Source organism: Micromonospora sp. NPDC049275, assembly GCF_043197115.1.
Taxonomy (GTDB): domain Bacteria; phylum Actinomycetota; class Actinomycetes; order Mycobacteriales; family Micromonosporaceae; genus Micromonospora.
Map to the genome: position 1 here is coordinate 114,760 of NZ_JBICSN010000014.1, position 54,748 is coordinate 169,507.

59 protein-coding genes, 2 tRNA genes and 1 pseudogene (1 of these 62 cut by a window edge) are annotated in these 54,748 nt (G+C 72.3%); 29 read left to right on the forward strand and 33 right to left on the reverse strand.

The window, feature by feature from the left end; all coding sequences use genetic code 11:
- The 3 genes from ACGFIE_RS28680 to ACGFIE_RS28690 form a co-directional block, all read left to right on the forward strand.
- Positions 1-426, forward strand: partial view of an alpha/beta hydrolase family protein gene (locus ACGFIE_RS28680; protein ID WP_393300404.1) — the 3' portion only. Its footprint begins 468 nt before the window's first position; 426 of the gene's 894 nt are visible here — the last part of the coding sequence; its start codon lies beyond the left edge, outside the window; it ends in the stop codon at positions 424-426.
- A 51-nt stretch (positions 427-477) separates the two neighbouring features.
- Positions 478-1,008 carry a nucleotidyltransferase domain-containing protein gene (locus ACGFIE_RS28685; RefSeq protein ID WP_393300407.1) on the forward strand — a complete coding sequence of 177 codons (531 nt, stop codon included), beginning with the start codon at positions 478-480 and terminating at the stop codon, positions 1,006-1,008.
- A 154-nt stretch (positions 1,009-1,162) separates the two neighbouring features.
- Entirely contained in the window at positions 1,163-2,119 is a 957-nt protein-coding gene (locus ACGFIE_RS28690; RefSeq protein WP_393300410.1) for an alpha/beta hydrolase family protein, read from the forward strand.
- Positions 2,120-2,221: 102 nt separating this feature from the next.
- Here the strand turns inward: ACGFIE_RS28690 and ACGFIE_RS28695 are convergent, their stop codons facing one another.
- The 3 genes from ACGFIE_RS28695 to ACGFIE_RS28705 form a co-directional block, all read right to left on the reverse strand.
- Positions 2,222-3,184 carry a zinc-binding dehydrogenase gene (locus ACGFIE_RS28695; RefSeq protein WP_393300412.1) on the reverse strand — a complete coding sequence of 321 codons (963 nt, stop codon included), beginning with the start codon at positions 3,182-3,184 and terminating at the stop codon, positions 2,222-2,224.
- A 105-nt stretch (positions 3,185-3,289) separates the two neighbouring features.
- Positions 3,290-4,468 (reverse strand): NADP-dependent malic enzyme, encoded by a 1,179-nt coding sequence (locus tag ACGFIE_RS28700; RefSeq protein WP_358142231.1) that lies wholly within the window; start codon positions 4,466-4,468, stop codon positions 3,290-3,292.
- A gap of 145 nt (positions 4,469-4,613) precedes the next feature.
- Entirely contained in the window at positions 4,614-4,979 is a 366-nt protein-coding gene (locus ACGFIE_RS28705) for a S24/S26 family peptidase (protein WP_393300415.1), read from the reverse strand.
- A 69-nt stretch (positions 4,980-5,048) separates the two neighbouring features.
- Here ACGFIE_RS28705 and sodN point away from each other — a divergent pair, with 69 nt between their 5' ends.
- The 3 genes from sodN to ACGFIE_RS28720 are packed head-to-tail and all read left to right on the forward strand — an operon-like array spanning position 5,049 to position 6,411.
- On the forward strand, positions 5,049-5,453 hold the full coding sequence (sodN, locus tag ACGFIE_RS28710) for a superoxide dismutase, Ni (RefSeq protein ID WP_266245848.1): 405 nt from the start codon (positions 5,049-5,051) through the stop codon (positions 5,451-5,453).
- On the forward strand, positions 5,450-5,971 hold the full coding sequence (locus tag ACGFIE_RS28715) for a GNAT family N-acetyltransferase (RefSeq protein ID WP_393300419.1): 522 nt from the start codon (positions 5,450-5,452) through the stop codon (positions 5,969-5,971). The genes sodN and ACGFIE_RS28715 overlap by 4 nt, the downstream gene beginning before the upstream one ends.
- A 32-nt stretch (positions 5,972-6,003) precedes the next feature.
- Positions 6,004-6,411: an ATP-binding protein gene (locus ACGFIE_RS28720; RefSeq protein WP_363680024.1), complete on the forward strand. Its 408-nt coding sequence runs from the start codon at positions 6,004-6,006 to the stop codon at positions 6,409-6,411.
- Between the two features lie 10 nt (positions 6,412-6,421).
- On the opposite strand, the gene ACGFIE_RS28725 is transcribed toward ACGFIE_RS28720, so the two are convergent.
- The gene (locus ACGFIE_RS28725; protein ID WP_344358009.1) at positions 6,422-6,811 is read right to left on the reverse strand and encodes a hypothetical protein; all 390 of its coding nucleotides are present in this window, start codon (positions 6,809-6,811) and stop codon (positions 6,422-6,424) included.
- A gap of 43 nt (positions 6,812-6,854) precedes the next feature.
- Here ACGFIE_RS28725 and ACGFIE_RS28730 point away from each other — a divergent pair, with 43 nt between their 5' ends.
- Positions 6,855-7,805: a diacylglycerol/lipid kinase family protein gene (locus tag ACGFIE_RS28730; RefSeq protein WP_393300423.1), complete on the forward strand. Its 951-nt coding sequence runs from the start codon at positions 6,855-6,857 to the stop codon at positions 7,803-7,805.
- A 446-nt stretch (positions 7,806-8,251) separates the two neighbouring features.
- The gene (locus tag ACGFIE_RS28735; protein WP_007072794.1) at positions 8,252-8,509 is read left to right on the forward strand and encodes a WhiB family transcriptional regulator; all 258 of its coding nucleotides are present in this window, start codon (positions 8,252-8,254) and stop codon (positions 8,507-8,509) included.
- A gap of 67 nt (positions 8,510-8,576) precedes the next feature.
- Here ACGFIE_RS28735 and ACGFIE_RS28740 read toward each other — a convergent pair whose 3' ends face one another.
- The 4 genes from ACGFIE_RS28740 to ACGFIE_RS28755 are packed head-to-tail and all read right to left on the reverse strand — an operon-like array spanning position 8,577 to position 11,990.
- Positions 8,577-9,380 carry a sirohydrochlorin chelatase gene (locus ACGFIE_RS28740; RefSeq protein WP_393300426.1) on the reverse strand — a complete coding sequence of 268 codons (804 nt, stop codon included), beginning with the start codon at positions 9,378-9,380 and terminating at the stop codon, positions 8,577-8,579.
- Complete coding sequence (locus ACGFIE_RS28745) at positions 9,362-10,123, reverse strand: phosphoadenylyl-sulfate reductase (protein ID WP_363680028.1); 762 nt, start codon at positions 10,121-10,123, stop codon at positions 9,362-9,364. The genes ACGFIE_RS28740 and ACGFIE_RS28745 overlap by 19 nt, the downstream gene beginning before the upstream one ends.
- Positions 10,120-10,281 carry a hypothetical protein gene (locus ACGFIE_RS28750; protein ID WP_167517323.1) on the reverse strand — a complete coding sequence of 54 codons (162 nt, stop codon included), beginning with the start codon at positions 10,279-10,281 and terminating at the stop codon, positions 10,120-10,122. The genes ACGFIE_RS28745 and ACGFIE_RS28750 overlap by 4 nt, the downstream gene beginning before the upstream one ends.
- Positions 10,278-11,990, reverse strand: a complete 1,713-nt coding sequence (locus ACGFIE_RS28755) for a nitrite/sulfite reductase (protein WP_393300430.1) — start codon at positions 11,988-11,990, stop codon at positions 10,278-10,280. Before ACGFIE_RS28755 ends, ACGFIE_RS28750 begins: the two co-directional genes overlap by 4 nt.
- A 333-nt stretch (positions 11,991-12,323) precedes the next feature.
- Between ACGFIE_RS28755 and ACGFIE_RS28760 the strand changes: the two genes are divergently transcribed.
- Positions 12,324-13,865 carry a glycosyltransferase family 39 protein gene (locus ACGFIE_RS28760; RefSeq protein WP_393300433.1) on the forward strand — a complete coding sequence of 514 codons (1,542 nt, stop codon included), beginning with the start codon at positions 12,324-12,326 and terminating at the stop codon, positions 13,863-13,865.
- 34 nt (positions 13,866-13,899) lie between these two features.
- Here the strand turns inward: ACGFIE_RS28760 and ACGFIE_RS28765 are convergent, their stop codons facing one another.
- A complete protein-coding gene (locus ACGFIE_RS28765; RefSeq protein WP_393300436.1) occupies positions 13,900-15,492 on the reverse strand; it encodes a histidine kinase N-terminal domain-containing protein in 1,593 nt (530 codons plus the stop codon).
- 30 nt (positions 15,493-15,522) lie between these two features.
- The gene (locus tag ACGFIE_RS28770; RefSeq protein ID WP_393300528.1) at positions 15,523-16,554 is read right to left on the reverse strand and encodes an SIS domain-containing protein; all 1,032 of its coding nucleotides are present in this window, start codon (positions 16,552-16,554) and stop codon (positions 15,523-15,525) included.
- A 184-nt stretch (positions 16,555-16,738) separates the two neighbouring features.
- Between ACGFIE_RS28770 and ACGFIE_RS28775 the strand changes: the two genes are divergently transcribed.
- Positions 16,739-18,568, forward strand: coding sequence for a tetratricopeptide repeat protein (locus tag ACGFIE_RS28775; RefSeq protein WP_393300439.1), 1,830 nt, complete (start codon positions 16,739-16,741; stop codon positions 18,566-18,568).
- Positions 18,569-18,626: 58 nt separating this feature from the next.
- On the opposite strand, the gene ACGFIE_RS28780 is transcribed toward ACGFIE_RS28775, so the two are convergent.
- Positions 18,627-20,213: an MDR family MFS transporter gene (locus ACGFIE_RS28780; protein WP_393300442.1), complete on the reverse strand. Its 1,587-nt coding sequence runs from the start codon at positions 20,211-20,213 to the stop codon at positions 18,627-18,629.
- A 112-nt stretch (positions 20,214-20,325) separates the two neighbouring features.
- On the opposite strand from ACGFIE_RS28780, the gene ACGFIE_RS28785 reads away from it, so the two are divergent.
- Entirely contained in the window at positions 20,326-20,937 is a 612-nt protein-coding gene (locus ACGFIE_RS28785) for a helix-turn-helix domain-containing protein (protein WP_363680040.1), read from the forward strand.
- Positions 20,938-21,020: 83 nt separating this feature from the next.
- Here ACGFIE_RS28785 and ACGFIE_RS28790 read toward each other — a convergent pair whose 3' ends face one another.
- Both ACGFIE_RS28790 and ACGFIE_RS28795 read right to left on the reverse strand, forming a co-directional pair.
- Complete coding sequence (locus ACGFIE_RS28790) at positions 21,021-21,530, reverse strand: GNAT family N-acetyltransferase (RefSeq protein WP_393300445.1); 510 nt, start codon at positions 21,528-21,530, stop codon at positions 21,021-21,023.
- Positions 21,527-21,748 (reverse strand): biotin/lipoyl-binding carrier protein, encoded by a 222-nt coding sequence (locus tag ACGFIE_RS28795; protein ID WP_393300448.1) that lies wholly within the window; start codon positions 21,746-21,748, stop codon positions 21,527-21,529. The genes ACGFIE_RS28790 and ACGFIE_RS28795 overlap by 4 nt, the downstream gene beginning before the upstream one ends.
- A 222-nt stretch (positions 21,749-21,970) precedes the next feature.
- Between ACGFIE_RS28795 and ACGFIE_RS28800 the strand changes: the two genes are divergently transcribed.
- Positions 21,971-22,045 carry a 50S ribosomal protein bL37 gene (locus ACGFIE_RS28800; protein WP_369814844.1) on the forward strand — a complete coding sequence of 25 codons (75 nt, stop codon included), beginning with the start codon at positions 21,971-21,973 and terminating at the stop codon, positions 22,043-22,045.
- Positions 22,046-22,168: 123 nt separating this feature from the next.
- Here the strand turns inward: ACGFIE_RS28800 and rsrA are convergent, their stop codons facing one another.
- From rsrA to ACGFIE_RS28825, 5 genes are all read right to left on the reverse strand, one after another.
- Positions 22,169-22,456, reverse strand: a complete 288-nt coding sequence (gene rsrA, locus ACGFIE_RS28805; RefSeq protein ID WP_030490399.1) for a mycothiol system anti-sigma-R factor — start codon at positions 22,454-22,456, stop codon at positions 22,169-22,171.
- Position 22,457: 1 nt separating this feature from the next.
- A complete protein-coding gene (locus ACGFIE_RS28810; RefSeq protein ID WP_363680046.1) occupies positions 22,458-23,285 on the reverse strand; it encodes a sigma-70 family RNA polymerase sigma factor in 828 nt (275 codons plus the stop codon).
- A 207-nt stretch (positions 23,286-23,492) separates the two neighbouring features.
- On the reverse strand, positions 23,493-24,110 hold the full coding sequence (locus ACGFIE_RS28815; RefSeq protein WP_393300451.1) for an alpha/beta family hydrolase: 618 nt from the start codon (positions 24,108-24,110) through the stop codon (positions 23,493-23,495).
- A gap of 53 nt (positions 24,111-24,163) precedes the next feature.
- Entirely contained in the window at positions 24,164-24,556 is a 393-nt protein-coding gene (locus ACGFIE_RS28820; protein ID WP_358104262.1) for a WhiB family transcriptional regulator, read from the reverse strand.
- 197 nt (positions 24,557-24,753) lie between these two features.
- Positions 24,754-25,464 (reverse strand): SOS response-associated peptidase, encoded by a 711-nt coding sequence (locus ACGFIE_RS28825; RefSeq protein WP_363680050.1) that lies wholly within the window; start codon positions 25,462-25,464, stop codon positions 24,754-24,756.
- 102 nt (positions 25,465-25,566) lie between these two features.
- Between ACGFIE_RS28825 and aroA the strand changes: the two genes are divergently transcribed.
- From aroA to ACGFIE_RS28845, 4 genes and pseudogenes are all read left to right on the forward strand, one after another.
- Positions 25,567-26,868: a 3-phosphoshikimate 1-carboxyvinyltransferase gene (gene aroA / locus ACGFIE_RS28830; RefSeq protein WP_393300454.1), complete on the forward strand. Its 1,302-nt coding sequence runs from the start codon at positions 25,567-25,569 to the stop codon at positions 26,866-26,868.
- 121 nt (positions 26,869-26,989) lie between these two features.
- On the forward strand, positions 26,990-28,000 hold the full coding sequence (gene rsgA / locus ACGFIE_RS28835) for a ribosome small subunit-dependent GTPase A (RefSeq protein WP_393300457.1): 1,011 nt from the start codon (positions 26,990-26,992) through the stop codon (positions 27,998-28,000).
- Between the two features lie 28 nt (positions 28,001-28,028).
- The gene (gene hisN / locus ACGFIE_RS28840) at positions 28,029-28,847 is read left to right on the forward strand and encodes a histidinol-phosphatase (RefSeq protein ID WP_393300460.1); all 819 of its coding nucleotides are present in this window, start codon (positions 28,029-28,031) and stop codon (positions 28,845-28,847) included.
- A 59-nt stretch (positions 28,848-28,906) separates the two neighbouring features.
- Positions 28,907-29,885: pseudogene (locus tag ACGFIE_RS28845) on the forward strand (hypothetical protein).
- On the opposite strand, the gene ACGFIE_RS28850 reads toward ACGFIE_RS28845, so the two are convergent.
- The gene (locus tag ACGFIE_RS28850; protein ID WP_393300463.1) at positions 29,843-31,042 is read right to left on the reverse strand and encodes a glycosyltransferase; all 1,200 of its coding nucleotides are present in this window, start codon (positions 31,040-31,042) and stop codon (positions 29,843-29,845) included. The pseudogene ACGFIE_RS28845 and the gene ACGFIE_RS28850 sit on opposite strands and share 43 nt — an antisense overlap.
- A gap of 229 nt (positions 31,043-31,271) precedes the next feature.
- On the opposite strand from ACGFIE_RS28850, the gene ACGFIE_RS28855 reads away from it, so the two are divergent.
- The 3 genes from ACGFIE_RS28855 (at position 31,272) to ACGFIE_RS28865 (ending at position 33,734) form a co-directional block, all read left to right on the forward strand.
- Entirely contained in the window at positions 31,272-32,267 is a 996-nt protein-coding gene (locus ACGFIE_RS28855; protein ID WP_393300465.1) for an SDR family oxidoreductase, read from the forward strand.
- Positions 32,267-33,073, forward strand: coding sequence for an ATP-binding protein (locus ACGFIE_RS28860; RefSeq protein ID WP_393300468.1), 807 nt, complete (start codon positions 32,267-32,269; stop codon positions 33,071-33,073). The genes ACGFIE_RS28855 and ACGFIE_RS28860 overlap by 1 nt, the downstream gene beginning before the upstream one ends.
- Positions 33,074-33,161: 88 nt before the next feature.
- Complete coding sequence (locus ACGFIE_RS28865; RefSeq protein WP_007464755.1) at positions 33,162-33,734, forward strand: DUF5709 domain-containing protein; 573 nt, start codon at positions 33,162-33,164, stop codon at positions 33,732-33,734.
- 5 nt (positions 33,735-33,739) lie between these two features.
- On the opposite strand, the gene ACGFIE_RS28870 is transcribed toward ACGFIE_RS28865, so the two are convergent.
- Entirely contained in the window at positions 33,740-34,387 is a 648-nt protein-coding gene (locus tag ACGFIE_RS28870) for a response regulator (protein ID WP_393300531.1), read from the reverse strand.
- Between the two features lie 14 nt (positions 34,388-34,401).
- Positions 34,402-35,526 (reverse strand): MacS family sensor histidine kinase, encoded by a 1,125-nt coding sequence (gene macS / locus ACGFIE_RS28875; protein ID WP_393300472.1) that lies wholly within the window; start codon positions 35,524-35,526, stop codon positions 34,402-34,404.
- A gap of 118 nt (positions 35,527-35,644) precedes the next feature.
- On the opposite strand from macS, the gene ACGFIE_RS28880 reads away from it, so the two are divergent.
- Positions 35,645-36,100, forward strand: coding sequence for an ATP-binding protein (locus ACGFIE_RS28880; protein WP_393300475.1), 456 nt, complete (start codon positions 35,645-35,647; stop codon positions 36,098-36,100).
- A 13-nt stretch (positions 36,101-36,113) separates the two neighbouring features.
- On the opposite strand, the gene ACGFIE_RS28885 is transcribed toward ACGFIE_RS28880, so the two are convergent.
- Positions 36,114-37,052, reverse strand: coding sequence for a ribose-phosphate pyrophosphokinase (locus ACGFIE_RS28885; RefSeq protein WP_344358057.1), 939 nt, complete (start codon positions 37,050-37,052; stop codon positions 36,114-36,116).
- Positions 37,053-37,129: 77 nt separating this feature from the next.
- Between ACGFIE_RS28885 and glpK the strand changes: the two genes are divergently transcribed.
- The 3 genes from glpK (at position 37,130) to ACGFIE_RS28900 (ending at position 39,605) form a co-directional block, all read left to right on the forward strand.
- On the forward strand, positions 37,130-38,614 hold the full coding sequence (gene glpK, locus ACGFIE_RS28890; protein WP_393300478.1) for a glycerol kinase GlpK: 1,485 nt from the start codon (positions 37,130-37,132) through the stop codon (positions 38,612-38,614).
- 47 nt (positions 38,615-38,661) lie between these two features.
- Positions 38,662-39,084, forward strand: a complete 423-nt coding sequence (locus tag ACGFIE_RS28895) for a DUF3592 domain-containing protein (protein WP_393300481.1) — start codon at positions 38,662-38,664, stop codon at positions 39,082-39,084.
- Between the two features lie 71 nt (positions 39,085-39,155).
- Positions 39,156-39,605, forward strand: a complete 450-nt coding sequence (locus ACGFIE_RS28900; protein ID WP_393300484.1) for a YbaB/EbfC family nucleoid-associated protein — start codon at positions 39,156-39,158, stop codon at positions 39,603-39,605.
- A 24-nt stretch (positions 39,606-39,629) separates the two neighbouring features.
- On the opposite strand, the gene ACGFIE_RS28905 is transcribed toward ACGFIE_RS28900, so the two are convergent.
- Positions 39,630-40,073, reverse strand: coding sequence for a hypothetical protein (locus ACGFIE_RS28905; RefSeq protein ID WP_363680073.1), 444 nt, complete (start codon positions 40,071-40,073; stop codon positions 39,630-39,632).
- Between the two features lie 104 nt (positions 40,074-40,177).
- On the opposite strand from ACGFIE_RS28905, the gene ACGFIE_RS28910 reads away from it, so the two are divergent.
- Positions 40,178-40,471 (forward strand): hypothetical protein, encoded by a 294-nt coding sequence (locus ACGFIE_RS28910; RefSeq protein ID WP_363680075.1) that lies wholly within the window; start codon positions 40,178-40,180, stop codon positions 40,469-40,471.
- Positions 40,472-40,488: 17 nt separating this feature from the next.
- Complete coding sequence (locus tag ACGFIE_RS28915) at positions 40,489-41,385, forward strand: hypothetical protein (protein ID WP_363680077.1); 897 nt, start codon at positions 40,489-40,491, stop codon at positions 41,383-41,385.
- 22 nt (positions 41,386-41,407) lie between these two features.
- Here the strand turns inward: ACGFIE_RS28915 and ACGFIE_RS28920 are convergent, their stop codons facing one another.
- Positions 41,408-42,241: a phosphoribosylaminoimidazolesuccinocarboxamide synthase gene (locus ACGFIE_RS28920; RefSeq protein ID WP_393300488.1), complete on the reverse strand. Its 834-nt coding sequence runs from the start codon at positions 42,239-42,241 to the stop codon at positions 41,408-41,410.
- A 134-nt stretch (positions 42,242-42,375) separates the two neighbouring features.
- On the opposite strand from ACGFIE_RS28920, the gene ACGFIE_RS28925 reads away from it, so the two are divergent.
- Positions 42,376-43,707, forward strand: a complete 1,332-nt coding sequence (locus ACGFIE_RS28925; protein WP_393300490.1) for an ABC transporter substrate-binding protein — start codon at positions 42,376-42,378, stop codon at positions 43,705-43,707.
- 55 nt (positions 43,708-43,762) lie between these two features.
- Here the strand turns inward: ACGFIE_RS28925 and ACGFIE_RS28930 are convergent, their stop codons facing one another.
- Complete coding sequence (locus ACGFIE_RS28930) at positions 43,763-44,017, reverse strand: hypothetical protein (protein WP_393300493.1); 255 nt, start codon at positions 44,015-44,017, stop codon at positions 43,763-43,765.
- 365 nt (positions 44,018-44,382) lie between these two features.
- On the opposite strand from ACGFIE_RS28930, the gene ACGFIE_RS28935 reads away from it, so the two are divergent.
- Positions 44,383-44,922, forward strand: a complete 540-nt coding sequence (locus ACGFIE_RS28935) for a hypothetical protein (protein WP_393300496.1) — start codon at positions 44,383-44,385, stop codon at positions 44,920-44,922.
- Between the two features lie 31 nt (positions 44,923-44,953).
- Here ACGFIE_RS28935 and ACGFIE_RS28940 read toward each other — a convergent pair.
- The 6 genes from ACGFIE_RS28940 to ACGFIE_RS28965 form a co-directional block, all read right to left on the reverse strand.
- Positions 44,954-45,030, reverse strand: a tRNA-Met gene (locus tag ACGFIE_RS28940).
- 125 nt (positions 45,031-45,155) lie between these two features.
- Positions 45,156-45,229 (reverse strand) — tRNA-Met (locus ACGFIE_RS28945).
- 60 nt (positions 45,230-45,289) lie between these two features.
- Positions 45,290-46,255 carry a hypothetical protein gene (locus ACGFIE_RS28950; RefSeq protein WP_393300499.1) on the reverse strand — a complete coding sequence of 322 codons (966 nt, stop codon included), beginning with the start codon at positions 46,253-46,255 and terminating at the stop codon, positions 45,290-45,292.
- The gene (locus tag ACGFIE_RS28955; protein ID WP_393300502.1) at positions 46,245-46,754 is read right to left on the reverse strand and encodes an RNA polymerase sigma factor; all 510 of its coding nucleotides are present in this window, start codon (positions 46,752-46,754) and stop codon (positions 46,245-46,247) included. The genes ACGFIE_RS28950 and ACGFIE_RS28955 overlap by 11 nt, the downstream gene beginning before the upstream one ends.
- Positions 46,755-46,940: 186 nt before the next feature.
- Complete coding sequence (locus ACGFIE_RS28960) at positions 46,941-49,916, reverse strand: UPF0182 family protein (RefSeq protein WP_393300505.1); 2,976 nt, start codon at positions 49,914-49,916, stop codon at positions 46,941-46,943.
- Positions 49,917-50,012: 96 nt separating this feature from the next.
- On the reverse strand, positions 50,013-51,026 hold the full coding sequence (locus ACGFIE_RS28965) for a PDZ domain-containing protein (RefSeq protein ID WP_363680093.1): 1,014 nt from the start codon (positions 51,024-51,026) through the stop codon (positions 50,013-50,015).
- Between the two features lie 184 nt (positions 51,027-51,210).
- Here ACGFIE_RS28965 and ACGFIE_RS28970 point away from each other — a divergent pair, with 184 nt between their 5' ends.
- Positions 51,211-52,443, forward strand: a complete 1,233-nt coding sequence (locus ACGFIE_RS28970) for a zinc-dependent metalloprotease (protein ID WP_393300534.1) — start codon at positions 51,211-51,213, stop codon at positions 52,441-52,443.
- Between the two features lie 188 nt (positions 52,444-52,631).
- Here ACGFIE_RS28970 and ACGFIE_RS28975 read toward each other — a convergent pair whose 3' ends face one another.
- A complete protein-coding gene (locus ACGFIE_RS28975) occupies positions 52,632-53,240 on the reverse strand; it encodes a hypothetical protein (protein WP_393300510.1) in 609 nt (202 codons plus the stop codon).
- 146 nt (positions 53,241-53,386) lie between these two features.
- Positions 53,387-53,917, reverse strand: coding sequence for a M48 family metallopeptidase (locus ACGFIE_RS28980; protein WP_393300513.1), 531 nt, complete (start codon positions 53,915-53,917; stop codon positions 53,387-53,389).
- Between the two features lie 525 nt (positions 53,918-54,442).
- On the opposite strand from ACGFIE_RS28980, the gene ACGFIE_RS28985 reads away from it, so the two are divergent.
- On the forward strand, positions 54,443-54,610 hold the full coding sequence (locus tag ACGFIE_RS28985; RefSeq protein WP_007464795.1) for a DUF5679 domain-containing protein: 168 nt from the start codon (positions 54,443-54,445) through the stop codon (positions 54,608-54,610).
- Positions 54,611-54,748 lie beyond the last annotated feature (138 nt).

A 54,748-nucleotide genomic window follows, 5' to 3' on the forward strand; every position in this document is an offset into this window, starting at 1 on the left:
GATCTCACGTCGATCGCCGCCGCCGGTCACTCGGCGGGCGGCTTCACCACCTCCGGCATGTTCACCGAGGGCCACCCGGCCCGGCTGCGCGGGGGCATCGTGATCGCCGGCGGCGGGCTGCCCGGCAGCTTCGCCGGACCGACCGCACCGGTGCTCTTCGTGCACGGCACGGCCGACCCGGTGGTGCCGGTGACTGTCGGCCGGGCCGCCTATGCGCGTACGCCGGGGCCGGCCGCGTTCCTCAGCGTGCTCGGCCAGGGCCACGGCGAGTACCTCACGCCGGGCAATGCCGGATTCGCCGCAGTCCTCGCCACCACCACCGACTTCCTGCGCTGGACCCTCTACGGCGACCGGACGGCCGGCGCCCGCCTGCCCACCGACGCCCGCACGCCCGACGCCCACTACGAGTCCCGCCCGCCCGCCTAGGGCGTGTGTCGTCCTCCCCCGCGCTCCCGGACATGCCGCTAGGGTGGTCCGGTGGACGACCTCGCGCGCCGCCAGTTGGCGAGCATCGCCGAAGTCGTCGAGGTGGCCGGATCGGCGGGCGTCCCGGTGTGGTTGCGGGGCGGCTGGGCGATGGACTTCGCGCTCGGCGAGGTGTCCCGACCGCACGTCGACGTCGACTGGTACTGCTGGCGCGAGGACGCGGACCGGCTGGCCGCCCTGCTTTTGGCCCGGGGTTGGCGCCCCGATCCCCGGATGCCGGTGAAGTTGCAGCTCGACCTGTTCGCCGTCGACGTGGAGGTGAGCGTCGCGTACCTGGGTCGGGAAGACGCTCGTCGACCGACAGTGGGCGCCGGGCCCTGGGCCGGCACGCCGCTGCCGGCCGGGATGCTGGACGCGCCACCCGGTCGCATCGGCGCGTTGACCGTGCCGACGATCTCGGTGCCGGCCCAGATCGAGTTCAAGCAGATGTTCCCGGTGTGGATGCCGGAGCGGGCCCGCCGCCCGAAGGACGCGGACGATTGTGCTCGACTGCGCGCTGGTCCTCGTACACCCCGACCTTGAAGCCGATCAGGTCCGGGCACTGTGATCGAGGCCTCGGTCCCGACCGCGCCCGGCCTGGGCGAGCCGGGCACCGGTACGCGGCGTCGGGTGATCGGGGGGCACGGCACGCCGAAGCCCACCGGGCGGGCCCGCCGGGCAGGGCACAATCGGATTCATGCCGCGTCGCGTCAGCCTCACCATGCTGATCTCTGCCCTGTTCCTGGCCGGTCTGGCCGGGTGCTCCACGCACGTCCCGGGGCGGCGGGCGCCTGCCGAGCCGGCGCAGCCCACCGCCCTGGCAACGCCGCAGGTTCCCGCCGGGCACGCGCCGGAAAATCCCTACCCCGTCGGCGTACGCGACCTCAAGCTCAACCGCGACGGCCGGCCACTGCCGGTGCGGATCTGGTACCCGGCGCTCGGCGAGAACGGCCCGGTCACGCCGGGGTTGCTGCCGGCGCACGGCCGGTTTCCGGTGGTGATGTTCAGTCACGGCCTGGGCGGCCGGCCGGCCGACTACGCCACGCTGCTGACCCGGTGGGCGCGGGCGGGTTTCGTGGTGGCCGCGCCGACCTTCCCGCACACCTCGACGGGCGCTGACAACAACGTCCTCGACGTGCTCAACCAGCCGGCCGACGTGTCGTACGCGTTGGACCAGGTGCTCGCGCTGGACACCAGGGCCGACGACCCGTTGCGGGGCCGGTTGGACGCCGACCGGGTGGCCGCAGCCGGGCACTCGGCCGGCGGGGTGACCACCATCGGGCTGTTCACCACCAACCGGGACGAACGGCTGGATGCCGGGGTGGTGTTCGCGGGCACGGCGCTCGGCGTGGGTACCGCGTTCGCCGGGGCGGCCGCCCCGCAACTGTTCGTGCACGGTGAGCTGGACGAGGTGGTCGAGTACGCGGCGGGCAAGGCGGCGTACGACAAGGTGCCCTGGCCCAAGGCGATGCTGAGCCTGCCGAAGGGCGACCACGGGCGGACGATGCTCAAGGACAAGGCCGCGCTGCGGGTGGTGTCGGACACGTCGATCGAGTTCCTGCGCTGGTCGCTGTACGGCGACGCGGAGGCCAAGAAGCGGATCCCCACCGACGCGACGCGCGGCGACATCGCCACCTTCGACAACCACCTCTGACCCGCATCCCCACGATCCGCGCAACATCGGGGATGGTGCTGCCTCAGCGCGCCAGGAGACAGCAGTTTCCCCGAAGTCGCGCGGATCTTCGCGGGGCGCGGGTCAGGCGGTGTGGTCGATGACGATCTTGCCGAAGGCGTCGCCGGAGTGCAGGCGGGCGAAGGCGTCCTCGACCCGGCTGAACGGAACCACGGTGTCGATCACCGGGCGGACCTCGTTCTCGGCGCAGAACGCCAGCAGCTCGTACAGCTCCCCCGGCGTGCCCATCGAGGTGCCCAGGATCTCCAACTGCATGGCGAAGACCCGGCGCAGGTTGACCGACGGCTGGTGGCCGGCGGTGGCGCCGGAGACCACGATCCGGGCCATCGGCGCGGCCGACTTCAACGAGTGGTCGAACGTCGCCGCGCCCACCGTCTCGATCACCACGTCGACCCGCTCCGGCAGCCGGGCACCGGACTCCAGGGCATTCGCCCCGAGCGCTGTGATCCGTTCCCGCTTGGCGGCGTCCCGGCTGGTCGCGTACACCCGCTTGCCCATCGCCAGGGCGAGCGCGACGGCCGCGGTGGCGACGCCGCCGCCCGCGCCCTGCACCAGCACGCTGTCGGCGTCCGCGACGCGGCCCTTGGTGGTCAGCATCCGCCACGCGGTCAGCCAGGCCGTGGGCAGGCACGCCGCGTCGGTCGCCGCCATGCCGTCGGGCAGCGGGATCAGGTTCGACCGGGGTACGGCGACCCGCTCGGCGAGCGTCCCGGCGAAGTGCTCGGACAGGATGGAGACCCCGCGCGGGTCACCAGGCGTCACGACGACCGGGTAGACGACCATCTCGTTGCCGTCGGCGTCCACGCCCACCGCGTCACAGCCGAGGACCATCGGCAACTGCGCCTCGGTGAGGCCCACCCCGCGCAGCGACCAGAGGTCGTGGTGGTTGAGCGAGGTGGCCCGCACCTGCACGGTCACCCAGTCGTCCTCCGGGTGGGTCGGCTCGGGCCGCTCACCGACGGTGAGGGCGGCGAGCGGATCGGCGTCGTCGAAACGGGAGGCGAAGGCGGCACGCATGATCGGCACGGTAACAAGCTGAGCGCCCGTTAAGAAGGGGCCCGTCCTGGTGAGGGGGCTCCGGCGCGTAGGCCGGCGACGCATGCTGCGCCGGAGCGCCCCCGCCCACGTGTCTCAGCGGCGGGCGACTCCGTCGCGGCGGGCCGCTTCGGCGACGGCCTCGGCGACGGCCGGGGCGACGCGCGGGTCGAGCGGTGACGGGACGATCGCGTCGGCGGTCAGCGACTCGGCCACCACGCCGGCGATGGCGTCGGCGGCGGCGACCTTCATCCCCTCGGTGATCCGGGTGGCCCGGGCGTCCAACGCGCCCCGGAACACCCCGGGGAAGGCCAGCACGTTGTTGATCTGGTTGGGATAGTCGCTGCGCCCGGTGGCCACCACGGCGACGTGCCGGGCGGCCACCTCGGGGTGCACCTCCGGGGTCGGGTTGGCCAGCGCGAACACGATCCCGCCCGGGGCCATCTGAGCCACCGCCGCCTCGGGGATCTGCCCGCCGGAGACCCCGATCAGCACGTCCGCGCCGCGCAGCGCCTCGGTGATGTCGCCCTGGCGGCCGTCGGCGTTGGTGCTCGCCGCCAGCTCGGCCTTGGTGCCGGTCAGCTCGCCGCGGTGCCGGCCGATGATCCCCTTGGAGTCGCACACGACCACCTGGTCGGGGTTGACCCCACCGGCGATGAGCATCTTCGTCACGGCCACGCCGGCCGCGCCCGCGCCGCTCACCGCCACCCGCAGGTCACCGAGCTTGCGGTCGAGCAGGGTGGCCGCGTTGCGCAGCGCGGCGAGCACCACGATCGCGGTGCCGTGCTGGTCGTCGTGGAAGACCGGGATGTCCAGCGCCTCGTCGAGTCGCCGCTCCACCTCGAAGCAGCGCGGCGCGCTGATGTCCTCCAGGTTGATCCCGCCGAACGACGGGGCCAGCGCCCGCACCACCGCGACGATCTCGTCCACGTCCTGGGTGTCCAGGCAGACCGGCACCGCGTCCACCCCCGCGAACTGCTTGAACAGCACCGCCTTGCCCTCCATCACCGGCAGCGCCGCGCGCGGGCCGATGTTGCCGAGTCCGAGCACCGCCGACCCGTCGGTGACGACGGCGACGGCGTGCGACGCCCAGGTGTAGTCGTCGGCCAGGGCGGGGTCGGCGGCGATCGCCTCACACACCCGGGCGACACCAGGGGTGTACGCGAGGGAGAGGTCCTCGCGGCTGGTGAGCGGGACCGTCGAGGCGACGGCCATCTTGCCGCCCCGGTGCAGTTGGAAGACGGGATCAGCGGGGTCCACGGTGGACGAAGACATGGCGGTGACTCCAGGATCTGTCGAGCAGATGTGAGGCGGCCGGGCCGGCCGCGAGGTGGGCGGCGAGCGGTGGCACGCGGTGCGGGGGGTCACCCGGGCACTTTCCGAGCATAGTGTCGACACTGCCCCCCGGATGTGAGCAGGGTCATAACGGCCGACGGGGCACCCGTCCGAGGCGGGGCCAGTAGCGGAACACCACCCTTGCGCGCACGTCGGCCACTCCGTACGCCCGGGAGTCGTCGGTGACCAGACCGTTGTCGCCGCGCAGCCACCAGCCGCCGTCCTGCGGTCGTACCGCCCGCTTCACGACCAGCAGCTCGGGACGCGTCCGGAAGACGGCGACCACCACGTCACCGGGCCGGATCGGGCGTCCGCCCGGGCGGACCAGCACCGCGTCGCCGTGGCGCAGCGTCGGCGCCATGGAGGGACCGGTCACGAGGATCGCCGTCAGCAGACCCCGCAGTCGGGGTGCCTCCTCCGGATGATCGGCGGGCACTGGTTTCACCTCCATCCGGTTCGGGGAGCATTCCCAGGAGTAATGTCGCCTTTGATCATCGCAAACTTCCCATGGAGGATCCCGATGCGACTTCCGCGCATCCTTGCGCCCCGCGTCACCGCGAGCGCTCACTGCGACCTGCCGTGCGGCGTCTACGACCCGGCCCAGGCCCGGATCGAGGCCGAGTCGGTCAAAATGATCTGCGAGAAGTACCAGGCCAACACCGACCCGGAATTCCGTACCCGGGCGGTCATCATCAAGGAGCAGCGCGCCGAGCTGGTCAAGCACCACCTGTGGGTGCTCTGGACCGACTACTTCAAGGCGCCGCACTTCGAGAAGTACCCGAACCTGCACACCCTGTTCAACGAGGCCACCAAGCTCGCCGGCGCCACTGGCGTCAAGGGCAGCCTCGACCCGGCCACCGCCGACAAGCTCCTCGCGAAGATCGACGAGATCGCGAAGATCTTCTGGGAGACCAAGAAGGCGTGACCAACCCGGTCACACCGACGATCCGGCCGGTACGTCCCGAGGACGTGCCGGCCGTCGTCGCCATGGTGCACGAGTTGGCGGCGTACGAACGCGCCCCCGACCAGTGCCACCTCACCACCGAGCAACTCACCACGGCGCTGTTCACGACCGCTCCGGCGCTCTTCGGCCACGTCGCTGTCGACGAGCGCGACCAGCCGGTCGGCTTCGCCCTGTGGTTTCTCAACTTCTCCACCTGGGCCGGCGTGCACGGCATCTACCTGGAGGACCTCTACGTCTCGCCGGCCGCCCGGGGCACCGGCGCGGGCCGGCTGCTGCTCGCCACGCTTGCCGACATCTGCGTACGGCGGGGCTACCGGCGGCTGGAGTGGTGGATGATCGACTGGAATCCCGCAGCCGGTTTCTACGCCTCCATCGGTGCCGAGCAGATGAGCGAGTGGGTCCCCTACCGGCTCAGCGGTGACGCGTTGCGCGGCCTGGCCGCTCAGGCGGAGGCCGCCGACACGCGCCCGAACGACTGACCGGGTAGAGTCCCCGACCGGGGGGATGAGGCGTGACTCAACTGACCGGCCAGCCAGCGACCGACGACGACGTGGTGCACCTCACGGTGCCCGCCGACGGCGGTTACCTCGGCGTGCTCCGCACCGCCACCGCCGGTCTCGCGGCCCGGTTGCAGTTCGCGCTCGACGAGATCGAGGATCTGCGGATCGCTGTCGACGAGGCGTGCGCCATGCTGCTCGCCATCGCCACCCGTGACGCCGAGTTGGAGTGCCGGTTCTCGGTCACCAGCGACGCGCTGACCGTCGAGGTGACAGTGCCGACCGTGCGCGGGGCGACGCTGCCCGCCGAGGCGTCCTTCGCCTGGAAGGTGCTCACCGCACTGACCACGTCGGCGTCTGCCACGGCCGTCGAGGGCCGGGCGACGATCTCGTTGCTCACCCGCCGCTCCGGCGGCTACTGACCCGCTCGGGTCACTCGAAGCCGAGGGCCTTTGTCGTCGGCGGGCTGACGAGCAGCCAGCCGACGCCCAGGCCGAGCGCCATGAGCGGTACGCCGAGCCAGCCCAGACCGCCCTGGATCATGAACCAGCCGATCGGCAGCAGCATGAGCTGAAGGACGATCGCGGGGGCCCGCGCGCCTGCCTGTCGGCGCAGCAGCGCACGACCCAGCGCCCAGAGCGCGACGGCCGCCCCGACGGCGAACGCGGTCACCAGCAACGCCGACGCGAGGTCGGTGGTGGTGGCGGTGAGGTCGGCCCAGACCAACCAGACCGCGATCAGCCCGACGGCGACCGCCTCCGCCCACAGCAGGCGTACCGCCCAGCGGAGGGTGACGGGAATCGGGGCCGAGTCGATGGTCACGCGCGCCACGATACCCGGGCTACCGAGAGGTACAGTGCCGCCCATGCGGGCCGTCCTGGTGGTCAATCCGAAGGCCACCACCACCAGCGAACGCAGCCGGGACGTGCTTGTCCGGGCGCTGCGCAGCGAAGTCGACCTCAGTGTGCGCTACACCCGTCGCCGGGGGCACGCCATGGCGCTGGCCCGGGAGGCGGCCGCCGAGGGGGTCGACCTCGTCGTCACCCTGGGTGGTGACGGGACAGTGAACGAGGTGGTGAACGGCCTGATGACGGCCGACCCTCCGGCCGGCGTCGCGGGCGCCTCGATGGCGGAGCGCCTGCCCGCGCTGGCCACCGTTCCGGGTGGTTCGACGAACGTGTTCGCCCGCGCGCTCGGCCTGCCCCGGGAATGGCCGGAGGCGACCAGCATGATCCTCGAAGGGCTGCGCCTGGGCCGGCAGCGCACGGTCGGGCTGGGCCGCGCGGACGACCGCTACTTCACCTTCTGCGCCGGCTTCGGCCTGGACGCCGCGGTGATCCACCGGGTGGAGCAGGCCCGGCGCAAGGGGCGGGTCTCCACTCCCGGGCTCTACCTGCGCTCGATCATGGGCCAGTACTTCTTCGCCTCGGACCGGCGGCACCCGGCGATCAGCCTGGAGCGCCCGGGCGAGGCGGTCGAGGACGAGCTGGCCACGGTCATCATCCAGAACACCGCCCCGTGGACGTACCTGGGCGACCGTGAGATCAACCCGAACCCGTCGGCGTCGTTCGACCTCGGGCTCGACGTGCTGGCGTTGCGTCAGCTCCGGGTGGCTAGCACAACACGGACAGTGACGCAGTTCGCATCACGCAAGCCGGATCCGCGCGGACGTCAGGTGTTACGGCTCCATGACACGGCGGAGTTCACCCTGCTCTCCAGCCGTCCACAGGCGTTCCAGCTGGACGGCGACTATCTCGGCGAGCGGGAGAAAGTCAGATTCACATCCATTCCGGCCGCACTCAGAGTAATCTGCTAGGTCTCGGGTACTGCCCTTGGTCGACGCGGCACCGCAACCGCAACGACGGGTGCCGCCACACCGAGGGGCAGGTGCCGGAAATGTCAGCAATGTCACGCGGACTGTACTATATTGATCCTCGGCTGTGGCACGGCGGGTAACCAGGAACGCACTGGAACCCGGACAAATGGGTTGTGGGCTTGCTCACCGCCTGGAGTTTTTCCGAGCGTCACCCTTGACATCACGAGCGTTCGTGAAAGTATTCACAAGCGAACTTGAGTTACCGGGACATTGCCTGGATATGCTCGTCAGGTTGAGCTGTTCCAGCAGGTCCCGAGGCTAACCGCCTGCTCACGCACTGCCGAATGGTCGGACGCTAACGGTCACCATCGGCACTGCTGATGCATATAGGAAAAGCACGACAAGCAATTGTTTGCCACCCATCCAGAATGAGGAGTGTTGCCGCCATGGACTGGCGTCACCATGCTGTCTGCCGCGACGAGGACCCGGAGCTGTTCTTCCCGATCGGGACGTCTGGACCGGCTCTCCTGCAGGTCGAGCAGGCCAAGGCCGTCTGCAGGCGCTGCTCCGTGACCGACCAGTGCCTGCAGTGGGCGCTCGAGTCGGGTCAGGACGCCGGCGTCTGGGGCGGGATGAGCGAGGAGGAGCGGCGCGCTGTGAAGCGGCGCGGCGGCCTCCGGGTGCTGCGCGCTCACTCCGCCTGATCCCCCAACGACACAGCTGCACGCCCCGGCGGGTCCGCCTGCCGGGGCGTACTGCTGTCCCGAACCGTCAACCCGTCGGTGTCAGCGCGCCCCGGTCGTCGACCCGGCGCAGCACCAGCTCGGCCAGCTCGGGCGCATCGGTCAACGGGGCCGCCACCGCCACCGCACCGGCCGCCCGCGCAGAGTCGGCCACCGCGTCGTGGAACAGGCCCGGCGCGAGGAAGTACGCGGACACCGCCACCCGGCGTGCGCCGGCCGCCCGCAGCCGGGTCACCGCCACACCTGTCGTCGGTGGGGCCGCCGAGGCGTACGACACCCGGCAGGGCACCCCGAACTCCACGCCGAGCGCGTCCGCCACCCGGCCCACCGAACCGCGCGCCCGGGCATCCCGGGTGCCCGCGGCGGCCAGCACCAGCGCGTCGAAGCGCCCCGGGTCGACCTCACCGAGCCGACGGCGCAGCCCCGCCAGCAACGCCGGCGCCACCGTTCCGTCCGCCGGGCCGAGCACGTCGGTCACGCGTACCGCCAGTGGGGGGCCGGCCTCCGTCGCGGCGGCGACGGCCGCCGGAATGTCCACCCGATGGTGGTACGCGGCGGTCAGCAGCAGGGGCACGACCACCGCACGCGCATGCCCGGCCTCGGCCAGCATCCGCAGCACGTCGGTCGGGCCCGGCTCGGTGTGGTCCAGCCAGCTCGCCCACACCGACAGGCCGGGCCGGACGGCCGACACCGCCCGGGCCAGCGCACGGGTGGCCTCGGCCGCTCGTGGATCCCGGCTGCCGTGGGCGACGAGCACCACCGGGGTCGCCCCGCCGGCCGCCCCAGGGCCGGTCGGGGTCGTCGATGACGGGGTCAGACGTGCAGTCCGCACTCGGTCTTCTCGAACATGGCCCACCGGCCGGCCCGCGGGTCCTCGCCGGCAGTCGTCCGTCGGGTGCACGGCCAGCAGCCGATCGAGCCGTAGCCCTGCTTGAACAACTCGTTGACCGGGACGTTGAAGCGGGCGATGTAGGCGTCCACGTCCTTCTGCGACCAGGCCGCGATCGGGTTGACCTTCACCTTGCCGCGCCGCGCGTCGAACGTCACAACGGGCGTGTTGGCACGGGTCGGCGACTCGTCCCGGCGCAGGCCGGCGGCCCAGGCGTCGTACCCGGACAGCGCCCGCTCCAGCGGCTCCACCTTGCGCAGCTGGCAGCAGTCGTCGGGTGACTTGTTGAACAGTCGCGGGCCGTACTGGCCGTCCTGCTGGCCGACGGTGAGCCGGGGCCGGATGGACCGGACGTTCACCGGCAGCGTCCGGGCCACCTCGTCGCGGACCCGCAGCGTCTCCGGGAAGTGCAGGCCGGTGTCGAGGAAGACCACGTCCACACCCGGGGCCACCCGGGACACCAGGTGGGCCAGGACGGCGTCGGCCATCGAGCTGGTCACGCAGAAGCGGTCGCCGAAGGTCTGCGCCGCCCAGCGGGCGATCTCCAGGGCGGGTGCGCCCTCCAGGTCCCGAGCAGCCTGCTCGGCAAGCGTCCGCAGCTCGTCCGGGCTGCGTCCGGCCGGGTCGGTCGACGTCTGCGCGCCCGGGCCGACCAGGCGCAGGCTCGCGGCGGAGACGAGGCTCATCGGGTCACCGCCCGGGAGAGCAGCCCGGTGAACTTCACCGAGAAGACACGCGCGCAGGCGTGGCACTCCCAGGCGCCGTGCCCCGCCTCGTGCGGCCGCAGGTCCTCCTCGCCGCAGTACGGGCAGTACAGGGGTGCCGCTCGGTTCTCGCTGCTCACCGCAGTTCCTCCTCGTCGACTCTGATCACCCAGTTGGCGAACGTCTCGCCCGCGCTCCGCCCGGCCAGGTAGCGACGGGCCAGCCGTTCCACGTACTCCGGAAGCTCCTCGGCGGTGGTCTTCAGGCCGCGCAGCTTGCGGCCGAAACCGGCGGTCTGGCCCTGGGCCATGCCCAGGCCGCCGCCCAGGTGCACCTGGAAGCCCTCCACCTGCCGGCCGTCCGGGCCGACCACCAGCTGACCCTTGAGGCCGATGTCGGCGACCTGGGTGCGGGCGCAGGCGTTCGGGCAGCCGTTGATGTGGATGGAGATGTCCGCGTCGAAGTCGCGCAGCCGCTGCTCCAGCCGGGCCACCAGCTCCTCGCCGCGGGCCTTCGTCTCGACGATGGCGAGCTTGCAGTACTCGATGCCTGTGCACGCCATCGTGCCGCGCCGCCAGGCCGACGGCCGGGCCTCCAGGCCGATGCCGCGCAGCGCGTCGACAAGCGACTCCGTCCGCTCCGACGGCACGTCGAGCACCAGCAGCTTCTGGTACGGGGTGAGCCGCACCCGGTCGCTGCCGTGCGCCTCGACCACGTCGGCCAGTTGGGCGAGCTGCCCACCGGAGACCCGCCCGACCACCGGGGCGGCACCGACGTAGTGCCGCCCGTCGGCCTGCTCGTGCACGCCCACGTGGTCGACAGGCTTCGCCGGCAGGGTCGGCGCGGGGCCGTCGAGCAGCGTACGGCCCAGGTACTCCTTCTCCAGGACCTCCCGGAAGCGCTCCACGCCCCAGTCGGCCACCAGGAACTTCAGCCGGGCCCGGTTACGCAGCCGGCGGTAGCCGTAGTCGCGGAAGATCCCGACCACGCCGGCCCACACGTCGGGGATCTCGGCCAGCGGCACCCAGACGCCGAGCCGCTGAGCGAGCATCGGGTTGGTGGAGAGCCCGCCACCGACCCAGAGGTCGAAGCCGGGGCCGTGCTCGGGGTGGTCGACGCCGAGCAGAGCGATGTCGTTCGACTCGTACGGGGTGTCGACAAGCCAGGAGATGGACGTCTTGAACTTGCGGGGCAGGTTGGAGAACTGCTTGTCGCCGACGTACCGGGCGACGATCTCGTCGATCGCCGGGGTCGGGTCGAGCAGCTCGTCGCGGGCCACCCCGGCGACCGGGCTGCCCAGCACGATTCGCGGGCAGTCGCCGCACGCCTCGGTGGTCTGCAGGCCTACCGACTCCAGCCGACGCCAGATCTCCGGCATGTCCTCGACGCGGATCCAGTGGTACTGGATGTTCTGCCGGTCGGTGATGTCGGCGGTGTCCCGGGCGAACTCCCGGGAGATGTCCGCGATCACCCGTAGCTGGGCCAGGCTGAGCTGGCCGCCGTCGATGCGGACCCGGAGCATGAAGAACTCGTCCTCCAGCTCGTGCGGCTCCAGCACGGCGGTGCGCCCGCCGTCGATGCCCGCCTTGCGCTGGGTGTAGAGGCCCCACCAGCGGAAACGGCCACGCAGATCCTGCGGGTCGATGGAGGCGAAGCCGCGGTGCGCGTAGATGTTCTCGATGCGGGCCCGGACGTTGAGCGGGTCGTCGTCCTTCTTGATCCGCTCGTTGGGATTGAGGGGCTCGCGGTGGCCGAGCGCCCACTGACCCTCACCCCGGGGCCGGCGTGGCGCCCGGGCCGGGCGGGCCGTCGGGTCCTCGGAACGGGCCGGGATGCTGCTGACCGCCATCGCGGCGTCCTCCGTTGTCTGCTGTGCCTCGGGCTACGCGGGGCGCGGCGGCCGGCCCGCGAAGCGGGCGGGACAACGGTGTCTTCAGACAGCCGGCGCGGAGCGCGCCCGAGACGGATTGGTCGGGCGTCGTCAGTAGGCCGGACAGATCGCGCTGCGCACGCGGCCGTAATCGACGTGGCGACGAGCCACGAAGCGGCGGACGACTGCGGCGGTCATACGGGCCATGCTGCCACACCACATGGGGGCCGGCCAATGTACACGTGCTGGATCCCACATCACGGGCCGAGGGGCTGACACCCGCGAGGAACATCTCCGTGGCAGGCTCGGACCGTGGGCGGATTGTCCGAGTCGACCGGGGCGGTGTGGGAGCACCTGCGTCGCCTGCCGGTGTGGCTCGCCCCGGCGCTGCTGACGCTGGCGGTGACGCTGACCGGGCTCGGGTCGGCGCAGCTCTGGCGCGACGAGCTGGCGACCTGGAGCGCGGCCAGCCGGTCGCCCGGTGACCTGGCCCGCCTGGCCGGCACCATCGACGCCGCCACCGGGCCGTACTACCTGCTGATGCACATCTGGACCACGGTCTTCGGCGACTCGACGATCGCAATCCGCGCGCCGGCCGTGCTGGCGATGACGGTGGCCGCCGGACTGCTCGCCGTGCTCGGTGCGCGGCTCGTCGACAGGCGCACCGGCCTCCTGGCCGGGCTGCTGTTCGCGGTGCTGCCGAGCACGTCCCGCTATGGCCAGGAGGCTCGCCCGTACGCCCTGGCCACCGCGCTCGCGGTGCTCGCCACCCTGCTGCTGGTGACGGCGCTGCGGCGGCCGGGGTGGGTCCGTTGGGCCGGGTACGCCGCCGCCGTGGCCGCGCTCGGGCTCACGCACCTGATCGCGCTCACCCTGCTGGCCGCGCACGCGCTGCTCGTGCTGGTCACCTGGTGGCGTGGCCCAGCAGCGGCGGGCGTCGCAGCGGCGGGCACCGACACCACGCCGGGCGACGACACCACGCCGAACCACGGTTCCGCCGGCCGGGACCGGCGAACGTGGCGGTGGGTGGTCGCCGTGATTCCGGTCGCGCTGCTGACCGGTACGCTGCTGCTGAAGGCCCGGACCCAGCAGTCTCGGCAGCTCAACTGGGTCGGTCTCGCCCGGCTGGACGACCTGAGCGCGCTGCCCGGCGGCGTGGCCCAGAGCAGCGTGGTGGGCGGTCTGCTGGTCGGGGTCGCCGCGCTGGGCGCTGCCCGGCTCGGGCGGCGTGCCCTGCTGCCGGCGAGCGCGGTGCTGCTGCCCGTACTGCTGCTCTTCGCCGCCGGCACTGTCGTACCCCTGTGGGTTGCTCGGTACCTGGTCTTCGTCGTGCCGTTCGCGTGCCTGCTGGCGGGCGCGGCGCTGGCCGCGGTCGCGGCACCGGCTACGGTCGTCGTGGTGGTCCTGGCCGCGCTGCTCGGCCTGCCCGACCAGGCCGCGCTGCGGCGGACCCACGAGTGGCCGCGCAACGCGCCTGTGGACTACGCGGGCGCGGCTCACGTGATCGGCGCGGGCCAACGGCCTGGCGACGCGGTGGTCTACTCGCCCCGGCACAGTTGGCTCTTCCTCGACCTCGGCATCGAGTACCACCTCGGCGACCCACCACGGGACGTGCTGGTCACCGAGGACGAGGTCCGCCGGGGCGACCTGTGGGCAGCCGAGTGCCCGCAACCGGCACAGTGCCTGGCCGGTACGTCACGGGTGTGGTTGGTCGTCGCCGGCCGGCACGCCGAGCCGCTGGCCGACGTGCCGGGCGTCAAGGGCGATGCGCTGCGCGCGGACTTCACGCTCGCCCAGGTCTGGCAACGCCCCGGCCTGACCGTCGCCCTGCTGACCAGCCGTCCCGGACGCTGACCCCCACCCGCCCAGCCGCCTCGACAACGGCCCGTCAGCCTTGTGAGCGGCCGTCCGGGGCGTTGCGGGCCAGCGGGACGACGAGCAGGGCCTCGGTGCCGCCCTTGGCGCCCGCACGCAGCTCGATGGTGCCGCGCAGCTCGCCGGTGACCAGGGCCCGCACGATCTGCAGACCCAGCCGGCTGCCGCGTTCGGCGTCGAACTCGGGCGGCAGCCCGCGCCCGTTGTCGGTCACCGAGACGTGCAGCATCTTGCGGAACCGGTGCGCCGAGACCACCACCTCGGGTCGCGCCGACGGATCGACCTCGGCAACGGCGGCCGGTACCACGCCCGTGGTGGGGGGCGGGGGTGCGTCGTCCGGCTCGTCGGCCGGCGGGAAGCCGTGTTCGACGGCGTTGAGCAGCAGTTCGTTGAGGACCATGACCAGCGACGTGGCGATCTCGGCCGGCAGTACGCCGAAGCTGCCCCGACGGCGCATGCCGACGCTCACCTCGGTGGCCGCGACCTCGGTGGCCGCGCTGGCGACCCGGTCCACGATGCCGTCGAACTCGACCGCCTCGTCGCTGGACATCGACAGCGTCTCGTGGACGAGGGCGATCGAGGCGACCCGACGGACCGACTCCTCCAGGGCGACCCGGGCCTCCGGCATGGCGACCCGGCGGGCCTGCAACCGCAGCAGCGCGGCCACCGTCTGGAGGTTGTTCTTCACCCGGTGATGGATCTCCCGGATGGTGGCGTCCTTGGTGATCAGCGCCCGGTCCCGGCGACGCACCTCGGTGATGTCCCGCACCAGCACCAGCGCGCCGATGGGCACCCCGGCGGGCATCAGTGGCAGCGCCCGGGTGAGCATCGTGGCCCCCCGTGCGTCGATCTCCCGCCGAGGCGGCGCCTCGCCGCGCAACGCCGCCAGGATGCCGTTCGCCGCCTCGGTGCCGTCCAGCGGGTCGCCCGCCAGCCGGCGGTGCAGCGCGGCCAGATCCTCCCCCACCAGGTGGGAGGCGTAGCCCAACCGTCGGTACGCGGACTGCGCGTTCGGGCTCGCGTAGGTGACCTTGCCACCGGCGTCCAGCCGGACCAGGCCGTCACCGACGCGGGGGGCGGAGGTGGTCTCGCCCGGGTGCCGGGGCGGCGGGAAGGTGCCGTCCGCGATCATCTGGGCGAGGTCGTCGGCGGTGGTCAGGTAGTTGAGTTCCAGCTGGCTGGGCGTACGCGCGGTGGAGAGGTTGGTGTCCCTGCCGACCACGGCGATCACCTCGCCGGCCTCGCCGTCGGCGGTGCGCAGCCGGACCGGGATCGCCTCGTGCCGGGCCGGCACGTCGCCGTACCAGACCGGGTCGCCCTCCCGCCAGATCCGCCCCTGGGAGTAGGCGACCCCCAGGTGGGCCACCTCCGAGCCGCCGATGATCCGGCCCACCTGATCGTCCTGGTACGCGGTGGGCGCGGTCGTCGGACGGACCTGGGCGACACAGAGGAACGTGCCCTCGGCGTCGACCGGCACCCAGAGCAGCAGGTCGGCGAAGGACAGATCGGAGAGCAGTTGCCAGTCGCCGGCGATGCGGTGCAGGTGGTCGATGTCGGCCGGACGGAGATGGGTGTGCTCCTCGGCGAGGTCGCGCAGCGTGGACACGGTGACCAGGGTGCCACGCCGCGCCGCGCCTCACATCGTCGCGGTGACCTTCTTCAGCCCGCGCGGCGCGTCCGGGTCCTCGCCACGGGTCAGTGCCAACGCGAGCGCGAGGCGCTGCAACGGCAGGATGTCCAGCAGCGGCGCGTACCGCTCGTCCACCTCGGGGACGGCGAGGCGGGTGGCGCCCGGCACGTCGGCCGAGCCGACGACCACCACGTCGGCGCGCCGCTCGCCGAGACGGGGCAGCACCTCGCCCATCGACCGCCCACCCGGGCCGGAGCCGACCACGGCGAGCACCGGGACCTCCGGGTCGGTCATCGCGAGCGGGCCGTGCAGCAGGTCGGCGCCGGAGAAGGCGAGCGCCGGCAGGTACGAGGTCTCCATCAGCTTCAGCGCTGCCTCACGGGCGGTCGGGTAGGCGTACCCACGGCCGGTGGTGACCAGTTGGCGGGCGAAGCGGTAGCGGGGCGCGAGCTGGGCCGGGGTGTCGTCGGCGAGCGTCCTGGTGGCGAGGTCGGGCAGCGCGGCGAGCGCCTCCCGCTCGGCCGCCGGGAGCACGCCGTCGCCGGCGCGGATGCCCTCGACGAGCATGAGCAGGGCGAGCAGTTCGGCGGTGTACGTCTTCGTCGCCGCCACCGCCCGCTCGTGCCCGGCGGCGATGTCGATGCTCAACTCGGCAGTCTCGGCCAGCGGGGAGCCGGGGGCGTTTGTCACCGCGAGGGTGAGCGCGCCGGAGGCCCGCGCGGAGCGCAGCACCTCGGCCAGGTCGGGTGAGCCACCGCTCTGGCTCACCCCGACGACGAGCGCGTCGGACAGGTCGGGGCGGGCACCGAACAGGGTGACCACGCTCGGCGAGGCGAGCCCGGCGGGCAGGCCGAGCCGGATCTCGGTCAGGTACGCCCCGTAGAGGGCCGCGTGGTCGGAGGTGCCCCGGGCGGTGAAGACCACGTGTCGCGGTCGACGCTCGGCCACGACAGCCGCCACCCGGGCGATCGCCGCGGCGTTGGCGCTGTCGAGCAGGCGCGCGTAGCCGGCGGGCTGCTCGTCGATGTCGGCGGCCATTCCGGACCCTGGACGTGTCACGAACGCTCCCCTCATGCGCGATTGCCGCGCGTTTCCTGCTCAGTCTTGCACGGTAAAGTCGGCAGCAGCAATTGTTCGAGCAGGACTGCGCAGTTGATCACTTGATCATCTCAATATCAACTACGCTGGCCCGGCTGCCTGCTAGCTGCGACGAGAGGACACCGTGCCCGAGGGAAGGGACGACCCCGCGCTCTCCGCGACGGAGGAGCTGGCCCTCGCCCGGCTGGCACTCGACGAGGGTGACCTGCACCACGCTGCGGGCCACCTCGCCGGCGCGCTGGCGCGGGCGCCCACCCTGCCCGAGGTGCACGAGACGCTGGCCCGCCTCGCCGCGGTCGACGGCGGAGGGCTCGACCTCTTCCCGATCAGCCACCACACCTTCGTGGGCGCGGTCGTCGCCCGCGCGCACCTGCTGGCCGCCGCCGGTCGCCCCGCCGAAGGGCTGGAGCTGCTGGCCGCGGCGACCGGCCACGCCCCCGGCACCGAGTGGGCGGGCGTGCCGTGGGTGACCGCCTCCGAGCTTGTCGAACGGCTGGCGCCGGACCACATCGCCCGCGTCCTCATGCAGGTCTGCGCGGCGCTTACCGACCCGGTGCCACGGGCCGGCCGGGCGGCCCTCACGCCGTACCTCACGCTGGCCCGCAACGCCGCCACCGTGCACCCCGAGCACGGTCTCCTGCTGGGCGCGGCGTCCGCGCTGGCCCGGCGGCTCGGCGAGGTCACGCTGGCGATCCGCTGGGCCAGCCGAGGAGTACGGTGCCAGCCGTCGAAGATGGGCGAGGTCTGGCTCGGGTACGCGTACCGCAGCGCGGGTCGGACCCGCGACGCCCTCGCGGCGCTCGGCCGGGCCGTCGACCTGGACCCCGACGACCTGGCCGTCTACGCCGACATCGCCGGCACCCTCGCCGACATCGGCCGACTCAACGAGGCGCTGGAGTGGACCGAGCGGGCCCTGGCCCGGGATCCGTCGTTCGACTGCGCGGTGCACACCGCGCACCGCCTGCGGCACCTTCGCGACGGCGACCTGTCCCACCTGGTCGCGCTCGCCGACTTCATCCGTGACCACCCGGACGACAGCCACGAGCACGGCGATCTGGCCCAGTGCTGCCGGGGCCGGCCCTGGCTCGGGCAACTGACCCCGGCCGGCGGCCCCCTGGTCGACGCGCTCCGCCAGGCGGTCGCCGCCGACGACATCGGCATCGGCGGCGCCGTACGCCTCGCGGCGGCAGCCCCGCCGAGCGCCCTGCGGACGGCGACGGCGGTGGCCCCCGGCCTGCGGATCGAGGTCGCCGGCGCGGCGAAGCCTGACCCGCGCGAGCCCCGACGCCCGTCCGCGCAGCGGCTGTGGCACTTCGCGGAGGACGTGCCGACGCCCGCGCTGCCGGCGCCCTCGCCGGCAGCCGTCGAACGGATCGCACAGGTGGCCCACCCGGCGTGGCCGCACCCGCCGGCGGCCTACGACGCGGCGGTGGGCCTGGCCGGCCTCGACGTCGACGACCTGCTCGGGCTGCTGGTGCACCCGCCCGCGGCGCCGGCGAACGGGCTGGGTCGACTGCTGGCCGCCCAGGATCCGTCGATCTGGGTTCGTGGGGTGCAGGTGTGGGCCTGCCTGGGGCTGCTGCACCAGCGCACCGACGAGCCCTGGGCGGACTCGACCCGGCGCCGGGTGCTGGTGGACCTGGTCTGGGGTGTGGAGGACTGGGTCACCGAGGCGGCGCTGTTCGCCCTGATCACCGCCGCCTGGGTGGACCCGGCGGTGCGACCGGACGTGGCCCGCGTGGTGGCCGAGCGGTTGGCCGACGCGGCGGCGGTGGCCCAGGCCCGGCCGGTGCCGATAGCGGTCTCGCTGGCCCACCTCGCGCTGGCCGCTCCCGCCCTGGACCCGGACACGGCGGCACTGGCCACCCGGATGCTCGGCGAGCTGACCCCCCGGCTCCCCCGTCCCCGCAACCCGCTACGCCGCCTCTGGCACCGCCTGACCCACCGCCGGTGAAAACGCGCGCCGCGCCTCCCCCTCGGGGGGACGACGCGGCGCGCGCTGTCGGTAGGGGTCAGGCGACCGGCGCCTTGCCGAGGGCGATCTCGGCCTCCTCCTCCGGGGTGGCCGTCCCGGCCGGCGCCTCGTTGGCGGTGCGCAGCGGGATCTCCTTGATGAACCAGGCGAGCACCGGGATCACGATGGTGAAGAGCACGGCCCAGAGGAACACGTGCGAGATCGCGTCCGAGAGGCCGGTGAGGACCAGCTCACGCGCCTGGGCGGGCAGCTGCTTGAGCTTCTCCAGGTCCATCCCCCCGCCCTCGCCGCCGCCGGTGAACGCCCTGCCGGCGGCCGAGTCGGCGAGCCGGTTGGCGAAGATCGCGCCGAACAGCGAGATGCCGAACGAGCCGCCGATCGACCTGAAGAAGGTGGCCGCGCCGCTGGCCGCGCCGAGGTCCTTCTGCTCCACGCTGTTCTGCGCGATCAGCATGGAGGTCTGCATGAGGAAGCCCATGCCGGCGCCGAGCACGACCATGTAGAGCGAGGACTGCAGCTTGCTGGTGTCGGTGTCGAGCATGGACAGCAGTGCCATGCCCCCGGTCATCACCACGCCGCCGATGATCGGGTAGGCCCGGTACTTGCCGGTCTTGGTGATCGCCCGGCCGATGACCAGCGAGACGACAAGCATGCCGAACATCAGCGGCAACAGCAGCAGGCCGCTGTTGGTGGCCGAGGCCCCCTGCACGGTCTGCTGGTAGAGCGGCAGGAAGTTCATCGCGCCGAACATCGCGAAGCCGAGCAGGAAGCCGATCAGCGAGATCAGCGCGAAGTTGCGGTTGGCGAACAGCGCCAGCGGCAGGATCGGCTCCGGGACCCGGCGCTCCACCAGGCCGAACGCGACAAGCGCCACAAGCGCCACCACGGCCAGGCCGAGGATCTGCGGCGAGGTCCAGTCGTACTCGTTGCCGCCCCAGGTGGTGATCAGCACGATCGCGGTGATACCGACCGAGAGCAGCGCTGCGCCGAGCCAGTCGATCCGGTGCTCGGTGCGGTACTTCGGCAGGTGCATCGTGGTGATCAGCACGAGCAGCGCGATGCCGCCCAGCGGCAGGTTCACGTAGAACGCCCAGCGCCAGGAGAGGTTGTCGGTGATGAAGCCACCGACCAGCGGGCCGGCCACCATGGCGATGGCCATGATGCCGGCGATCATGCCCTGGTAACGCCCACGCTCGCGCGGCGGAACCAGGTCGCCGATGATCGCCATCACGCCGACCATCAGGCCGCCGGCACCCAGGCCCTGCACGGCGCGGAAGGCGATGAGCTGCACCATGCCGTCCTGTGGGCCGCCGAACATCCCCGAGCCGGCCATGCCGCACAGGGCGGAGCCGACGAGGAAGATGACCACCGAGGTCAGGAAGACCGACTTGCGGCCGTAGAGGTCACCGAGCTTGCCCCAGATCGGGGTGGAGACGGTGGTGCCCAGGACGTACGCGGTGACCACCCAGGTGAAGTGGTCGAGGCCGCCGAACTCGCCGACGATCCGCGGCAGCGCGGTGCTGACGATCATGTTGTCGAGCATCGCGAGCATCATCGCGATCATCAGCCCGAACAGCACGACCCGTACGTTGGGTCGTGCGCCGGCCTGTGTTGCCTGAGTCATGGGTAAGCTCCCCCCGAGAATTGCCGTACTTACTTGCCGCCCGGCTAGTCACCTTACTAGCCGCACGGTAAGTTGGGTACCAACTGGCGGTCAAATGAATTGGGGGGCGTGGGTGAGGGAGAGCACAGGCGGCACCCGAGAGCGGATCAAGGCCGTCGCGTTGGAGCTCTTCACCGAGCAGGGGTACGAGAAGACCTCGCTGCGGGAGATCGCCGAACGCCTCAATGTCACCAAGGCAGCGCTCTACTACCACTTCAAGAGCAAGGACGACATCGTCGCCAGCTTCGTGGAGGACCGGCTGGAGCAGATGGACGCGCTGACCGCCTGGGCCGACTCGCAGCCGGCGACCCTGGCCACCCGCCGTGCGCTCATCTCCCGCTACGCCGACACGATGTTCGGCGGCGACATGCCGTCGGTGATGCGCTTCTTCGAGCAGAACCAGACAGTGCTCAAGAGCCTCTCCTCCGGCCAGCAGATGCGTGGCCGGATGATGCGGCTCGCCAGCGCGCTCTGCCGCGGCGACGACTCTCCCCGCGCGCAACTGCGCGCCACCCTGTCACTGTTCGCCGTGCACACCAGCTGGTTCGCGGTGCGCGCACCGGACATCACCGACGCTGAGCGCCGCCGGCTCGCCCTGGAGGTGGCCGACGAGTTACTGGCCGCGATCGGCGCGGAGCCCGACGAGGACGCGGCCTCGGCCAACGCCGCCGGCGCGCGGGGCTGACGAGCCCAGCTCGCCAGCAGTCGCGACGAGCCAGCCGGGCACGAGCCAGCTCGGCCAGCAGACGGCTCGATGAGCCGCCCCGGTCAGGTGCGGGGCAGATCCAACCGCAGACCGAGCAGGGCCACGCCCTCCAGCGGCGACCAGTCCTTCTCCGGCATGCGGACGAACCCGAGGCGCTCGTAGAGCCGGTGGGCCGAAACGGCCATGCCCGCGCGGACGCAGATCACGACCGCCGTGCAGCCCAACTCGGCCGCCCGGCGGACGCAGGCCTGGGCCAGCGCCGCACCGACGCCCCGCCCCTGCGCGGCCGGATCGACAGCCAGCATGCGGAACTCCGCCTCACCCGGCCCGGACAACTCGGCGAACGGGGTACCCGGCAGCACGAAGGTGACCGAGCCGAGAACCGCGCCGGTCGCCTCGTCGACCGCGACCAGCACCTCGCCGCTGGCGGCCCGGGTCGACACGTCGGCCAGCACCGTCCCGTACCCGTGCTCGCCCTTGAGCTGCCCATCCGCCTCGTACGCGGCCACGGTCAGCCGGGCAACCGCCGGGAAGTCTGCCGCGTCGGCGAGCCGGACCAGCAGGCCGCTCAACCGATCACCGCGATCAGGTCGCCGTCCTGCACGACGTCGCCCTCGTGCACGGCGAGCTGCTGGACCACGCCGTCGGCCTCAGCAACGACCGGAATCTCCATCTTCATCGACTCGAGGATCACCAGGGTGTCGCCCTCGGACACGGTGTCGCCGGTCGACGCGACGACCTTCCAGACGTTCGCCACCATCTCGGCGCGGATCTCCTCGGCCATGTCCACGGCCCTCCCTTTTTCGCGATGTGCCTGCCGACGTATCCAATCACGCGAGGGTGGGACGTGGGTGCGGAGCGGTGCGGCCCACCGGTCAGGCAGCCCCGGGGGAAGGCGTCGGGTGTCGAGCGCACTACCATCAGCGGGTCGGACCCGACGCCGGGCGGCCGGTGGGTGCACCGGCGCGAGGCCGCGCGCAGCACGGATCCGACCCATCACGAGGAGGTCAGCATGGCGAAGAAGTCCCGCAAGAAGAAGGCCCGTAAGAAGAGCGCCGCGAACCACGGCAAGCGTCCCAACTCCTGAACGCGCCGACGGGCCGACGGCCCGTCACCGGTCAGTCCGACCCGGCGGAGGCCGGGTACGCCGGCGGCCCGGGTCGAGATCGACCCGGGCCACCGGTGTTTCACCGTCTCGGTACGCCGACGCTCAGTCGGCCAGCTCGCGGGAATCGCTGGTCTCGAAGACCACCAGCTCGGTGAGCTTGACCCGCAGCCGCTCACGCAGCTGATCGGGCGCCGTCTCGTTGCCGCAGCAACGGGCGACAAGTGCCCGCACCTCCTGCTCGAGCCCGTACTCGCGCAGGCACGGCCCGCACTCGTCGAGGTGGTGCCGGATCAGCGAGCGCCGCTCGTCGGCGCACTCGAGATCCAGGTAGAGGTAGACCTCCGCGAGAACCTCGCGGCAGTCCGTCTCGTGCGGCTCTCCACAGCTCACGTCACACCTCCCGGCCGGCAGCGGCAGCGGTCGAGCCCTTCGACGAGCGGGCCGCACTGAAGCCCCGCTCCCCGGCGTACTGCTCGAGCAGCTTGCGCAGATTACGACGGCCACGGTGCAGACGCGACATCACGGTGCCGATCGGCGTGCCCATGATGTCGGCGACCTCCTTGTAGGAGAAGCCCTCCACGTCGGTCAGGTAGACGGCCAGGCGGAACTCCTCCGGCAACTGCTGGAGGGCCTCCTTGACGTCGCTGTCCGGCAGCCGGTCCAGAGCCTCGGTCTCGGCCGACCGCAGACCACTGGAGGTGTGCGACTCGGCCTCGGCGAGCTGCCAGTCGGTGATCTCCTCCGTGGGCGCCTGGATCGGTTGGCGCTGCCGCTTGCGGTAGGAGTTGATGTAGGTGTTGGTCAGGATCCGGTAGAGCCAGGCCTTCAGGTTCGTGCCCTGCTCGAACTGGTGAAAGGCCGCGTACGCCTTCAGGTAGGTCTCCTGGACCAGGTCCTCGGCATCCGCCGGGTTGCGCGTCATGCGCAGCCCGGCAGCGTAGAGCTGATCGACGAATGGCATCGCGTCCCGCTCGAACCGGGCCCTGCGCTCGTCCGTCTTCTCGGTGGTCAACCGCACATCCCCTCGCGTCGGATGCTTTCCCGCCGAGGATACGCGCACGGACCTGCCCACAGATTCACTTCCGGCCGGTGTGCCCGTGCTCACCGCACCCACCCCGCCCGGTCCCGCTGTCACGGGCCAGTCCGGACCATCCAACAGCCGCTGCAGCTGCCGGGCGTCCCGCTCGTCCCGTTCCAGGCTTCGTGTCTCGGTCGGCACCGGTCACCCCCCTCGCAGATAAGTCGTCCGGGGTTAGTAACGCGGATTGACCCGTGAGGCATTCCGCCCGGCTCTCCCGTTCCTGGTCCCGACCCCGGTGGCGCCGGCGCTGGGACCAGGAAGGGCCTGGGAGGACTGGTGTCGCCCGTCCGGATCGAGCCGGCGGCACCATCGGATGCAACGACCCGCGCCGGGCAGCGGAAACGGTCAGTCGGTCGCCCAGCGGTGCAGGCGCAGCCAGTTCCGCACCACGTCTGCGGTGCCGGCCGGGTCCCGCCGTAGGTCGTGCGTCTCACCCGGCCGGGTCACGACCTGCACGGCCGGCCCCGACGCCGGCACCCCGAACGGGTCCCGGTCGCCGTTGACCACGAGCGTCGGCAGGCCGGTCGCCAACTCGGCGGCCCGGGAGCGTTCCGGTCGGCCGGGCGGGTGCAGCGGAAAGGCCAGCGCCACGACGCCTGCCGCGCCCACCGCGCGGGCCGTCCGGCAGGCCACCCGCGCGCCGCTGGAACGACCCCCGACAAGCACCGTCGGCGCCTCGTCGTGGCGAGCGCGCAGCGCGGTGAGCACCGCCGTCCACGCCTCGTCGAGGTGCCCGGCGGGTGCCGGCGCGCGCCGGCCGGCGACCCGGTAGGGCTGGGTCACCCGAATCACCGTCAGGCCGGCCGCGACAGCAGCGTCCCGCACCGCGAGCAGGTCGGGCGCGTCCACGCTGCCGCCCGCCCCGTGCCCGAGCACGAGCAGGGCGGACGGCGACCGGGCCGGCAGGTCGGTGTCGATCCGCGCCGGGCCGCGTGGGGTGTCGATCTCTTCGCTGGGCAGCACCGACCCATTCTGCGCCGACCCCGCCGGTCACCGAGATGGGTTCACCCCGGCGGTCAGCTCAGCGGCACCAGGGTGAGCAGGCGGTCGCGTACCGGAGGCCCGGCGTCGTCGGCCGCGTCCGGATCGGGCTCGACCTCGCCGCGCCAGGCGACGAGCATCGCCCGCCTCTCGCGGGGTGTGGTCGCGCCCCACACGCCGTGGCAGTCGCCCACCTCCAGCGCCCAGGCCAAGCAGGACCCCTGCACGTCACAACTGCGGCACAGCGCGACGGCGGAGTCCGCCGGTTCGTTAGGTGCCGGAAAGAACGTCTCCGGATCGACGCTCTGGCACGTTCCTCTGGTGCGCCACGCGTCGTCCTGTCGGCGTTCTCGCAAGGCTCGCAGCAGCCGCGGATCTCTCCGTGCCGCAGCCACCTCGTGCGGGCGGGGCATACGCGCCCGTGTCATTCCACCCACCTCCCCCGTGGGACCGGCAAGATCGGTGGATGTCGTCCGCCCCGTGCGAATCGACAGCCACTACCGGCGCTGTGTTGTATCGCACTTCCGGACACCGGGACAAGGGTCTACCGAGAACATGGCTGAACGGCCAGGCGACGAATCGATCGGAACCCCGTCAAATCGGAGCTCGACGATGCCTGTCATTTTCAGAACAGGGTCAGCTCCGGTGGCGCCGACAACGGCGGGACGGAGACCCGTGCGGTCAACTCCGGGCCGTCGTTGCGGACGTCGCCCACCGCCGGCCCGACCGGGCGGATCTCCAACCCGGCCAGCCGATCAGGCGACGCGGGCGCGAGCAGGCGTTCGGGCTCGTCGCACGGCCCCAGCCAGGACGACCACCGATCGGGCGGCAGCAGCACCGGCATCCGGTCGTGCACCTCGGCCAACTCGCCGAGCGCCGCGGTGGTCAGCACGCTGAAGGTGAGCCGGCTCTCGGCGTCGGACTCCCACACCGACCAGATGCCGGCCAGGGCGAGCACCGAGCCGTCGGCCGGGGTCATGAAGTACGCCTGCCGGGCGCCCTCGGGCTGGCGGACCCACTCGTACCAGCCATCGGCCGGCACGAGGCAGCGGCGGCGGGCGAACGCGCCGGCGTACGCCCGGCTGGTGGCCACCGTCTCGGCACGGGCGTTGATCATGCGGGCCGCGCCGGCGGCTGACCGGGACCAGTGCGGCAGGAACCCCCAACGGGCGACGCAGAGGCTGCGGTGCCCCTCCGGGCTGAGCCGGACCAGCGGCGCGCGATCGGTGGGCGCGAGGTTGTGATCCGGCCGGATCGCGCCGTCGGTGTCGTCGGACGACTCGAACAGCGCGCTCAACTCGCCGGAGCCACGGGTCGTGGCGTACCTGCCGCACATACCCTCACGCTAACCCGTCGGGGGTCCGGCCTGCTGTCCCGCCAACCGGGAGTACGACGGCCGGGGGGCGTCACCCATCGGCCGACACGGCAGAATGTAACCGTGGGGAATCTGACCGCGACCCGGCCACCGCAGCCGTGGAGCGCACCGACCGCGTCCGACCCGGTGGCGGCGACACTGCGCCTGCCCGGCTCCAAGTCGATGACAGCCCGCGCCCTGGTGCTCAGCGCCGTGGCCGCCGGGCCGTCGACGCTTGCCGAGCCGCTGCGGGCCCGCGACACCGAACTGATGGCCGCCGGTCTGCGGGCGATGGGCACGCACGTCTCGATCAGCGACGACGAGCGGTGGCTGGTCCGGCCGCACCCGCTGGTCGGCCCGGCGCACGTGGACGTGGGGCTGGCCGGCACCGTGATGCGGTTCCTGCCGCCGGTGGCGGGGCTGACCGACGGGCAGGTCACCTTCGACGGCGACCCGTACGCCCGCACCCGCCCGCTCGGTCCGCTGGTCGGCGCGCTGCGCTCGCTGGGCGTCCGGATCGACGTCACAGGCACTGGCAGCCTGCCGCTGACCGTGCTCGGCACCGGTGGGGTCGCCGGCGGTGAGGTGGTGATCGACGCGTCCGTGTCCAGCCAGTTCGTCTCCGCGTTGTTGCTGGCCGCCCCGCGCTTCGACAGGGGCGTCGTGGTCCGCCACGTCGGCCCGCCGGTGCCCTCCGCACCGCACCTGCGGATGACCGTGCGGATGCTGCGGGCCGCCGGCGCCGCCGTCGACGACACCACGCCCGACGTGTGGACCGTCGAGCCCGGCCCGCTCACCGGGCGCGGCTGGGAGATCGAGCCGGACCTCTCCGGCGCGGTGCCGTTCTTCGCCGCCGCCCTGGTCACCGGCGGCGAGGTCACCCTCGCGGGGTGGCCACACAGCAGCGCCCAGCCGCTCGAGCAGCTCCGCTCGCTGCTGCACCGGATGGGCGGCGAGGTCGCCCTCACCACCGCCGGGCTGACCGTCCGGGGCACCGGCGTGGTGCACGGCCTGACCGCCGACCTGTCCGACGTCAGCGAGCTGACCCCCGTGCTGACCGCGCTGGCCATGCTTGCCGACTCGCCGTCGGTCTTCACAGGCGTCGCGCACATCCGCGGCCACGAGACCGACCGACTGGCCGCGCTGGCGCGGGAGTTCGCCGCCCTCGGGGCCGACATCACCGAGAAGCCGGACGGGTTGGAGATCCGGCCCCGGCCGCTGCGCGGCGGGATGTTCGGCACCTACCACGATCACCGGATGGCGCACGCCGCAGCGGTGGTCGGGCTCGCCGTTCCGGGCATCGAGGTGGACGACGTCGGGTGTACCTCCAAGACCATGCCCGAGTTCCCGGCACTATGGTCAGCGATGGTGACCGGCAAGAGCTGACGCGAGAAGAGGACAGGTCCTGGCGACCAAACGGCGGGAGTACGACGAGGACGACGTACGGGTCCGGCCCGGGAAGTCCTCGCGTCCGCGTACGCGCACCCGGCCCCAGCACAGCGACGCGGTGGACGGCTTCGTCATAGCCGTCGACCGGGGGCGCTACCAGTGCGTGCTGGCCGGCGCCGAACGCGGCGTGGTGGGGGCCGAGCTGCCCACCGTGACCGCGATGCGGGCCCGTGAGCTGGGCCGCAAGTCGGTGGTCGTGGGTGACCGCGTCAGCCTCGTCGGGGACACCTCCGGCGTCCAGGGCGCACTTGCCCGCATCGTCCGGATCGCCGAGCGCCGCTCCGTGCTGCGCCGCACCGCCGACGACGACGAGACCACCGCCGAGGGTCGGCTGGAACGGGTGGTGGTGGCGAACGCCGACCAGTTGGTGATCGTCAGCGCGTTGGCCGACCCACCGCCGCGCACCGGGTTCATCGACCGCTGCCTGGTGGCCGCGTACGACGCCGATGTCGAGCCACTGCTCTGCCTCACGAAGGCCGACCTGGCCGGGCCGGAGGAGGTGCTTGGTTACTACACCGAGCTGGAGCTGCCGTACGTGCTCAACCGCCCCGACTCCGACCTGGGTGCCCTGCGCGCGCTGCTGAGCGGCAAGGTGTCGGTGATGGTCGGGCACTCCGGGGTGGGCAAGTCGACGCTCGTCAACCGCCTCGTTCCGGACGCGCTGCGCGCCGTCGGGGTGGTCAGCGCGATAGGTCGCGGCCGGCACACGTCGACAAGCGCGGTGGCGCTGCGACTGCCGCCGGTGCCCGGGGTCGACACCGATCCGGGCTGGATCATCGACACCCCCGGCATCCGCAGCTTCGGGTTGGCGCACGTCTCCGCCGACAGCCTGCTGCACGGCTTCCCCGACCTGGTGGAGGGCACCGTCGACTGCCCGCCCAACTGCCCACACACGACCGACGAGGCCGACTGTGGGCTGGACGCCTGGGTGGCCGCCGGCAAGGCCGACCCGCGCCGGCTGGCGTCGTACCGCCGGTTGCTCGCCTCGCGGGCCGGCGACGGCGACGCGCGCGGCGACAGCGACCAGCGCGGGCCGGGCGAGGGTGACCGGCGCGGGCCCGACGAGTGACCCGTCGGGCGTCGGCTAGGTTGCCGGCATGACCGGGTACGCCGACGACCTCGCCCTCGCCCACCTGCTCGCCGATCGGGCCGACGCCATCGCCATGGACCGGTTCCGGGCGCTCGACCTGCGGGTGGAGACGAAGCCGGACCTGACGCCGGTCTCCGACGCGGACACCGCCGTGGAGCGGGAGATCCGCGCGCTGCTCGCCGAGCACCGGCCCGCCGACGGGCTGCTCGGCGAGGAGTACGGCGCGCAGCCGTCCGTCGACAGGAACGGCAGGCGGTGGATCGTCGACCCGATCGACGGCACCAAGAACTTCGTCCGTGGCGTGCCGGTGTGGGCCAGCCTGATCGCGCTGTACGACGGCGACCGGCCCGCTGTGGGCGTCGTGTCGGCGCCGGCGCTGGGCCGACGCTGGTGGGCGAGCGCGGGCGCGGGCGCGTACGCCGGGCCGGGTCCCGCCGCGGGCGACCGGATCGGAGTCTCGACGGTGCGCCGGGTCGCCGACGCGAGCGTCTGCTACTCGTCGCTGACCGGCTGGGAGGACGCCGGGCGGCTCCACGCGCTGCTCGACCTGCTGCGTGCCGGTTGGCGCAGCCGGGCGTACGGCGACTTCTACGGCTACATGCTGCTGGCCGAGGGTGCCCTGGACGTGATGGCCGAGCCGGAGTTGTCGCTGTGGGACGTGGCGGCGCTGGTACCGATCGTCACGGAGGCGGGTGGGACGATCACGGATCTGGATGGCCGACCGTCCCCGACCGGCGAGCCGGGCACCGAGAGCAGCGTGGTGGCCACCAACGGTGTGCTGCACGCCGACATCCTCGCCCGGCTGAATCGGCCAGCCGAGCGCTGACCCCCGGCAACCTCTATCCTCGCCAGGTGGTCTCCTCCGGCTGGTGCTTCCTCGCGGCGATGATCGTCGCGTACGGCTTCGCCAACCTGCTCCAGTCGGTGGCCGCGGCCCGCACCACAGTGCACCACTCGTTCGATCCGGGTCTGCTGCTGCGACTGGCCGGGCACCGGTCGTACCTGGTGGGGTTGAGCTGCCAGATCGGCGGTTTCGTGCTCGCCTTCCTGGCCCGGCGGGACCTGCCCCTGTTCCTGGTGCAGGCGAGCGTGGCGGCCGGGCTCGGGGTGACAGCCATCATCGGGGTGCTGGTGCTGAAGTGGCGGTTGCCGATGGCGGAGGTGGCCCTGTTGGCGCTGCTCTTCGCCGGGATCACCGCGCTGGTGCTGGCCGCGCGGCCGGCACCGTCGAAGCAGCTCGGCACCGCCGGCTCGGTGGCCCTGCTGGTGGCGCTCGGGGTGATCGCGGTGCTCGGCGTCTTCGCCGTCCGACTGCACGGAGCGCCCGGGTCGGTGGCCCTGGGTTCGCTGGCCGGGCTGGCGTTCTCCTCGGCCGCGGTCGCGGCCCGGCCGCTGGCGTCCGCGCCGTCGGCCGAGGCGTTCCTCGCCAACCCGCTGTTCTACCTGCTGATCGCCCACTCGATCGTCGGCCAACTGCTGCTCGGCCTGGCCATGCAGCGCGGCTCGACGACCGCCGCGGTGGCCGCCATGGACGCCGCCGGCGCGGTGCCGGCGGCCATCGTCGGCCTGCTGCTGCTCAACGACAAGATCTGGCCGGGTCGGGAGTGGCTGGCCGCCGCCGGTTTCCTGGTCACCCTGGCCGCCGTGATCGGCCTGACCCGCTACGCCCAGCCGCAGCAGCACCGCTCGGTGACGCACCGACGCGACCGGGCCATGGTCGGCGCCGGCCGGCCCGTCTGAGCGGCATGGTCGGCCCCGGCCGGCCGATCCGACCGTAGAGCCCACGCCGCCCGGTAGAGGCGCGGCGTGGGCTTCCTCGACTCAGGCCTCGACGGGCTTGCGGCGACTCACCACCCGCTCGTAGAGGCGTTCCAGCGCCCCGGCGGTCCGTTCCCAGGTGTAGCTGCTGCGGACCCGGTCCACGGCGGCGTGACCGTAGGCGAACCGGCCGGCGTTGTCGGCGAGCAGCCGGCGCAGGGACACCCCGAGCGTCCGCACGTCCCCGGGGGGCACCAGGCGGCCGGTGACCTCGTCGACCACGGCGTCCGCCAGGCCACCCATCGCATAGCCGACCACGGGCACGCCGCAGGCCATCGCCTCCAGCGAGACCCGACCGGCCGACGAGTAGTGCGGGGTGCAGGCCACCACGTCGGCGGACCGGTACCAGGTGGCCATCTGGTCGTGCGGAACCGCCCCGACCAGGCGCACCTGGTCGGCTACCCCGGCCCGCTCGGCCAGCTCGCGGAGGCGACGCGCCTCCGCGTGGTTGGCCAGGTCACCGGCCGGTGGGCCGCCGGCGATCACCAGCTCGGCGTCACCGACCAGTCGCATCGCCCGGATCAGGTCGTCCTGGCCGTGCCCCGGGGACAGGCCGCCGACGGAGAGGATGCGGGCGCGCTGCTCGCGCGGCGCCGCCTCGCCGTCCGGGTGGAACTGCGCGATGTCCACCCCGGCCGGCACCATCGCCACCGAGGTGCGTTGCAGACCCATCCGGGTCAGCTCGTCCACCTCGTCGTTGCACTGGGCGACGGCGATGTCCACCGCCCTGGTCAGCGCCCGCTCCAGCGGGATCCGTTCACCCGGGCCGTCGTACTCGCCGCCCAGGTGGCGCAACTGCTCCACCCCGAGCGAGTGGAAGGTCTGCACGACCGGGATGTCCGTCTCCCGGACGGCGTGCGCGGCGGCCAGGCCGCCGATCCAGTAGTGCCCGTGCACCACCTCGGGACGCCAGGCGCCGCCCCACTCGTCGGTCAGCCACCGCCCGAACTCCGTGACGTGCGGGATCAGCCCGGCGGTGGGCAGGGCGGTCGCCGGGCCGACGGGCACCCGGTGCACCTGGTAGCCGTCGACCTCCGCTGTCGCCGGCAGCCCCGGATCGTCCCGGCGCTCGTAGATGCGGACGTCGTGGCCTCTGCCGGCCAGCTCGGCGGCAACCCGCGCGATGTGTTGTTGGGTGCCGACCGGCGGGCCGTCGGCGTGCCGGTACGAACTGGTGTGCGCGCAGACGAGGCCGACGCGCATGGGTCACCTCCCTGCGATCTTTTCCTCGGCGGTCCCGGTCAGAGCGTCCCATTAACCTGTGGACCCGGAGCCGAAACCTGGCAGATCGGGAACAGTCACCGCAGGTGCCACCGACACTTGCGCCACGGCAATAACAGTGGCCCCGTTCCCGCCGCGCGTCGGGCGCATCGTCGATGATCCACCGGCGGCCGGTGGTATGACCGGGCCCGGCCTGGGGTACCGCACAGGAATGCCGCTGACCCGCACCCTCGACGATTCGACAGTGGTGATCACCGGCGCGTCCAGCGGGATCGGCACGGCCACGGCGTACGCGCTGGCTCGCCGGGGCGCCGCCGTGGTGCTCGCCGCCCGCAGCGAGCCCGCGCTGCGACAGGTCGCGCAGCGCTGCCGGGAACTGGGCGGCCGGGCGTTGGCCGTCCCGACCGACGTGACCGACCTGGAGTCGGTGCAGCGGCTGGCCGACCGCGCGGTGGGCGAATTCGGCCGCATCGACGCCTGGGTCAACAACGCCGCGGTGAGCGCCGTGGGTCTGTTCGACGAGATCCCGGTCGCCGAGTTCCGGCGCGTGCTGGAGGTCAACCTGCTGGGCACCGTGCACGGCATCAAGGCCGCGCTGCCGTACCTCGGCGCGGCCGGCGGCGGCGTGCTCGTCAACAACGCGTCGGTGCTGGCCGAGGTGGCGATGCCGTACCAGTCGGCGTACAACGCCGCCAAGCACGGCATCCGCGGGCTGGCCGACACCGTCCGGCAGGAGCTGCGGGTCACCGGCCGGGGGCAGATCTCGGTCTGCACCGTGCTGCCGGCCACCATCGACACCCCCTTTTTCCGGCACGCGGCCAACCACAGCGGTCGGGAGTTGGTGCCACCCCCGCCGGTCTACCCGCCGGAGGTGGTCGCCGAGACGATCGTGCGGTTGCTGCGCCGGCCGCGCCGCGAGGCGTACGCCGGTGGCGCCGCCCGGTTGGTCGGCCTGCAGTGGCGGCTGGCGCCGGCTCTGGTGGAGCGCACCCTCGGCTGGTACGTCCACCGCACCCAGTTCGGCCCGGGTGCGCGGCTGGACAGCACCGGCAACGTCTTCCACGCCGACGGGCAGGCCGACCGCAGCGGAGGCTGGCACGGTCGGCGGCGTCAGCTGGTGCGGATGACCGCCGCGTTCGGTCTCGCCGCAGCCGGCACCGCCGTCGGCACGATGGCCATGAACCGCCGATCCCGATCGGACCGCTGATGACAGGCATCGACCGACCGGACGCGCCGTTCGTCCGCGTGCCACACCCGAAGGCGACCATCCCGGTGGACGAGCGCTGTCGGGTGGAGGTCGACGAGTCGTCCCCGGTCGTCCGATTGAGCGGCGTGCTCGACGCCGCCGAGGCGGGCCGGATCCACGACGTGTTGCTCGCACGGCTCAGCGACCGAACCGGCCCGGTGGTCGCCGACGTGACCGGGCTGCTGGTCAGCGATCCGGCCGGGCGGAGCGTCTTCGCCGAGGTCCGTCGGGAGGTCGCCGACTGGCCCGCCGCGGACCTGCTGCTCTGCGACCCGGCGGTCTCCGGGTTCGGTCGCCGCGACGCCGTCCTGGCGGGTGTGCCGGCCTGGCCCACCCTGGACGCCGCGCTGGCCGCGGTCGCCGCCGCCCCACTGGCGGCGGTGCTGACCGCCGAGCTGCCGCCGACCGCGGAGTCCGCTCGGCAGGCCCGCGAGCTGGTCGCCACCGGTTGCGCGCGCTGGGGCATGCCGGCCCTGACCGAACCAGCGCAGATCGTGGTCACCGAGATGGTCAACAACGTGGTCATACATGCCCGGACGCCGATGAACGTCCGGTTGGCACCGCAGGGCGACACCCTGCACCTGGCGGTTCGCGACCACTCGTCGCGCCGGCCCACGTTCGCCGGCCTGTCCCCGCCGAACCGTGTGGGTGGCCGGGGCCTGCTGCTGATCGACACCGTGGCCCGCCGGTGGGGCACCAGCATGGTGCCGGACGGCAAGGTCGTCTGGTGCGTGCTGCACCCCGACGACGAGGCGGCGCGCGGCTGACGGACCTCCCGCACCCGGTGTCCGGTTCGGCGCGGCATGACCGGCGGTGCTCCGGTTACGGCGGGAGGGCAGCGGGTAGTGATCAGACATGCGCGACAACGAGTATCCCACCCCCGTGTCCGACACCGAGGCGGAGGGGCTGCCCGACACCGCCGATGACGACTCGACCGCCAACGACGACGTGCTCACCGGGCGCGAAGCGGACGGCCCGGAGCCGGCCCAGCTGCCCGGCGACCGGACGCCGGTGGCGGTGGACCGCTTCGGGACGACCGCCGAGGAGCAACTCGACGGGGAGTCGTTGGACTACAAGCTCGACCGGGAGGTCTACGAGCGGCCGGTGGACGACCCGCTGGCCGGCCCGGTCGACCCGAAGATCGCCTTCGAGGCCGAGAACGAGGCCGCTGCGGCGGAGGCCCAGCTGGACGCCGACGTGATGGACCCGGGGCCGACCTCGGATCCCAACTCGCCGGTCTCCCTCTACGACCACGGCCAGCTCGGCACGGTCGCCGACCACACGGTGGGTCGGCTGGTGGAACCGGACGAGGGGGCGCACACCGACCAGGAGACCGACTCCGTGGCGTACGACGCCGGGTCGGCGGGCGGTGGGGCGACCGCTGAGGAGCTGGCCATCCACGAGACCGAGCCGCCGCGCTCGGTCTGAGCAGGTCAGTCGTCCAGGCCACGCTCGATCGCGTACCGGGTCAACTCGACACGGTTGTGCAGGTGCAGCTTGCCCAGCGTGTTCTGCACGTGGTTCTGCACGGTGCGGTGGGACAGGCCGAGCCGCTGCGCGATCTGCTTGTACGACATCCCCTTGGCCACCAGGCGCAGCACCTCCGTCTCCCGGTCGGTGAGGCGGGGCATTCCCGGCTCCGCGTCCCCGGTCGTGCCCTGCCCCGGCCCGGCGGCCAGCCGCCGGTACTCCCCCAGCACCAACCCCGCCAGGCCTGGCGTGAAGACCGGGTCACCGGCGGCGGTGCGGCGGACCGCGTCGAGGAACGCGGCGGGCGCCGTCGACTTCACCAGGTAGCCGGTGGCGCCCGCCTTGACCGCGTCGAGCACGCTCTGCTCCTCGCCGCTGGCGCTGAGCATCAGCACCCGGACGTCGGGCAGCGCGGCACGCAGGCCGACGACCACCTCGACGCCGGAGATGTCCGGTAGTTGCAGGTCGAGGATGACCACGTCGGGTCGGACGGCGGCGGCGACCCGGATCGCCTGCCGCCCCTCGCCGCTTGTCGCCACCACGAGGAAGCCGGCCTCGGCCAGGTCGCGGGCCACACCCTCGCGCCACATCGGATGGTCGTCGACGACCATCACCCGCACGGCCGTCACCGCGGCGTCCTCGGCACGGTCAGTTCGATCTCGGTGCCGGCGTCGGGGATCGACAGGATCCGGACCGTGCCCCCGAGGTCGGTCACCCGCCCGCGGATCGACCGGGCCACGCCGAGCCGCCCCTGCGCGGCGGCTTCGACCAGCCTGCCGTCCGGGATGCCCGGCCCCTCGTCACGGATCGACACGGTCACGGTCTCCCCCTCATCCTCGATCAACACCCAGGCCCGCCCGCCGGCGTGGCGGCCCACGTTGTCCAGGGCCGCCCCGGCGGCGGCCGCCAACTCGCCGGCCACCTGCCGGGGCAGGGTGACCGGGGTGGCGGGGGCCGAGAGCGACACCGCCGCCGACGCGTACCTGCCGAGCAGGCTGCGCAGGTCCACCGCGTCTGTACCGGCGGCAGCGGCCGGTGCGGTGCCCGCGATCAGGGCCCGCAGGGCGGCCTCCTGCTCACCGGCGAGCCGGGCCAGTTCGCCGGCCTCGCCGGGCAGGTGCGCGCCGCGCCGCTGCACCAGCGCCAGCACCTGGAGCACCGAGTCGTGGATGTCGCGTGCCAGTCGTTCCCGCTCCCGGGTGGCCGCCTCCAGCTCCACCGCGTGTTGCAGGCGTTCCTCGGCGGCCACGGCGAGCCGGGCCACGTGCCCGACCACCACCCCGGCGAGTAGCAGCAGGATCACCCCGGTGAACGAGGACTGGCCGATCGGCTCCCGGGTGGCCAGGTCCGCGCCGGCGACAAGCAGCGCGGCCACCGTGCCCCGCCGCCGGCCGCCGGAGACGGCCCAGGCCAGCACCGGGCCGGCCATCCAGGCGACCCCCAGGGTGGGTACGCCGTGCCCGAGCGCCTCCCGCCCGACCACCCAGGGGGTGGACAGCACGATGGCGATCACCACCCCGAGGTCGGCCAGCAGCAGCGGCCAGCGGCGCCGGGCGGGCCGGGCGTACCCGACGGCCGTCGCCCCGGTCCAGAGGATCATCGTCAGGATCAGGGCGGCGACGGCGAACGGGTGGTCGTACCGGTCGGCGTCGCGCACGGCGAGCGCGCAGACGTACACGAGGGAGGCCACCCGGAACACCGTGAGCGCCCGCCAGAGCGGCACCTCGAAACCACCCGGTGGCGACGGCATGGCGGTCAGGATGCCACAGCCGGGCCGGCCGCGCGGTGCCACGGAGTGCGCCTCGAGGAACCCTGACGTACGGTGGAAAAGCCGCGAAATACTCCGAGATCCGCCGTCGGGACGGGCCATGACGAATGCAGATCCGCACGCACCGCGTACGGTTGTGCCCATCGAAACCTCCCTCCTGATCGCCGAGGCCTTCGAGCAGGCCCAGGTGACCGAGATTCGACACTCGGTCACCTCCTGCGCGCACGCCTCCGGCCTCGACGGCCAACGGCTGGACGATTTCGTGCTGGCGGTCAACGAGCTGATCACCAACGCGGTGCGGCACGGCGGCGGGCGTGGGTGGCTGCGGCTCTGGCGGGAGCCGGGCGCGCTGTTCTGCGAGGTGGCGGACCACGGGCAGGGCATCACCCCGCAGCGGCTGGGCGATCGGACCCGTCCCGCCCCGGACACCGCCGGCGGCTGGGGTCTCTGGCTGGCCCGGGAGCTGACCGACGACATGGAGATCGCCACCAGCGCCGCCGGCACCACCGTCCGAATCGCCGCCACCCTCGCCGCCACCGACCGCACCCAGCGCTGAGACCGGGCCAGGCTCAGCCGAAGAGGGCCGAGACCGACTCCCCGTTGTGGATCCGGCGCATGGCCTCGGCCAGGGCTGGCGCCACCGACAGGACCTCGAGTTTCCCGACCCGCTTCTCGGCCGGGATCGGGACGGTGTTGGTGCAGACGATCTCCAACACGCCGTCCTGGTCGCTGAGCCGCCGCAGCGCGTCGCCGGAGAACAGGCCGTGCGTACAGGCCAGCCGGATCGAGCGCACCTTCAGGCCGCGCAGGTGCTCCATCAGCTCGACCACAGTGCTGCCCTTGGCGATCTCGTCGTCCAGCACTATGACGTCCCGGTCGGTGACCTCGCCGATCACCGCACTGATCTTGACCAGGTCGTCGCTGAACCGCTGCTTCGCACCTGCCGCCACCGGCGTGCCGAGCAGCCGGGCGAAGGCGGCAGCCTCCTTGGCGTTGCCCAGGTCCGGCGAGACCACCACCGTGTCGCTGAGGTCGTAGCGCCGGAAGTGGGTGGCCAACTCGCGCAGCGCGTGCAGATGATCCACGGGGACGCTGAAGAAGCCGTGCACCTGCGGCGAGTGCAGGGTCATCGCGAGCACCCGGTCCGCCCCCGCCGAGGTGAGCAGGTCGGCGACGAGCCGCGCGCCGATCGAGATACGCGGCGCGTCCTTCTTGTCCGAGCGCGCGTACGCGTAGTGCGGCAGCACCACGGTGATCCGACCTGCGGACGCGCCCCGGGCCGCGTCGATCATCAACAAAAGCTCGACGAGGTTCTCCTGCACCGGCGGCACCAGCGGCTGGATCAGGAAGACGTCCCGCTCCCGGCAGTTGGCCTGCAACTGCACTTCCAGACAGTCGTTGGCGAACCGGGAGACCCGCACCGGATGCAGCGGCACCCCCAGGTGGGCGCAGATCTCGGCAGCCAGGTCGGGATGGGCGGTTCCACTGAAAACGGCGATGTCGCGCACGTTCGCACATCGTAGGCGACGCGGAGGCCAACGTGACGTCGGTCGCTCCGCGCCGCCGGTTTGGGTACGGTGCTGCCGTGACCCCCGAGTACGTCGCCGCCATCGACCAGGGCACCACCTCCTCGCGGTGCATCGTCTTCGGCTCCGCCGGGGACATCGTCGCCGCGGCCCAGCGCGAACACCGGCAGATCTTTCCCCGGCCGGGTTGGGTGGAGCACGACGCCGAGGAGATCTGGGAGAACGTCCAGCAGGTGGTCGCCGAGGCGGTGCGGGCCGCCGGCACCGACGCGGCCGGACTGGCCGCCGTCGGCATCACCAACCAGCGGGAGACCACAGTCGTCTGGGACCGGGCCACCGGCCGCCCGGTGGCCAACGCCATCGTCTGGCAGGACACCCGCACCGGGCCGCTGCTGCGCGAGCTGGCCTCGGCGTACGGCGAGGAGCGCCTCCGTGCCCGCACCGGCCTGCCGCTGGCCACCTACTTCGCCGGCCCGAAGGCGCGCTGGCTGCTCGACGAGGTCGACGGTCTGCGCGAGCGCGCCGAACGGGGCGAGGTGCTCTTCGGCACGATGGACAGCTGGCTGATCTGGAAGCTGACCGGCGAGCACGTCACCGACGTGACGAACGCCAGCCGGACCATGCTGATGGACCTCACCACCCTCGACTGGGATCCGGAGCTGCTGGACGCGCTGGGCGTGCCGGCGGCGATGCTGCCGGAGATCCGCTGCTCCGCCGAGGTGTACGGCACGGCCTCCGGCGTGCTCGCGGGAGTGCCGGTGGCCAGCGCGCTCGGCGATCAGCAGGCCGCCCTGTTCGGGCAGACGTGCTTCCAGCCGGGCGAGGCGAAGTGCACCTACGGCACCGGCAGCTTCCTGCTGCTCAACACCGGCGCCAGCCCGGTGCCGTCGGCGCACGGCCTGCTCACCACAGTCGCGTACCAGATCAAGGGCCAACCACCGGCGTACGCCCTGGAGGGCGCCATCGCCGTCACCGGCTCACTGGTGCAGTGGCTGCGCGACAACCTCGGGCTGATCTCCACGGCCCCGGAGGTGGAGGAGCTGGCCCGCACCGTGGAGGACAACGGCGGCTGTTACGTCGTGCCGGCGTTCTCCGGGCTCTTCGCCCCGCACTGGCGCAGCGACGCGCGGGGCGTGATCGCCGGGCTGACCGGCTACATCACCAAGGGGCACCTGGCCCGGGCGGTGCTGGAGGCGTCGGCGTGGCAGACCCGCGAGGTGGTCGACGCGATGAACGCCGACTCCGACGTGGCGCTGCGCCGACTCCGGGTGGACGGCGGGATGACCGCCAACAGCCTGCTCATGCAGTTCCTCGCCGATGTGCTCGACGTGCCGGTGGTCCGCTCCCGGATCACCGAGACCACCTGCCTCGGCGCCGCGTACGCCGCCGGCCTGGCGGTGGGCTTCTGGCCGGACCTCGCCACCCTGCGCGCGCAGTGGCGCTCGGACGCGCAGTGGGAACCGGCCATGGCCTCCGAGCTGCGCGAGCGGGAGCTGCACAACTGGCGCAAGGCCGTACAGCGCACCCTGGACTGGGTGGAGTGAGCCCGCGTCGGTGATCGATCTCCGGCACGACCCGAGAGGATGACGAGATGCCGTACCTGGTTCTGACGATCATGGCGAGCCTCGGTGTGGCAGGCATGGCGTACGCCGTCGGCCGCTTCCTGCGGGACCTCGGCCTGCTGCGCCGGGGTGTCCGGGTGCCGGGCGAGGTGGTGGAGCTGCGACCGGTCACCCTGGGCCAGGGCCCGCGCACGTACTACCCGGTCGTGCGCTACCAGACCGTCGACGGTTCCGTCGTGACCGCGACGCCGGGACGTTTCCGGCAGACCCCCCTGTCGGCGGCGCCCGGGCCGGTCACCGTGGTGTACGAACCCGCCAACCCGACCCGGATCCTCGTCGAGGCAGCCGATACGGGCTCGACCTCCTCAGTGGTCGTTACCTTCGTCTCGCTGCTCGCCGCCAGCGTGGTCCTGCTGGTCGTCGGCATCGTGGTCTTCCTGAGCCTGAGCTGATCCGCCCTCCACAGAGGTTGGCCCCGGTGGGTACCGTCGGCCGCTCAGACGGACGACAGCGGGAGGGCACGATGAGCGGGCCGATCGGGACCACACCAACTCCGGACGCGATGGCGCAACTGGCGGCGCGGATGCGGGAGCAGTTGGGCCGCGGCGAGGAGCTGCGCGGTCGCCTGGCCGGCCTGACCGGCCAGGCGGAGAGCGAGAACGGGTTCGTCCGGGTCACCTGCACCGCCGAGGACCCCGCCCAGGAGCTGCACATCGATCCGCGCGCGCTGCGCATGCCCGCGGCCGACCTGTCGGAACTGGTCGCCGGTCTCCTCCGGGCGGCGCGGGCCGACCTTCAGCGAGCGACCGCCGAGGTGATGCGTGAGCTGGGCGGGCCGGCCGGTCCCTCCGCGCTGCTGCACGACCCGGCAGCGGCGCAGGCCAAGCTGGCGCAGCTCAACGACATGGTCAGCGGGCCGATCCGGGAGAGCACGGAGATGCTGGAACGGCTGCGGCGCCAACTGGGGGTCTGACAGGCGCCGGCTCGGAGCGGGAGGTCAGCGGCCGCGCCGCACCCGCTGCACGCCCGCCCGCAGGAAGACGACGGCGAGCGCCACCGTCACCGCCAGCAGGACTCCGCCCACCATCAGCGGGGCGATGAGCCAGGCCATCAGGCTGATGGTGGCCCGGTCGCCGTTGGCCCAGCCGTCGACCCGGTCCCCGGCGTGCGGGGCACCGCCGCCCACCGGGCCGGTGACCACCCGCCCGTCGGACATGCTCCAGGTGCCCCGGCACCGCTGGGTCGCCTTCGCACCACCGAGGTCGCAGGACTCGACCTGGATGCTGACCCGCTCGGCGCCGATCAGATTGCGCCCGAGGCCGATGGGCAGCACCAGGAGGACCAGGAGCATGAGGATCGGCACCAGAATCCGCTGCCAGCGCGGTCGGCGGGCCATCCGGGTCACGTAGTTGTCGGGGGGCGTCGACGATCCGGCTGGCATGGGTCGCAGGCTACCAGCGACGGGCACTCACACCCATCCATGATCCTGTTAGGCTGTCCGCGCTCCGGCACCATGAACATCGATCACGCACACGGGGAGAGTCGATGATCGAGGTTGACCCGCCGGCGATCCGCGCGCTGGGCGAGACGATCGAACGTCAGGTCGGGCCGCCCCTGGACGCCTGCGCCGAGCTGTTGACGTCCGCCCGCGCCATCGAACACAGCAACTTCACCTCGGTGGTGCCACAACTCGCGGTCGCCTACGTCGGCGCGATCGAGTTCGTCGAGGAACAACTGCGCACCAAACGCGAGCACCTCGCCGAGGTCCGGTCCCGGTTGGGCCGTACGGCGGACAACTGGGAAGCCGCCGAGACCGCCAGCACCATCGTTCCCCGCTGACGACGCCGGAGACCGACATGGCAGACCCTACCTACCCCGCGGCCGCCGCGAAGATCGCGATGGCGGAGATCAGCCTGGCCGCCTCGGTCATCCCCGCCGCCTGGCCGATCGCCCAGATCGTCTACTTCAACCAGTGCGACCCCGAGACGATCATGCGCAAGGGCGGCGACTGGCTGGCCATGTACGACCAGCTCGGCACCGCCCACGGCAACCTCGACGACGCGATCGCGACCCTGACCGCGGCCCAGTGGAGCGGCCAGGACCGCGACGCGTTCGGGGCGCACATCAACGCGTACGGCACCCAGGTCGTCGGCACCCAGGTGCTGACGGTGACCGTGGGCGTCACCATGCTCTGCGTCGGCGGGGTCCTGCTCTGTCTCGTCGTGGCGTACGCGGTGGTGTCCACCATCCTGGCGGTGTTCGCCGGCTTCATCGCGGCGGCCTCGGCGACCGTCGTCGGCGCACCGGCCGCGGCGTCCGCGCTGGCGACTGCGAACTCTTTCGCCGCGTCGGCGCTCACTTTCCTGAAGGGCATCGAGACGATGGCCGAGGCCGTCGCCACCGGCGGAGCGGCGGCCATCGCCGGCGCGGCGGCGTTCGACGTCGGCGCCCACCTGGGCAGCGGCGACGTCGGGGTGCTGAAGGACCTGGTCCAGGCCACCGTCGACGGGCTCGACAACGTGGCCGCCGGGTTCCTGTCCAAGTGGGAGCGCGACTTCGTGGGGTACGGCATCCACAGTGGCGCACGGCATGCGGTCGGCTCGCCGACCGGACCGGGCTACCTGGTCTACGGCGGTGGGACCCAGCTCGCCCCGGCCGGGACGGACGGCGACGGGGACACCGTCTGGGGCACGTCGGGCGTGGTCGACAACCTGTGGGCGCGGCTGTTCGGAGGCGACGCCTGGAACCACTGAGGGGCCTCGGGCGTCGCCTCGCTCACTCCCAGCGGTTGCCGGTGAGCTTCTCGTAGACCTCGACGTAGCGGGCACGGGTCGCCTCGACCACCTCGGCGGGCACGTCCGGTGCCGGAGGCAGCTTGTTCCAGCCGCTGCCGGTGGCCCAGTCCCGCACGTACTGCTTGTCGAAGGAGAACTGCACCCGGCCCGGCTGGTACGACTCGGCCGGCCAGAACCGCGACGAGTCGGAGGTGAGCAGCTCGTCGGCGAGGACCAGGGTGCCGTCCGGCGCCCAACCCAGCTCGATCTTGGTGTCCGCGACGAGGATGCCCCGGTCGGCGGCCAGCTCCGCGCCGCGCCGGTAGACGTCGAGGGTGATCTGCCGCAGCCGCTCGGCGGTCTCCCCGCCCACCTTGTCCACCACGTCGGCGTACGTGATCGGCTCGTCGTGCTCACCCATCGGCGCCTTGCTCGACGGCGTGAAGATTGGCTCGGGCAGGATCGACGCCTCACCGAGCCCTCGGGGCAGTGGCACGCCGGAGACGGCGCCGGTGCGCTCGTACTCCCGCAGGCCGCCGCCGGTGAGGTAACCCCGGGCGACGCACTCGACCGGGATGATGTCCAGCCGCTGACAGCGGATCGCCCGCCCGGCGAACTCGGCCGGCACGTCGGTGGCCGAGATGACGTGGTTCGGTACCAGGTCGGCGAGCTGCTCGAACCACCACAGGGAGAGCGCGGTGAGCAGGCGACCCTTGTCCGGGATCGGCGTCGGCAGCGCCACGTCGTAGATCGAGATGCGGTCCGAGGCGACCAGGATCAGGTCGTCGCCGTCGGCGTAGATGTCCCGAACCTTGCCCGAGTGCAGAAGTTCCACGCGCCCTAGTACATCACGCGATATCGGGAGGACCGATTCGACCACCGGGGTCGGGGCTGACCGGATGGACGTTGACACCCTCCTGCGCCGCCTGCGTGAATGGTCCGACCCGTCCGTACGTGCCAGGAGCCCCCGTGCCCGTTGCCCGTCCCCCGATCGCCCGCTTCGGCGCCGACCCGGGCCGACGCCGAGTGCTCACCGCGCTGCTCGGCGCTCCCCTGCTGGCCACCGGTGGGCTGACCGGATGCAGCGACGGCGCCGACACCTCGACGCAGGACGGGCCGGTCGAGCTGTCCGTCTTCTGGTGGGGCACGACGAAGCGGGCCGAGTTGACGGAGAAGGCCCTTCGGCTGTATTCGGAGCGCAACCCACGGGTCAGCTTCCGGGTCACCTGGCAGGGCGCCGACGGCTACTACGAGCGGTTGGCCACCCAGGCGGCCGGCGGCAACATTCCGGACCTGATCCAGCTCGACGACTCCATGCTTACCGAATACTCCCAACGCCAGATCATCCTCGACCTCACCGAACGGACCGCCGACCACCGATTGGACCTGCGCGGCCTGCCGGACGGGCTGATCCGCTACGGCACCGTGGAAGGGCGGACGATGGCGGTGGCGGCCGGGCAGACCCTCGCGGCCGTGGTCTTCAACCGGGACCTGCTGCGCGAGCTGCGGGTGCCCGAACCGCGCGGCGGGATGTCCTGGGCGGACTACATCGCCTGGGCGCAGCAGGTCACCGAGGCCAGCGACGGCCAGGTGGCCGGCACGGTGGACGCGTCCGGCGACTACCGCGCCCTCTGGCTCTGGCTCCGGTCCCAGGGCAGCGACTTCTACCGGGGGCGGCAGCTCGGCTTCGGCGCCGAGGAGCTGATCGCCTGGTTCGAGCTGTGGCAGCGCGCCCGCACCGGGCGGGCAACCCCGGGCGCGGCCCTCGTCGAGCAGGCCGACAGCGGGGAGCCGACCCGACAGTTGGTGGTCACCGGGCTGACCGCCGCGTCCTTCGCCTGGTCGCACCAACTGCCGGAGCTGCAACGACTCACCAAATCCGAGCTGGGTGTGGTGGGCCTTCCCGGCCCCCCGGGCGCCCAGTGGCCACGGGCCTCGATGTTCTGGGCCGGGTTCCGGGGGACTCGCCACCCGGACACGGTGGTCGACGTGATCAACTTTCTGACCACGAACGGCGAGGCGGGCACCATCCTCGGCCACGAGCGGGGCCTCAACGCCAGTCTCGCCGTGCGCCGGTACACCGAGGGCAGCATCACCGACCCGGCTCAGCAGCGCGCCGCCGCGTTCGGTACCAGCATCGCCGGCCAACTGGGGCCGGCTCCCGCGCCACCGCCGAAGGGCCATGCCAGGGTGCGGTCTCTGCTCGTCGCCGCCGCGGAGAGTCTCCGCGCCCGGCGGGTCGGCACGCGGGCGGCCACCGCACGGTTCCTCGCCCAGGCCAACGCCGCCCTGGCCGCCTGACCCGGGCCGGCGCCGCCGACCGGTGGTCGTCGGCGGCCGGCCGGTTGGGCGGCGGTCAGCGCGGAGGGCCGCCGCGCCGGTTGCGCGTCAGACGCAGCACCAGGAACACGATGATCGCCACCACCACGAGGCAGCAGAGCAGACCGAGGAAACCGAAGCCGCCGCCGCCACGGGAGCGCCGCCGGGCGGCCTCCACCACCACCTCGCCGGGCCCCGTGGACGCCCACGCCGCGACCGGCACGAAGACCGCCAGGACAACCGCACCGAGGACCGCGCTGAGCCGGCCCCACCACTTCCCGAATGAAGACATGCGCCCATCCTCGCCGAAGGACGCAACCTCGGCACGTCGGTCCACGCCGAATTCACGCCGACGCCGCGGGCGGCCGGGCGGCCGGAGCAGACCCGCCGCCGGAAATGCTCCCGCAACCTCCCCGCAAAGATGATGATCTTTACAGGAATCCATGGAGGTGATCGGATTCGGCAACCGGTCACACCTGGAGGCACTGTGCGGCTCTCTCTCACCCGAAGATCTGCGGCAACAGCGGTAGGCGTCACAGTCGTCGCCGCTCTGGTCACCCCCACGTCGCCGCGTCGCCGCCACCGCCCACACCACCAGCCCGCAGCGGTGACGCTCCCGGTACGCCGGTCAGGGTCACGCTGATCACCGGCGACACGGTGACGGTGACTCCGGGACGCGACGGAACGCCGCCCACCGTGGACGTCGCGCGCCCGTCGGGCGCCACCGGCGCCGTACGCGTCGCCACCGAGGGCGGCGACACCTACGTGTATCCCGACGAGGCGCTGCCGTACCTGGCGACCGGTCGCCTCGACAGGCAGCTCTTCGACGTGACCCAGCTCGTCGCCCAGGGCTTCGACGACGCGCGGACAAGCGCGCTCCCCCTGATCGTGACCCGCACGACGGGCTCGGCGACGCTTCGGACCAGCACCGCGCTGCCGGGGGCGGAGACCACCCTGGACCTTCCGTCGGTACGGGGCCAGGCGATCCGGGCCGGCATCGGTGAACGCGCCGAGCCAGGCCGAGTACGTGTCCATCCGTGTCACCGCCGCGCAGCGCAACGGCGGTGGCGTCACCCAGACCGTCATGCGGGCCTTCGGCGTCAGGTGACAGCCGTGGGGGTCGGTGCCCGCCTGGCGCCGACCCCCACGCGCACCGAGGGTCGACACGACCGGGAACCAGAAAACCCGGCCCCATGATCTGGGACCGGGCTTCGGTGTGCACTTTCCGTGGTAGCGGGGACAGGATTTGAACCTGCGACCTCTGGGTTATGAGCCCAGCGAGCTACCGAGCTGCTCCACCCCGCGTCGACTGGTTAACCGTAGCGCATCCGCCCCGACGATGATCAGCGGGGTCCCCGCTGGGGCGGGACACGAGTCACCGGACATGGCGAAAGCCCGCCTCCGGCGAACCGGAGACGGGCTTTCAGTCGTAGCGGGGACAGGATTTGAACCTGCGACCTCTGGGTTATGAGCCCAGCGAGCTACCGAGCTGCTCCACCCCGCGTCGGCTCGTTAACCGTAGCGCACCGACCCGGGGCACCGCAAAACGACTCCGATACCGCCGTCAGCCGAGCCAGTTCTCGATCGCCGCCACCGCCCGGCGGCTGTCGGCGTCGACCTGCGCCCGTTGGCTGGAGGTGTTCTCCCAGCCCTGCTCCCAGAGGATGGTCACCACGTCGCCGACCCGGATCGCTCGGATCAGCCGCACGTCCTCCACACCGGTCGGGTCGCCGTTGACGTCCTGATCCGGGCGCCGCATCTCGAACAGCACCGACTCGTCGCCATAGCGGGTGTCCGTGAGCAGCCGCTGCCTGCTCAGCATCGATCCGCTGTCACCCGGCCGCTCCTGCTGCGGGCAGTCGCGTACCGCCCGCCGCAGCTCGTCCAGCAGGTCGTCGGCGCGTCCGGCCCGGTAGATGGTGATGGAGTGCGTGTACGTGCCGTCCGGGACGTGTCCCGCACCGGGATTCTGCGGCAGCTTGTAGACCACGTTCCGGGTCCGGCGCTGCACGATCGCCCCCTCACTCGAGTAGCGGGCGCCGCACAGGTTCGGCAGCACCTCAAGGTCCCGGAATTCCGGCGCGATGCCGATCTGGTTGGCCGCCGCGAGCCGGAAGAACGCCCGATCCGGGATGCTGGTCGGCGCCTTGGGCTGCGCCGCACCGGTGACACCGGGAGACGTCGCCGTCGTACCCGGCGAGCGTCCCGGCGGGGTCGGCGAGGCGGGCGGTGAGGCCGAACCACCGGTCACGCTCGGCGACGGCGACGGCGACGGCGACGGCGACGGCGATGGCGGCGCCGGCGGCGTGGGCGTGCCGGCCGGCGAGGGTACGGTCGCCGACTGCGGAGCGACCACCTGGGTCCCGACAGCCACGCCCACCACCAACAGCGCCGCGACAAGGGTGCTCCCGGCGACACGCAGCCTGGCCCGACGGTCCGCCTGGTGCCGCAGCACGTCGGGAACGCCCAGATCGCAAGCGTCGGCGTCGGCGGCAAGGGACCGGTACATCTCAGACAGTTCACGCGACATCGGTGGCCTCCAGTTCCACGACGGCGAGATCGGGCAGCAACGCGGCGAGTCGAGCCCGGCCGCGGGAAAGCCACGACTTCACAGTGCCAACCGGCACGTCGACCTCTCGGGCGATCTCCTCGACGGGCATGTCGAACAGGTAGTGCAGCGCCAACACCCGCCGGTGGGTTGCCGGCACCTGACGCAGCGCCTGGACCAGCAGCACGCTGTCCTCGTTGGGCGGAGGGACCGGCGGTGGAGGCCCAGCAAGCCGCAGCGCGCCACGCAGGCCGCGCAGCCGCCGCCAGCGATCGGTCGCCAGGCGGGACACCACCAGCCTCAGCCACGCCTCCGGCGCCGGATGCGCCGACAAGGTCCCCCACTGCCGCCAGGCCCGGGCATACGCCTCCTGCACCAGGTCCTGCGCCTCGTTGTGGTCGCTGGTGACCGCATAGCCGTACCGCACCATCCGCCGGGTTGTGCTGCGGTAAAAGTCGTCAAAGCTCTGCGCGTCCCTCACGACTGCTCCCCCTCGTCCCACCCCGTTGCAATGAGGACGGCCGACCGGTGCCGCAGGTTGCGGTCCGACCAAACCTGTCGGTGAGGTGACAGACGGGCACACCACCGGACACGGCGGAGCCCCCGCCGTCCGGACCGGCGTGGTCCGACGACGAGGGCTCCAAGACGTGCTCCCGGCTGTGGTGGATCAGCCGCCGGGGCTCGGCGGCGCGCTACCGCTCGGGTTGGCGGCCTGCTGCGCCTGCTGGAACGCGGTGAGCGCCTCATCCAGCGCCTTGAGCGCGCGACCGTACCGCTCGAAGTCGCCGGAGGTCTGCGCGGCGCGGACCTCGGTGATGGCGGCCTGCACCCGGTCCGCGGCAGTGGCCAGCGGGCCGGTAGGAGGCGGGTTGGTGCTGCCCGGCGTCGGCGTCGCGCTCGGGGTCGCCGTCGGCGACGGGTTGGTCGGGTTGCCCCCCGTGGTCGGCGGCGGCGAGGTGCCCTGCCCGGCCTTCTTACCCTGCTCGACCAGCTGCTTGATGCCGTCGTTGATGTTGTCGGCGAGCGCCACGAACGAGCCGCCGTCACCGTAGGAGAGCAGCACCTTCTGCAACAGCGGGTACGCGTCCTGCTGGTTGCTCTTCACGTAGACCGGCTCGACGTAGAGCATGCCGTCGGCGAAGGGCAACGAGAGCAGGTTGCCGTACTGCACCTGCGCCTGGTTGCTGGAGAGCAGGTTGAGCTGCTGGCGGATGTTCGCGTTGTTGGTCATCTGCTGGTGCACCTGCACCGGCCCGGAGATCCGGGTCTGGTCCGGCAGCTCCAGCACCTCCAGCCGGGGCTTCCCGTCGATGTACGACCCGGAGATCAACGCGGCCAGGTTCTGCCGGCCGTTCGGGGTGACCGCCGAGGTGAGCTGGAACCGGGGACCCTCCTGGCCGGGGAACTGGGTGAACAGGTAGTACGGAGGCTGCTTCTGGCCGCTGTCCGGCGCGTCGGGCACGTTCGGCACCTGCCAGAAGTCCTGCGCGGAGTAGAAGTCGCCCGGATTGGTCACGTGGAACTTGGTGAGCAGGTTGCGCTGCACCTTGAACATGTCGGCCGGGTAGCGCAGGTGCTCCGTCAGCTCGATCGGGATGTCCGCCTTCGGCTTGATCAGGTCCCCGCCGAACGCCTTGTTCCACGCCTTCAGCACCGGGTCGGTGTCGTCGTACTCGTAGAGCGTCACGGTGCCGTCGTACGCGTCGACGGTTGCCTTCACCGAGTTGCGCATGTAGTTGACGTTCTCCCGGGCCAACTGGAAGGTGCCCCGGTTGGTCAGCTCGTCGGTCGTCTCGACCTGGAGGTTGACCCGCTCGGCGTACGGGTAGGTCGCCGCCGTCGTGTAGCCGTCGACGATCCACTGCACCCGGCCGCCGACCACCGCCGGGTACGGGTCGCCGTCCAGGGTGAGGAACGGCGCGACCTTCTCCACCCGGTCCCGCGGGTTACGCACGTACAGCAGCTTGGAGTCCTTGTTCACCGCCTCGGAGAGCAGGAAGTTCGACTCCTGCTCCTTGATGGCGTACAGCAGTCGCCGGGTGAAGGAGCCGATCTTGACGCCGCCCTCGCCGGTGTAGGTGTAGGACTCGCCGCCACCCTCACCGACCGGCCTGTCGAACTCGGCCTTCTTGTTCGGGTCGGCCTGCCCGACGATCGCGTAGTCGTCGGCCGCCATCCGCTCGCCGTAGTAGATCCGCGGCTGCTTGGCGGGGATCTGCTCGGTCTGCGAGGAGCACGCCTCCTGGGTCTTCTCGCCGAGGAAGCCGGAGACGAAGAACGGCTGCCCGCCGCACACCACCTGGTTCGCCGGGGCGGCCACCAGGCCGTACCCGTGGGTGTAGACGGTGTGCCTGTTGATCCAGGTGTTCTGCTGGTCGGTCAGCTCGCCGTAGTTGATCTCCCGGACGCCGACGACGTAGTCGGAGGTCTTGCCGTTCACCCCGTACCTGTCGATGTCCAGCTTGGGGCCGAAGTCGTAGAAGCCCCGCACCTGCTGAAGCTGCGTGTACGTCTCGCTCACCAACTGCGGGTCGAGCAGCCGCACGTTCGACACCACGGACGTGTCGGTGGCCAGGTTCGCCGGTGGGGTGAGGTTGCTCGCCGCGTACGGGGTGGTCTCGGTTGCGCCCAAGCCGAACGCCGCCCGCGTGGCGTCGATGCTGCGCTGGATGTACGGCGCCTCCTTGTCCTTGGCGCTCGGCTTCACCTCGAAGGTCTGCACCGCCCAGGGGTAGATGCCGCCGATCGCCACCGCGGAGACGCCGAGCAGGGCGAGCGAGATGCCCGGCCAGACCAGGTTCCGCATCCAGGCGTTGGAGAACACGATGATCGCGATCGCCACGACGATCGAGATGTACGCCAGGATCTCCTTCGCCGGCAGCAACGCGTTGACGTCGGCGTAGCCGGCGCCGTACAGCTTGGCGCCCTCGTTGTACTCGAGCAGCATCGCGCGACGGTCCAGCACGTACGCCAGGGCCTTGAGCAGCACGAACACCGCGACGAGGGTGCTCAGGTGAGCGCGGGCCGCGTTGCTCATCCGGTCCCCGATGCCCTGCAGGCGAACCCCGCCGAAGAGGTAGTGCACCGCCAGCGCGCCGATCAGGGCCAACACCACGGCGGTGAAGCCGACACCGAGCAGGTAGCGCCAGAACGGCAGCTGGAAGACGTAGAAGCCGATGTCCACCCCGAACTCCGGGTCCTTGACCCCGAAGTCACCACCGTTGCGGAAGAGCAGCCACTGGTTCCACCGGCTCTGCCCGGACAGGCCCGCGAAGATCCCGACCACGGCGGCGGTAAGCGCGATCCAGGTGCCGAGGCGCGGGCTGAGCGCCATCCGGTAACGCTCCAGGGTGGCCTGCTCCACCGAATGCGGTCGCAGCCGCGGACGCAGCCGGTAGGCCAGCCACAGGTTGCCGCCGACGATCACCGCCATGCCGAGACCGATGACGAGGAACAGCATCAGCCGGGTGACGAGCACACCTGTGAAGACCTCGGTGTAGCGGACCTCGTCGAACCAGAGCCAGTCCGTCCAGGCTTGGACACCCCAGCCGAGCAGGGTGAAGAGCACGAACACCCCGACCAGGACAGCGATGGTGACGCGGCCGCGCCGGCTCATCCTCGGCAGGGGGCTGCTGCTACGCATTACCACTGTTGGCTCCGCACGCTCGATGTGATCGGCTCCGATCAGGCACCCAGAGTACGGGGTGTTTCTGAACGTGTCGGGGCACGGTCAGGCGGGTCAGCAGCGGGTCGGCTGACCACCCGCGCGCAGCGTCTCCAGAGCGGTGAGCGCCTCGTCCAGCGAGCCCACCTTCAGCAACGGCAGGTCGGGCTGCGGATTGCGGACCGCCTCGGCGCAGTTGTCGGCCGGCACGAGGAAGACCTTGGCCCCGGCATGCTTCGCACCGACCAGCTTCTGGGCGATCCCGCCGATCGGGCCGACAGTGCCCTCGTCGTCGATGGTGCCGGTGCCCGCGATGACCTTCCCGCCGGTGAGGTCGGCCGGTGTCAGCTTGTCCACGATGCCCAGGGCGAACATCAGGCCGGCGCTCGGGCCACCGATGTCCCCCAGGTCGATGCCGAGCGTGAACGGGTGCGGCTGCTGCTGGTCGATCTCGACACCGATGCGCGGCCGGCCGTCCTGCTCGCGGCTCGTCACCGTCGCGGTGGCCGCCGCGCCGTCGCGCGTGTAGTCGATCCGCAGGGCCGTACCGGACGGCTTGGCCCGGATCAACTCGGTGACCTTGGCGGCCACCGGCACCGGCTGGCCGTCCACCGAGGTGACCACGTCGCCGACCTTGAGCACCCCGGCGGACGGGCCGTCGGCGGCGACCGTCTTGATCACCACCTGCACCGGGAAGCCCAGCTCACGTAGCGCGGCGGTCTCGGCGCTGGTCTGCGAGACCTTGAAGTCCTCGGCGTTGCGCTGCTCGACCTGCTCGGTCGACTCCCCCGGCGGGTAGACCAGCTCACGCGGCACCACCGCCTCGTCGTCGGAGAACCAGCCGGCGATCGCCGAGCGGAGCCGCACCGTTGGCTGCACCCCCACGGTCGTCAGCCGGAGCTGGCCCGCGGACGTGGACGTCTCCCGGCCGGTGACCTGGATGACCTCCTTGCCGTCGGCCGTGCCGAGGGTGTTGACCGTCGGGCCCGGGCCGAGCACCACGTACGGGATCGGCACCCGGAGCACCCCGATGCTCAGCAGGGCGGTGAACAGGGCACCGAGCAGGACCGTCAGGCCGCGACGTCTCATGCGCCAGAGCGTACCGATTGCTCGGGGCCCGCCCGACGGATGCGGCGTGCGACTTCGCCCTCAGCGCAACGCCAGCGGCGGCTACCTGGGGCGCGGCCCGCGTACCGTAGACGTCGTGCCTGATATTCCGTTCGGTTTCGCGCTCCCGGGTGGTCAACCACCAGACCCCAACGATCCCGCGCAGATGCAGCAGTTCATGTCGCAGTTGCAGCACCTGCTCTCGGCGCCGGGCAGCGGGCCGGTCAACTGGGACCTGGCCCGGCAGGTGGCGGCCAGCCAACTCGCCGCCGCAGGCGACCCGGCGGTCTCCCCGTACGAGCGCAACGCGGTCGAGGAGGCGTTGCGCCTGGCCGACCTGTGGTTGGAGCCGGCCTCGTCCTGGCCGTCGGGCATCCAGTCCCCGGTCGCCTGGAACCGCAACGAGTGGATCTTCAAGACGCTCGACGTGTGGCGCAAGCTCTGCGATCCGGTGGCCAGCCGGATGGTCGGCGCGATGGGTGACCTGGTCCCGCCGGAGGCGCGCGCCCAGCTCGGCCCGATGCAGTCGATGGTCGCCAGCCTCGGTGGCGCGCTCTTCGGCGGTCAGCTGGGCCAGGCCCTCGGCTCGCTCGCCGCGGAGGTGCTCTCCGCCGGCGACATCGGGCTGCCGCTCGGCCCGGCCGGCACGGCCGCGCTGATCCCGGCCAACATCCGCGCGTACGGCGAGGGCCTGGAGCTGCCCGAGGACGAGGTACGCCTCTACGTGGCGCTGCGCGAGGCCGCCCACCAGCGGCTGTTCCAGCACGTCCCGTGGCTGCGCGGGCACGTGCTCAGCGCCGTGGAGATGTACGCCTCGGGCATCCGGGTCAACCGCGAGGCGATCGAGGAGGCGATGGGCCGCGTCGACCCGACCGACCCCGAGTCGATGCAGGCGATCGCCCTGGAAGGCATCTTCACCCCCGAGGACAGCCCGGCGCAGAAGGCCTCGCTGGCCCGGCTGGAGACCGCGTTGGCCCTGGTCGAGGGTTGGGTGTGCCACGTGGTGGACAGCGCGGCCAAGGACCGCCTGCCCAACGTCGTCCGGCTGGGCGAGGCGTTCCGTCGCCGCCGGGCCGCCGGCGGCCCCGCCGAGCAGACCTTCGCCGCGCTCGTCGGCCTGGAGCTGCGTCCGCGCCGGCTGCGCGAGGCGGCGGCCCTGTGGGCGGCGCTCACCGAGCACCGCGGTATCGAAGGCCGGGACGCCGTCTGGGGCCACCCCGACCTGCTCCCGTCGGACGACGACTTCGCCGACCCGGTGGCCTTCGCGATGAACGACATGGACCTGAGCGAGCTCGACAGCTTCGACTTCACGGCGCCCGGTGGGGCCCCGGAGAAGGCCCCGGGCCAGCCCGACGAGGCCGAGGGCGACACCGACGCCGACGGCGACAGCAAGGCCTGACGCGCACGTCCGGGTGCCCGCGCCACGCGGTGGCGGGCATCCGGCGCGCGTCCGTCCCCGGGTCGCCGATCAGCGAAGCGGCTGATCGAGTGGGGCGCTCGGTTGCCGACCAGCCGGAACGCCGGCGCAGCGCGCCGCCGCCGACCAGCCCGAACCGCCGACCAGCGGGAGGAGCGCGTGTTGCCTGGTCAGCCCGGGCGGCCCGATCCGGACAGCAGCGCGCGGGTGGCCTCCCAGCCCTCGAAGGCCGGATCCAGAGCGGCGAGGTCGGCCGGGCCGCGCTGCCGCCGCCAGCCGGCCGTGACGGCGACGTCCCCGGGCGCGGGAGCACCGGCTCGGGCGTCGGCCGGCGTCGCCGTGTCCAGGTCGAGCGGGGGCAGCCACTCCGGCACGGGCAGTCGTACGGCCACTCCGAGCAGACCCGGGCCGCCACCCTCCACCGGAGCGACGGCTACCGACCGGGTGGTGAGCGGACGCAGCAGCTTGCCGACGGTCAGCGCGGGCAGGTCGGGCACGTCAGCGGAGAGCACGGCCGCCTGGTCGTAGCCGTCCAACGCGGCGAACACGGCGTTCGGCGTCGGCTCGGCCACCTCGTACACCGCCGTGCCGGGCCAGACCAACGCGTCGGCGAGGGCTCGGTCGGCGGGGGTGACCGCGACCGCGACCTCCACCTCGTTGAGCGTGGCGAACAGGTCGACGACGTCTTCCGCGAGAGCCGCTCGCCATTCGGCCCGGTCGACGCCCGGCGGTGACCAGGGAACCGGCCCGAGCAACGCCACTACCACCCGTCGTGCCACCCCCCGACCCTAGCGCCAACCCCGGCCACAGCCGCACCGTGATCGACTCGTCTTCCTTGAAATCGTGGTATCCGGAAGGGGCATCGATAGCGCGGTTTTCAGGAACACGAGTCGATCAACCCCGATCAGCCCTCGCCCCGACGAGATCAGGTGGGGACTGGGGTGCAGGAGGCGGCGGCGACGCCTTCGAGGTAGCCGCGGGCGCGTTCCGACTTGGGGTAGCGACCGACCAGCGCCCAGAAGCGGGCGTTGTGGCTGGGCACGATGAGGTGGGTCAGCTCGTGCAGCAGCACGTAGTCGATGACCCAGTCGGGCATGTCCTGGACGCGGTGCGAGATGCGGATGCTGCGGTCGGCGGGGGTGCAGGAGCCCCAGCGGCCGTTCTGGTTGGTGACCCAGCGGACGCTGGCGGGCACCGCCTTCGCGCCGTACCCACCGAGGTAGAGGTCGATCAGGCGGCTGGCACGGGCGACCAGTTCGTCGTCCGACCGGGCGAGCCGGCCCTCGCGCGCGGCGAGTCGCGCCAACATGCGGTCGACCCACTCGCTCTCCTCGGCTCGGGAGAACTGGTCCGGGATGAGGACGACCACCCGCTCACCGTCACGGTACGCAGACACCGTGCGTCGCCGACGCTGGCTGCGCCGCACCTCGACGACCGGCTTACGCGTCCCCGCCATCACTGGCCCGCGCAGCCTCGGCTACGTGTCACGAAGGAAAGCTAATGCGTACTGACCAGGGGTCCGCAAGAGTCAACCGCACGACACGCGCCCAAAAGATGGTGATTGGTCGCCCACCGTCCCGAAAATTTCTTGGGCCGGCGGTCACCGGGACGCCGCCGGGCCGTCTCGTCACCCACCGTGTACGGCGGCGGGGCGATGCCGGGCGGCACCCCTCCACCGTAGGTGATCACCGTGCTCGGCGCCCCGCGGGGGCACTCGCACGGGTGGCTGTGAGGGTTTGGTCGGCGTGTCCCCGCCAAACTGACTTATTCGGCCTAATTCGCCATGCACACTCTCGACGTCGACTTGCTCACAGTGTCGATGCACAGCTGACATGGAACCGCCCAGACCTGGGTAGGGTCCGCGGACCAGCGGTCACGAAGGTGGCCGTGGAGTGAGACCCAGCGCCGGCGCCCCGTGTGGCCCGCCGCAGGGCAACCCGCCGGGACCGTATTGACCGGCGGACGAGACGAGGAGGGCACCGTGGCCGACCAGGCCCAGACCTACAACGGTTACTGCGTGAAGTGCAAGGAGAAGCGGGACTTCGAGGGGCACGTGGAGGTCTCGAAGACCGGTATGAACATGGCCAAAGGCAAGTGTCCGGTTTGCGGCACAACAGTGAACCGCATTCTCGGCAAGGCGAAGGTCTGACCCGTACGAATCAACGGGGGGGGGGGGGGGGGGGGGGGGGGGGGGCCGCCCCCCCCGGGGGGGGGGGGGGGGGGGGGGGGGGGGGGGGGGGGGGGGGGGGGGGGGGGGGGGGGCGGGGGGCCCGGGACCGGTGGTTTT

Bases quoted from the DNA above. Each gene is read 5' to 3' on its own strand.
- ACGFIE_RS28690 (WP_393300410.1), top strand. From the start codon at position 1,163: ATGCCGCGTCGCGTCAGCCTCACCATGCTGATCTCTGCCCTGTTCCTG.
- ACGFIE_RS28700 (WP_358142231.1), bottom strand. From the start codon at position 4,468: ATGTCTTCGTCCACCGTGGACCCCGCTGATCCCGTCTTCCAACTGCAC.
- ACGFIE_RS28705 (WP_393300415.1), bottom strand. From the start codon at position 4,979: ATGGAGGTGAAACCAGTGCCCGCCGATCATCCGGAGGAGGCACCCCGA.
- sodN (WP_266245848.1), top strand. From the start codon at position 5,049: ATGCGACTTCCGCGCATCCTTGCGCCCCGCGTCACCGCGAGCGCTCAC.
- ACGFIE_RS28730 (WP_393300423.1), top strand. From the start codon at position 6,855: ATGCGGGCCGTCCTGGTGGTCAATCCGAAGGCCACCACCACCAGCGAA.
- ACGFIE_RS28735 (WP_007072794.1), top strand. From the start codon at position 8,252: ATGGACTGGCGTCACCATGCTGTCTGCCGCGACGAGGACCCGGAGCTG.
- ACGFIE_RS28745 (WP_363680028.1), bottom strand. From the start codon at position 10,123: ATGAGCCTCGTCTCCGCCGCGAGCCTGCGCCTGGTCGGCCCGGGCGCG.
- ACGFIE_RS28755 (WP_393300430.1), bottom strand. From the start codon at position 11,990: ATGGCGGTCAGCAGCATCCCGGCCCGTTCCGAGGACCCGACGGCCCGC.
- ACGFIE_RS28770 (WP_393300528.1), bottom strand. From the start codon at position 16,554: ATGGCCGCCGACATCGACGAGCAGCCCGCCGGCTACGCGCGCCTGCTC.
- ACGFIE_RS28780 (WP_393300442.1), bottom strand. From the start codon at position 20,213: ATGACTCAGGCAACACAGGCCGGCGCACGACCCAACGTACGGGTCGTG.
- ACGFIE_RS28820 (WP_358104262.1), bottom strand. From the start codon at position 24,556: ATGACACGGGCGCGTATGCCCCGCCCGCACGAGGTGGCTGCGGCACGG.
- ACGFIE_RS28825 (WP_363680050.1), bottom strand. From the start codon at position 25,464: ATGTGCGGCAGGTACGCCACGACCCGTGGCTCCGGCGAGTTGAGCGCG.
- hisN (WP_393300460.1), top strand. From the start codon at position 28,029: ATGACCGGGTACGCCGACGACCTCGCCCTCGCCCACCTGCTCGCCGAT.
- ACGFIE_RS28850 (WP_393300463.1), bottom strand. From the start codon at position 31,042: ATGCGCGTCGGCCTCGTCTGCGCGCACACCAGTTCGTACCGGCACGCC.
- ACGFIE_RS28855 (WP_393300465.1), top strand. From the start codon at position 31,272: ATGCCGCTGACCCGCACCCTCGACGATTCGACAGTGGTGATCACCGGC.
- ACGFIE_RS28860 (WP_393300468.1), top strand. From the start codon at position 32,267: ATGACAGGCATCGACCGACCGGACGCGCCGTTCGTCCGCGTGCCACAC.
- ACGFIE_RS28865 (WP_007464755.1), top strand. From the start codon at position 33,162: ATGCGCGACAACGAGTATCCCACCCCCGTGTCCGACACCGAGGCGGAG.
- ACGFIE_RS28870 (WP_393300531.1), bottom strand. From the start codon at position 34,387: ATGGTCGTCGACGACCATCCGATGTGGCGCGAGGGTGTGGCCCGCGAC.
- macS (WP_393300472.1), bottom strand. From the start codon at position 35,526: ATGCCGTCGCCACCGGGTGGTTTCGAGGTGCCGCTCTGGCGGGCGCTC.
- ACGFIE_RS28880 (WP_393300475.1), top strand. From the start codon at position 35,645: ATGACGAATGCAGATCCGCACGCACCGCGTACGGTTGTGCCCATCGAA.
- ACGFIE_RS28895 (WP_393300481.1), top strand. From the start codon at position 38,662: ATGCCGTACCTGGTTCTGACGATCATGGCGAGCCTCGGTGTGGCAGGC.
- ACGFIE_RS28900 (WP_393300484.1), top strand. From the start codon at position 39,156: ATGAGCGGGCCGATCGGGACCACACCAACTCCGGACGCGATGGCGCAA.
- ACGFIE_RS28905 (WP_363680073.1), bottom strand. From the start codon at position 40,073: ATGCCAGCCGGATCGTCGACGCCCCCCGACAACTACGTGACCCGGATG.
- ACGFIE_RS28910 (WP_363680075.1), top strand. From the start codon at position 40,178: ATGATCGAGGTTGACCCGCCGGCGATCCGCGCGCTGGGCGAGACGATC.
- ACGFIE_RS28915 (WP_363680077.1), top strand. From the start codon at position 40,489: ATGGCAGACCCTACCTACCCCGCGGCCGCCGCGAAGATCGCGATGGCG.
- ACGFIE_RS28930 (WP_393300493.1), bottom strand. From the start codon at position 44,017: ATGTCTTCATTCGGGAAGTGGTGGGGCCGGCTCAGCGCGGTCCTCGGT.
- ACGFIE_RS28950 (WP_393300499.1), bottom strand. From the start codon at position 46,255: ATGTCGCGTGAACTGTCTGAGATGTACCGGTCCCTTGCCGCCGACGCC.
- ACGFIE_RS28960 (WP_393300505.1), bottom strand. From the start codon at position 49,916: ATGCGTAGCAGCAGCCCCCTGCCGAGGATGAGCCGGCGCGGCCGCGTC.
- ACGFIE_RS28965 (WP_363680093.1), bottom strand. From the start codon at position 51,026: ATGAGACGTCGCGGCCTGACGGTCCTGCTCGGTGCCCTGTTCACCGCC.
- ACGFIE_RS28970 (WP_393300534.1), top strand. From the start codon at position 51,211: ATGCAGCAGTTCATGTCGCAGTTGCAGCACCTGCTCTCGGCGCCGGGC.
- ACGFIE_RS28980 (WP_393300513.1), bottom strand. From the start codon at position 53,917: ATGGCGGGGACGCGTAAGCCGGTCGTCGAGGTGCGGCGCAGCCAGCGT.